We start from the raw sequence: 57,671 nt of genomic DNA, 5'->3' as shown, positions 1-57,671 counted from the left end.
CTCTCTCAACGTTGTTGCGGAGCTGGCGCACATTGCCCGGCCAGACATGCGACTGCAGCACCGCCATCGCGTCCTGCCCGATCTGCCGCTTGGGCAGGCCGCTGCCCGCGGAGATCTGCTCCATGAAATAGTCGATCAATTCCGGAATGTCCTCACGCCGCTCCGACAGCGCGGGCACGCGGATCGGCACCACCGAGAGCCGATGATAGAGGTCCTCGCGGAAATGGCCGGCCGCGATCTCCTCTTCGAGGTTGCGCGCGGTGGAGGAAATGATGCGGACGTCGACCTGCACCTTGCCGTTGCCGCCGACGCGCTGGAACGACTGCTCGACCAGCACGCGCAAGATCTTGTTCTGGGTCTCGCGCGGCATGTCCGCGATCTCGTCGATGAACAGCGTGCCGCCGTGGGCCTCTTCGAGCGCGCCGGGCTTGCGCGCGTGCTCGCCGTTGGACTGCTCGATGCCGAACAGCTCGTGCTCCATCCGCTCGGGCGTGATCGCAGCGGCGTTGATGACGACGAAGGGGCCGTCGGCGCGGCCCGAGGCCGTGTGCAACGTGCGGGCGGTCAGTTCCTTGCCGGCGCCGGCGGGGCCAACGATCAGGATGCGGCTGTTGGCCTTGGCCGCACGCTCGATGGTCTGGCGCAGCTGGTTCATGCTGGGCGAGCGGCCGACCAGCGAGCTTGCGCTCGGCGCGAGCTGCTTCAGCTCCTTGACCTCGCGCTTGAGCCGCGAGTTCTCAAGTGCACGGTTGGCGACCAGGATCAGCCGGTCGGTCTTGAACGGCTTCTCGATGAAGTCGTAGGCGCCACGCTTGATCGCGGCGACCGCGGTCTCGATGTTGCCGTGGCCGGAAATCATCACGACCGGCAGATCGGGGTTGTCCTTCTTGACCTGCTCCAAGAGCTGCAAGCCGTCGAGCTTGGAGCCCTGCAGCCAGATGTCGAGGAACACCAGATGCGGCCTGCGGTTGGCGATCTCGGCGAGCGCCGTATCGCTGTCGCGCGCGGTCCGGGTCACGAAGCCCTCGTCTTCGAGGATGCCCGCAACGAGATCCCGAATATCGGCCTCATCATCGACAATCAGAATTTCACTTGCCATGTGTCGCCTGTTTTCTCAGCTGCCTGTTGAGGCTTCGATCTTCGTTGAATCATTGGTCTTTTCAGCCGGCTCTTTGGTTTCGGCGGCCGCCTGTTTTGTTTCCGGATCCTTGACGGATTGCGTGGCCGTTTCGCCGATGTCCGGCTTGGCCGTTGCCTCGGCTGCCGGTTCGGCCCCCTCGCTTTTCGCGGGAGCGCCGGAGATCGCAAAACGCATCCGCATCCAGGCGCCACGCTGGCCCTCGCGGAAATCCGAGGCATCCTTCAGTTCGATGCGCCCGCCATGGTCTTCCAGCACGCGCCCGACGATCGCGAGCCCAAGGCCGGTGCCCTTGGCGCGTGTCGTCACATAGGGCTCGAGCAGGCGCGAGCGCGCCACCTTGGGCAGGCCAATACCGTTGTCGACGACGTCGATCAGAACGTCCTCGCCCTCGCGCGAGACCACGACGTCGATCCGGCCTTTGCCGAGCTCCTCCAGGGGGACCTGCTCGATCGCCTCGGTGGCGTTCTTGACAATGTTGGTGACCGCCTGCGAGATCAGCCGCCGGTCGAACTGGGCGCGCAGCGGATCTTCCTTGAACTCGGCCTCGATATCGATCTCGGGGTGGGCGACCTTCATCAGGAAGACCGCCTGCCGCACTGCGTCGGCGACGTCCTCACCCTCCATCACCGGCTTCGGCATCCGTGCAAAGCGCGAGAACTCGTCGACCATGCGGCGGATGTCGTCGACCTGACGCACGATGGTGTCGGTGCACTGTTCGAAGATCTGCTTGTCCTTGCCCTCGGTGATGTCCTTGCCGAATTTGCGGCGAATGCGCTCGGCGGAGAGCTGAATCGGGGTCAGCGGGTTCTTGATCTCATGCGCGATGCGGCGCGCGACATCGCCCCAGGCCGAGGTGCGTTGCGCCGAGACCAGCTCGGTGATGTCGTCGAGCGTGATGATGTAGCTGTCGTGCGGCTGGCTGGTCTTCTCGGCGCTGACGCGGACCGACAGATTGCGTTCCTGCCCGTCCCGCGTGATCGTGATCTGCCCCTGCACCAGGCGCTGGGTCCCTTCCCGCGCGCTCTTCATCATCTCTTCGAGCTCGGGCAGCACGTCGGAGAGCGGATGGCCGAGCGTCTCGGCTTCGGAGTGCCCGATCAGCTTTTCGGCGGAACGGTTGAGAATGCCGACGCTGCTTGAATTATCCACGCCGATGATGCCGGCGCTCGCGGACGACAGCACCGCCTCGATGAAGCGGCGGCGGCTGTCGATGAGGTCGCTGGCGTTGACGAGCTCGTCGCGCTGGCTGCGCAACTCCTCCGTCATCTTGTTGAAGGTCTCACCCAGCTGGGCGAGGTCGCCTTCCGACTGGTGCACCGGCACTTTCACGTGGAGATCGCCCGTCGACACCGTCTGGGCTGCGTTCATCAGCCGCCGGATCGGCGAGACCAGCGAGTTGGCGAAGTTGAGGCCGATCAGCACCGAGGCCATCAGGATGGTCAGCGCGATCACCGCGAACATCAGCGCGAACGCGACCTGGATGCCGAGCCGGCGCGACTCGATCTGGGCGTATTCGGCGACGCTGACCTCGGTCTGCTTGAGCTGGTTGACGACATTCGGATCGAGCGGCCGCGCGACGTAGAGGAAAGTGTCGCTGAAGGCGCGCAAGCGGACCACCGCGGCGACGAAGCTCGCATCGGGCAGCACCGCGATTTCGGGCTCGGATTCGTTGACGTTGCTGAGGAAGTCCGGTGCCGGCGGCGAATAGGCCAGCCGCATGCCGGTGTCGGCGGATTCGAGAATGTTGGTGTTCTTGTCGATGATCATCGCGCCCGGCAGGTTGCGCGAGGCGGCGCTGGAGGTCAGCAATTCGCGAAACGAGCGGCGATCCTGGTCGTAGAGCGGCCGGGCGTGGGCGATGTCGTTGGCCATGCCGAGAATGTCGCCCCGGATCAGCTGAGCGTGGTCCTGCATGTAGGCGCGCGCGATCGTCAGCGAATTCTGGATCACCTCCTTGGTCGGGCCGGAGAACAGGCGGTCGAGGCCGCGCTCGATGGTGACGTTGGCGACGACGGCGACCAGCACCGCCGGCAGCACCGCCACGATCGAGAACAGGCTGACGATCTGGACATGGAGGCGCGCCGCCGCCCTACCCCGCCGTCGCGCCAGGATCAGCTGCCAGAGTTCGCGGATGATGATGCCGACCAGCAGCAGGATCGTGGCCGCATTGATCAGATAGAACGAGCGGACAACCGCAGGGGTCGGTTCGATCGACGTGAGGCCGGTCAGGACCAGGAACGTCAGGCAGGCCGACAGCAGGGCCAACGCCACGGCGAACGGCGCCAGCCAGCGTCGCGCCGACCAACGCCGGGGCTCTTCCGCTGGGGCCGTGTCAAAGGATGCGGCCGAGGTGTCTGCGCTGGTCATTCCGGCAATGGGTGCTGAAAACGGGGTCCGCGGCGGGCGGATACTGATGTATTCGTACCACATTGTTGCCGAATTGCGACAATTCCGCGGCGCCCACGCCGCGACTGACCCGCGCATCCACAGCGACATGCCGGAGGGCGGGAACGCATCCCGGCCCCAGCGGCTTGACGGGGATGCACAGGTTCTTTCTCGCAATGATGGTGTCGGCCGTGCTGCTGCTGATCGTGGCGGCCGACCTGCTGGTCAATGGTGTCGGGGTGCAGGAGCCCAATGCGAACGTCGCCAGCGCGATACAGGTATCAGGCCGATTTGTCAGATAGGTGTGAGGCCGCGTCCCGCGGCTGAATGACCATTTGAATGTTCCGGCGGAACATTTCAGTCCGATCGGGACTTCTGCTCACCGCGTCAGCCACAACGGCCAGCGCGATCCGGACAGGCTCAGCTCCGCTTGGTAGGGGGAGCTGAGCCACCGTCCGTTGCGGAAAGGCTAGCCCCCGCTCCGATACACCTGGATATCGAGATCCCGAATCTTCTTCCGCAGCGTGTTGCGGTTGAGGCCGAGCAGATCGGCGGCACGGATCTGGTTGCCGCGGGTCGCCGCGAGCGCGGCCGTCAGCAGCGGCACCTCGATCTCTTTCAAGATGCGGTGATAGAGGCCCGGCGGCGGCACGCCGTTCGGGAAGCCCTGGAAGTGCGAGGAGAGATACGCTTCCACGGCGCCGCCGAGATTGTCGACGCCATGCTGGACTGCGGCACCCGGGCTGACCGTGGGTGGCGCCAGCTCGCCGTCGATGACGGAGCCGGTGATCACATCCTGCGGATAGAGCGCCGCGAGGCGGCGGGCGAGGTTCTCGAGCTCGCGCACATTGCCCGGCCAGCGGTGCTGCTTCATCCGCTCCAGCGCCAGCGTGTCGAGCTTTTTCGGCGGCAGTCCGTCCTTCTCGGCCAGCGCGAAGAAATGACGGATCAGATCCGGAAGATCCTCGATGCGCTCGCGCAAAGGCGGCAGCCGCAGCGGCACGACGTTGAGGCGGAAGAACAGATCTTCGCGGAACAGGCCCTGCTGGATCAGGACTCGCAGATCCTTGTTGGAAGCCGCGACGATGCGCACGTCGGTCTTGATCGGAGTGCGGCCGCCGACCGTGGTGTATTCGCCCTGCTGAAGCACGCGCAGCAGGCGGGTCTGCGCCTCCATCGGCATGTCGCCGATCTCATCCAGGAACAGCGTGCCGCCCTCGGCCTGCTCGAACCGGCCGGAGGCGCGGGTGTTGGCGCCGGTGAAGGCACCGCGCTCATGGCCGAACAGTTCGGACTCGATCAAGTCACGCGGGATCGCCGCCATGTTGACCGCGACGAACGGGCCGTTGCGGCGCTTGCCGTAATCGTGCAACGCGCGCGCCACCAACTCCTTGCCGGTACCGGACTCGCCCGTGATCATCACGGTGAGGTCGGTCTGCATCAACCGCGCCAGCACGCGATAGATTTCCTGCATCGCCGGCGAGCGGCCGACCAGCGGGATCGCCTCCATCTCGGCGTCGTCGTTCGGCGTCGCGACCCGCTCCTTGGGCTCGGCCAGCGCACGGCCGACGATGGCGATCAGCTCCTTCAGGTCGAAGGGCTTCGGCAGATATTCATAGGCGCCGCGCTCGGAGGCCCGGATCGCCGTCATGAAGGTATTTTGCGCGCTCATGACGATGACCGGCAAATTCGGCCGCATCTTCTTGATCCGCGGCAGCAGGTCGAACGCGTTCTCGTCGGGCATCACCACGTCGGTGATGACGAGATCGCCCTCCCCCTGGCTGACCCAGCGCCACAGCGTCGCGGCATTGCCGGTCAGCCGCACTTCGTAGCCGGCGCGGGATAGTGCCTGATTGAGAACGGTGCGGATGGCGGTGTCGTCATCAGCAACGAGAATACTACCTGCGGGCATCGTTAATCCTCATTTTGCCCCCTGTGACGCAGACGACGACTTCCCGGCAGAGCCGTCGCGACTGCTTTGATCGGCATGTTTCACCGATGTGGAATACATCGGCATCAGCACGCGGAAGGTGGTCTTCCGCGGCTGAGATTCGCATTCGATGATGCCCCCGTGGTCCCCGATGATCTTTGCGACCAGCGCGAGGCCCAGACCCGAGCCGGTCTGCTTGGTGGTGACGAAGGGATCGAACAGATTTGGCAGGAGATCGTCCGGCACGCCTGGTCCGTTGTCCTTCACGCAGAATTCGAGCGGCAGGGATACACGGGATTTTTGACCGGGGACTGACAGGCGCACGCCGGGACGAAACGCGGTGGTGAGCTGGATTTCGCCGTCGGGAACGTCGATCAGCGCTTCGGCGGCGTTCTTCACGAGGTTGAGGAACACCTGGATGAGCTGGTCCTGGTTCGCCAGCACCGGCGGCAGCGAGGGATCGTAGTCCTCGACGAAGCGGATGTTGCGGGCAAAGCCGGACTGCGCCAGCCGTTTGACGTGATCGAGCACCGAATGGATGTTGACGGGGCCGCGCACCACGGGGCGCTCGTCGCCGAACACCTCCATGCGGTCGACCAGAGTCACGATGCGGTCGGCCTCGTCGCAGATCAGCCGCGTCAGCATGCGGTCTTCCGAGGAGGCCTGCTGCTCCAGGAGCTGCGCCGCGCCGCGGATGCCGGAGAGCGGGTTCTTGATTTCATGCGCCAGCATCGCGGCGAGCGCGATCACCGAGCGCGCGGCGCTGCGATGGGTGAGCTGGCGGTCCATCTTGTCGGCGATGGAGCGCTCCTGGAGCATCACCACGATGTGGCCGGGCCGTTCCGTGACGGGGGCAACGTGCAGATCGACCTGGCGGTCTCCGCCCATGCGTGGCGTGCCCAGATCGACCTTGTATTCGTTGACCGGTGCGTTCGACGAACGCACCTGGTCAATCAGCGCCAGCAAGGGGCTGCCGAACGGCACCAGCTCTTTCAGCGACTGCCGCTTCAAGAACTGCGTCGAGATATCGAAGAAGGCTTCGGTTGCGATGTTGGCGGCGACGATCTTGCCGTCCGGCCCGATCATCAGCGTCGGATTGGGCAGTGCGTCCAGGATGGCATCGCTGTCGGACGGAAACGGCCGACGATGTTCAGCGGCTGAGCTCATGCAGCGGCGCTCCATGCGAAGTCGTCGAAGGCATCTTGCAGTGACCGGTGGACAAGGCGCGGATCCTCCGAGGTGAGGATTTTCTGGCGCCAGGATTTCAGCTTCTCGGCCGGCGCACGGCTCACATCGGCCGCGACGTCGAGGGCCCAGCCGAGATGTTTTCGTGCGTGCCGCAGACCGACGCGCAGGCCGTAGAGCGCGCAGACGCCTTCATAGAGCGTGCGGACATAATGCAGCTGCGTCTCGAGCGACGGCGTGGCTTCCGCCGCCCCGCCCTTCAGGCGCCGGCCGATCTCACCGGGCAGCCAGGGCTGTCCCTGCGCACCGCGGCCGATCATCACGGCATCGGCGCCGGAGGCCTCTAACGCCGCGAGCGCCTTCTCGTAAGTCGTGATATCGCCATTGACGACGAGCGGAATGGAGATGGCGTCGCGCACGGCGCGGATCCCGTCCCAATCGGCCTCGCCCTTGTAGAATTGGCAGCGGGTGCGGCCGTGCACGGTGACGAGCTTGACGCCTGATGCCTGTGCGCGCCGCGCCAGTTCCGGTGCGTTGCGGGTGCGGTCGTCCCAGCCGAGCCGCATCTTCAACGTCACGGGCACCTTCACCGCCGCGATCGTCGCTTCGATCAGGCTCACGGCGTGGTCGAGGTCGCGCATCAAGGCGGAACCGGACTGGCCGCCGGTGACGTGACGGGCCGGACAGCCCATGTTGATGTCGATGATATCTGCGCCTTCGGCTTCAGCGATCCGGGCGCCCTCTGCCATCCAGTGCGTCTCACAGCCGGCGAGCTGGACCACGTGCGGACCAATACCCGTGGCTTCGCAGCGCAACCGGGACATATGATGGCCATTGGCGAGTTCGTCGCTGGCCGTCATTTCGGAGACGACGAGACCGGCGCCGAGCTCCGCGGCCAGCCGGCGGACGGGCGAGTCAGTCACCCCCGACATCGGCGCCAGGAAGACCGGGGTGGCGACATCAATATCGCCTATCTTCAATGGCTTAAAGCCAGATACTGCCGAGCCGGTCACAGGGGTCTCGTTGCGTTGGCAGCGCCTCATCGCGCCTGCCATGACCTATCTTGCGCACAATTCTTGTGCAGTCAAGCGTCATGCCTACAGTTTAGACAGTTCTGCCGATCTTTCAAGTGCAGTGCAGCAAAATGCTGTTTCCCACAATCCGGGGAAACCCCCTTTTTTTGCGGGCCTGCCGTGCTAGAGGCATGCGGCAATCACCCCACCCCCGACTCTCTTCATCATCAAATGAGTATTTGAGTCCTATGGCGAAATCACAGCGCACGGCGGTCGTTCTCGTCGCGGCCGGACGCGGCCTGCGCGCAGGCGCCGGTGGCCCCAAGCAATATCGCGAGATCGGCGGCGTACCGGTGATCTATCGCGCCATGGAGGCCTTCAGCCGTCATGCGGACGTGTTCGCGGTTCAACCGGTCGTGAACCCCGACGACAGCGCCATGTTCACGGCAGCGGTCGCAGGGCTCAGCCACGAGGCTCCGGTCAATGGCGGCGCGACCCGGCAGGCCTCGGTGCTCGCCGGGCTTGAAGCGCTCGCCAGGCACAAGCCCGACATCGTCCTGATCCATGACGCCGCGCGCCCTTTCGTTTCGGAAGGCGTGATCACCCGCGCGATCGATGCGGCCAGCCGCACCGGCGCCGCGATCCCCGTCGTTCCCGTCACCGACACCATCAAGGTCACCGGCGAGAACGGCAATGTCGAGGACACGCCGGACCGGGCGCGGTTGCGGATCGCACAGACGCCGCAATCCTTTCGCTTCGACGTCATCCTCGAAGCGCATCGTCGCGCGGCCAAGGACGGGCGCAGCGATTTCACCGACGATGCCGCGATTGCCGAATGGGCGGGATTGACGGTTGCAACCTTTGAAGGCGATGTTGCCAATATGAAGCTCACCACTCCCGAGGATTTCGTGCGCGAGGAAGCGCGGTTGGCCAGCCTGCTCGGCGACATCAGGACCGGCACGGGCTATGACGTGCACGCCTTCGGCGAGGGCGACCATCTCATGATTTGCGGCGTGCGCGTGCCGCACACCAGAGGCTTCCTGGCCCATTCCGACGGCGATGTCGGCCTGCATGCGCTGGTCGACGCCATCCTCGGCGCGCTCGCTGACGGCGACATCGGATCGCACTTTCCGCCCAGCGACGCGAAGTGGAAAGGCGCCTCCTCCGACCAGTTTTTGCAATACGCCATCGAGCGCGTCACCCAGCGCGGCGGCCGCATCGCCAATCTCGAGGTCACCATGATCTGCGAGCGGCCGAAGATCGGTCCCTTGCGCGACACCATGCGCGCGCGCATCGCCGAGATTTCCGGCGTCGACATTTCCCGGGTCGCGGTCAAGGCGACCACCAGCGAGCGGCTCGGCTTCACCGGCCGCGAGGAAGGCATCGCGGCCACCGCGAGCGCCACCATCCGTCTGCCCTGGAGTGTCTAGGCCATGGCTGGCAGCGACGCACGCGCCCTCTCCCGCTCGCTGCTCGATCTGTGCCGGATGCGCAAGCTGACGATCGCGACCGCGGAGTCCTGCACCGGCGGTCTCGTCGCGGGCGCGCTGACCGACATCCCCGGTTCGTCAGACGTCATCGATCGCGGCTTCGTCACCTATTCCAACGATGCCAAGCGCGCCATGCTCGGCGTCGAGGCCGGCACGCTTGCGAATTTCGGCGCCGTCAGCAAGGAGACCGCAACAGCTATGGCGGTCGGTGCGCTGGAGCGTGCCGGCGTCGATCTTGCGGTCGCCATCACCGGCATTGCCGGCCCTGGCGGTGCCACGCCTGGCAAGCCGGTTGGCCTCGTCCACTTCGCCGCCGCCGCGCGCGACGGACGCATCGTTCACCGCGAGCATCGCTTTGGCGCGATCGGCCGTTCCGCCGTGCGCCAGCGCTCGGTGGTCGAGGCGCTGCGCATGCTGATGGATCTCGCCCGCGGCCCAGTCCAGGCCAAGCCGCGCCGTGAAGCCGCGGTAACCCGCCTGCGCCCCCGCGTGACACGCTCGCCGCGCCGGCACGCCGTCAAACGCAGGACTCCGCGCTCGCCGCGGGGGTGACTCCCGTAGCCCGGATGGAGCGAAGCGCAATCCGGGATTCGTTCCGCGGATACGGCGTCCCGGATTACGCTTCGCTCCATCCGGGCTTCAATCCCTTGCGTTGCCCGACGGGCAAAACACCCAAATGACGGGTCAATCCGCTCGCGCGAAAAGATTCCACTTTACCGAAATTCGGCTTTGGCGTATTCCTTCGCCACCTCATCCCTGTCAGAGGGGCGTATCGCGATCGTCACGAACGCGGGGTGAGCTGCGGTGGACGCTAGTCACATCGGCGCGAAGGGCGTCGCAGGGCGGCAAAACTGTGAGCGAAGGCGTCGCGCACACGACCGGTGCTATTAGCGTACGGCAAAACCGTGTCGTCCTGACGCCCGGGGTCTGTGCGTCAAGTCTTGTGGTGATGTGGACGGCCCGACCGGGCATCCGCATCAGCCATCCGCAAGGCGACGGGGGCAATAGTGCATCGCTCCCCGGGGAGAACTCGGCATAAGCCGTCAAACCACTGCGCAGGGAAGGCCGTGTGTTGGGCTTCACCTGTATGCCGCTGTGCAGCCTCTCGTAGCGCAACCTTCGCACAGTGGACCGTGGGTGCCAGCCGGCACCCGGTCTTCCCTGCGCCCTCTGGCAATTGGGGGCGACGCCAAAAGCCAAGCTCGGGCGAGACACGCCGCGGGGCTGCACACCCGTGTCTGCGACGGAGGACGAGAGTTGTTGGAGAGTGTCGACGCCGCCTCCTCAGTCATTGCGAGCGGAGCGAAGCAATCCAGCATCCCTCAGTGGAAAGGCTCTGGATAGCTTCGTCGCAAGGGCTCCTCGCAATGACGGAGGAGAGAGCGTGCCCGTCCACTACGACGACGCCAGCTTCCGCCGTCCGTAGATCGAATCCGCTCGCTTCTCGAACGCGATGGAAAATCGCGCGAACGCGGCGTCGAACATCGAGCCCATCAGGAGCGCCAGCATGCGGCTCTTGAACTCGTAGGCAAGGAAGAAGCCGACATCGCAAACGCTCTCGCCTTTGGGCTCGAACGTCCAACGGTTTTCCAGATTGCTGAAGGGACCTTGCAGATATTCGACCAGGATCTTCAGATTGGCACGGTCGAGCGTCACGCGGCTGGTGAAGGATTCCCTGACCAGCTTGAACGACACTGTCATGTCCGCGACCAGCACCTCGGTGCCGTCGGGTTTCGCCATACGCTGACGGACCTTCAGCGCGCTGCACAGCGGCACGAATTCCGGGTAGCGCTCGACGTCGGCGACCAGATCAAACATCTCGGACGCGCTGTGATCGACACGGCGCTTGCTCGAAAAATTGGGCATGGCGATTCAGCGGGCGCTTGCTGCCCGCGCGGCCTTCAGTTTCGCAAAATCCTCGCCGGCATGATGCGACGAACGGGTGAGCGGGCTCGCCGACACCATCAGGAAGCCCTTGGTGTAGGCGACCTTCTCGTAGGACGAAAACTCGTCCGGCGGCACGTAGCGCATCACGGCGTGATGCTTGCGGGTCGGCTGGAGATATTGCCCGATGGTCAGGAAATCGACGTCGGCCGAACGCAGATCGTCCATCACCTGCTGCACCTCGTGGCGCTCCTCGCCGAGGCCGACCATGATGCCGGACTTGGTGAAGATGGTGGGATCGAGCTCCTTGACCCGCTGCAGCAGCCGGATCGAATGGAAATAGCGCGCGCCCGGCCGCACCGTGAGATAGCACGACGGCACGGTCTCGAGATTGTGGTTGAACACGTCGGGCTTCGCCGTGACGACAACCTCCAGCGCCCCCTCCTTGCGCAGGAAATCGGGCGTCAGGATCTCGATCGTGGTCGAGGGGCACGCGGCGCGGATCGCGCGGATGGTCTGGGCGAAATGCTCGGCGCCGCCGTCGGTGAGATCGTCGCGGTCGACGGAGGTGATGACGACATGGGCAAGCCCGAGCTTGGCCACGGCCTCTCCGACGTTCTGCGGCTCGGCCGCGTCGAGCGCGTTCGGCATGCCGGTCTTGACGTTGCAGAATGCACAGGCGCGGGTGCAGGTGTCGCCCATGATCATGAAGGTCGCGTGCTTCTTGTCCCAGCACTCGCCGATATTCGGGCAGCCTGCCTCCTCGCACACCGTATGCAGGCCGTTGGCGCGCACGATGTTGCGGGTGTCGGCATAGCCGCGGGTGTTGGGCGCGCGTACGCGGATCCAGTCCGGCTTCGGCGGCGAAGCGGAATCGGGCCGATTCACCTTTTCGGGGTGACGTGGGCGCAGCGGGTTCGAGATGGTATCGACAATAACGACCATGGGGTGTCCGGTCTGACCAAGTCCTACCTAGTCGGTCTCGCCGGGCATCGCAACCCGGCTCGCCCCGCTTCAGGGAACATGGCAGATATGGGCAATATCCTGCTCTGTTCTCTGGCGATTCTCACCTCGAATGGCTCCAGTCTCGAAACCTTCCACACCCCGGCTCGGCAAAGCGCTGAAGCGTGCCTTTTTCGCACGCAGCGTGCACGAGGTCGCGCCCGACTTGATCGGTGCAACCATGCTGGTCGACGGCGTCGGCGGGATCATCGTCGAGGTCGAGGCCTATCATCATACCGAGCCGGCGGCGCACTCCTACAATGGCCTCACGCCGCGGAACCAGGTGATGTTCGGCCCGCCCGGCTTTGCCTATGTCTACCGCTCGTACGGCATCCACTGGTGCGTGAACTTCGTCTGCGAGGAAGAAGGCTCGGCCAGCGCCGTGCTGATCCGCGCGTTGGAGCCGACCCATGGTATCGCCGCGATGCGTCGGCGGCGCCATCTCCAGGATTTGCACGCGTTGTGCTCGGGCCCGGGCAAGCTGACCGAATCGCTCGGCATCACCATCGCGCACAATGCCTTGCCGCTGGACCGTCCGCCGATCGCGCTGCATGCGCGGACGGAGGACGTCGAGGTGGTGGCCGGCATCCGGATCGGCATCACAAAGGCGGCCGAGCTGCCCTGGCGCTATGGCGTCAGGGGTTCGAAGTTTTTGAGCAAGCCGTTTCCGAAATAAGCCTAAGACGCCTGCTTGAGCCGCTCCAGTGCCTCGAGCAGCTTGGCCTTGCGGGCGAGCGCGGCCTCGCGCTTCTCGCGCTCCTCCTCGACGACCTCCTCGGCCGCGTTGGCGACGAATTTCTCGTTGGCCAGCTTGGACTCGGCGCGCTTGATGTCGGCGTCAGCCTTCCCGATCTCCTTGTCGAGACGCGTGCGCTCGGCGGCGACGTCGATCACGCCCTTCAGCGGCAGCGCGGCCACCTCACCTCGCACCAGGAGCTGGACCGCGCCGTCGGGCGCACGGTCGGCGAAGGAGATATCCGACAGCCGCGACATGCGCTTGATGACGTCGCTCCAGCGCGGCGCGCGCTCCTTCGTCTCGGCCGAGGCGCCTGCGAGCACCAGCGCCGTGAGAGTCGCCGGCGGGATGTTCATCTCGGCGCGCACCGAACGGATTTGGGTGACAAGGTCGATGACCCAGCCGATCTCGGCCTCGGCGGCGGGATCGGTGAAGTCGGCATGGTCGAAGATCGGCAGCACCCAAACCGGCGAGACGAGCGCATCGGTCGGCCCCGTCGTCGCCGCGAGCATCGCAAGCTGCTCCGGCGTCGGCCCGGCCGGCTTCAGCGGCCACGGCGCCAGCGCGAGCAGACCGTCGCGCTTGGCCGTCACCTCCCACAGCTCCTCGGTGATGAAGGGCATGAAGGGGTGCAGCAGTTTCAAGATCTCGTCGCGCGCCCATGCCACCATGGCGCGGGTCTCGGCCTTGGCAGGGCTGTCGGGGCCGAGCAGCACGGGTTTTGCGAGCTCGAGATACCAGTCGCAATAGACGTTCCAGACGAAGCGGTAGATGCTGCCGGCGGCGTCGTTGAAGCGATAGGCCTCGATCGCCTCGGTCACCTCGCGCGTGGTGTGCGCGCTCTCATGCGCGATCCAGCGGTTCAGCGTCTCCTTGACCTTGGCCGGCTCGAAACCCTCGGGCACGGCGCAATGGTTCATTTCGGCGAAGCGCGACGCATTCCAGAGCTTGGTCGCGAAATTGCGATAGCCCTCGACGCGGCTGGTGGCGAGCTTGATGTCGCGCCCCTGCGCGGCCATCGCCGCAAGCGTGAAGCGCAGCGCATCCGCACCATATTGGTCGATCAAGCTGAGCGGATCGATGACGTTGCCCTTCGACTTCGACATCTTGGCGCCCTTCTCGTCGCGGACGAGGGCGTGGATGTAGATCGTCGAGAACGGCACCTCCTTCATGAAGTGAAGGCCCATCATCATCATGCGGGCGACCCAGAAGAAGATGATGTCGAAGCCGGTCACCAGCGCGTTGGTGGGGTAGTAGCGCTGCACTTCCGGCGCGTCCGCGGGCCAGCCGAGGGTCGAGAACGGCCACAGCGCCGAGGAGAACCAGGTGTCGAGCACGTCCTCGTCGCGCGTGATGAAACCATCACGCTTGTTGCGGTCGAGCGCCATCTCGCGGCCCTGCTCGACCGTGATGACTTCCTGCTCGACGTAATAGCCAAGCGCGTGGCTGACGGCCTCCTCCTCGGTCTCGGCGACAAACACCTTGCCGTCGGGACCGTACCAGGCCGGGATCTGGTGACCCCACCAGAGCTGGCGCGAGATGCACCACGGCTGGATGTTCTCCATCCACTCGAAATAGGTTTTTTCCCAGTTCTTCGGCACGAACGTGGTTTCGCCGGAACGCACTGCCGCCATCGCGGGCTTCGCCAGCGTCTTGGCGTCGACATACCATTGGTCGGTCAGATAGGGCTCGATCACCGTGCCGGAGCGGTCGCCATGCGGCACCATGTGGGTGTGGGGCTCGATCCGCTCGACGAAGCCGAACGATTCCAACCGCTCGACAATGCGCTTGCGCGCAGCAAAGCGATCGAGCTTGTTGAACTCCTCGGCGAACTGCGAGGCACCTTCCGGCAGGTCGCGCAGATAATCCTCGTTCTCGAGGAGATCGAGGCAACCTTCCTTGTCGATGACACTGATCCGGGCGAGGCCATGGCGATTGCCGACTTCGAAATCGTTGAAGTCGTGCGCCGGTGTCACCTTGACCGCGCCCGAGCCCTTCTCCGGATCGGAATAATCGTCGGCGACAATCTGGATCTTGCGGCCGACCAGCGGCAGGATCACGTTCTTGCCGACCAGCTTCTGATAGCGCTCGTCGTCGGGATGCACGGCGACGCCGCTATCGCCGAGCATGGTCTCCGGGCGCGTGGTGGCAACGACGATGAAGCTCGAGGGATCCTCGGGGCTGAAAGTCTTGCCCTCGATCGGATAGCGCAGGTACCAGAGGCTACCCTTGACCTCGGTCTGCTGCACTTCGAGATCGGAGATAGCAGTGAGCAGCTTGGTGTCCCAGTTGACCAGCCGCTTGTCCTTGTAGATCAGGCCGTCGCGGTGCAGCTCGACGAAGACCTTGACCACGGCCTTGGAGAGGCCCTCGTCCATGGTGAAGCGTTCGCGCGACCAGTCGCAGGAGGCGCCGAGCCGCTTGAGTTGGTTGATGATGGTGTCGCCGCTCTCGGCCTTCCACTGCCAGACCCGCTCCAGAAACTTCTCGCGGCCCATCTCGCGACGGCTGGGCTGCTGGCGCTCCATCAGTTGCCGCTCGACAACCATCTGGGTGGCGATGCCGGCATGGTCGGTGCCGGGCTGCCACAGCACGTCGCGGCCGCGCATGCGCTCGAAGCGGCACAGGATGTCCTGGAGGGTGTTGTTGAGGGCGTGGCCCATGTGCAGCGAGCCCGTCACGTTCGGCGGCGGAATCACGATGGTAAAGGGCACTGCGTCGCGGCGGTCCGGGCGGCCGGCCTTGAACGCAAGGCTGTCCTCCCACACGACGGACATGCGGGCTTCGATATCGGCGGGCTGGTAATTTTTCTCGATCATGGCGCTGTTAGAAAGCCGCGCACGGGGTCCAAGTCAACGGACAAGTCAACGGAAAGGTCAAAGGAAAGCCAGGCGGCAGCAGGGCTTTCCGATCCGGTCGGGAGGCAGAATATGACCCACAAGCGGGGCTTTATGAGGGCTCTGCGGCCCGATCTACCTGCCGCCGCGCGATACCCGCTCGATTTCGGCCTTCACGATGCGTTCGACCAGGCCGGGCAAATTGTCGTCCAGCCAGGATTTCAGCATCGGACGCAGCATCTCCTTAACCAGATCCTCCAGCGTTCGCGCATTGCTGCTGAGCACCGTGTGGGCCAGGGAATTGAAGGCGGATTCGACCGCGGAGACCGTCGATTGCGCCAGGATCGGCTGTTGGAGCGGCAATGGCGGCGCATCGAAGTCCACCGGCGCATAGGATGCCGGCGTCGGACGCGGCGGCGGCGATTCGGCGAATTCGAGATCGTCGCGCGGCTCGACCTTGCGGAAGCTCGGCGGCGGCGGAGGCGGCGTCGGCTCCATCGCCAGCGCCATATCGTCAGTCAATTCCAGCACGTCGGGCTCAGGTTCGGGCTCCGGCTCGGGAGCACGGATTTCCGGCGCAGCCGTGGCCGTGTCGAGGCCCGCCAGCAGCGCGTCGATATCGTCCTGATTGTTGGATGCATCCGCCTCGGGCGCGGGGGCCGGCGGCGGCGCCGGCTTTGCGGCTGAAGGCGGTACGGGCTTCTCGGCGGCCGGTTTGGGCGGCACGACCTTGGATGGCGGAATATCGTTGATCGCCTGCGGCTTCGGTGGGGCGGCGGGGGCGGCAGCTTTCTCGGACTTGGCAGCATCCGCCGGCGGCGGCTTGGCCTCATCATCGGCAATGATGCGCCGGATCGAGGCCAGAATCTCCTCCATCGAGGGTTCTGTGACCTTTGCAGGCTGCGTCATCTCCGACTCCACATCATCAACGCCCTCGCATGCGTTGTTTTACACCAAGCACGACAGGATTGGCCGGTTCCGGATGGCTGGCCCGACATTTTCGTCACGGCAGCCCGACTTGTCCCCAGATGACGGCTCAACGTGCAGCGGTGCGCCCCTGCCCTCGGCACCTCATGCTTTACGCACACGGCATCGGATGCAGAGCGAATCGACCCGCATCTTCTTGGCAAGGCTATGTCAGGGATTTTGATGATTGCAAGCAAAGCACCGGTCGGCTTCGGCTATTCGCGAGGCCGACCGGATGACTACGGGACTCTAGCGTCCGTCTGGCGTGCGTACGCCGGCCCAGCTGTCGCGGACCTGCTGGTAGTGCACGCTGGGATCGTAGACCGTGGTGTTGAGACCAAGCACCTGCGGCGCCAGACGACCGACCGCGTTGAGCACCGAATAGGACGCCACCACGCGGTCATGCTGGGCAGTGACGAGCGCAACGCGCGCGTTCACCAGCGCTTGCTGCGCATTGAGCACGTCGAGGGTGGTGCGCTGCCCGGCCTTGGCCTCTTCGCGCACGCCGTTCAGCGCGATCTCGGACGCCGTGACCTGCGCCTGCGCGGACTGCACCTGCGCCTTGCCGGCTTCCAACTGGCCCCAGGCCTGCACGACGTTGGCGCGGGTCTGATCGCGGGTGGTTTCGAGATTCAGGCGCTGCTGCGCCAGGTTCTCTTTCGATTGGCGGATCAGCGCATATTCTGTGCCACCCTGATAGATCGGCACAGCGACTGTCGCGAGGGCGGACGCGGAACTCGTTCGGAAGATCGTCAGCTGTTGCTGGTAGGCTGTGCTGGCAGTAGCCGCGACCGTGACCGTCGGCAGCAAAGCGCCTTCGTTGATCTTGACCTGGAGGTAGTTGACGTCGATGCCATACATGGCAGCCGTAACGTTGGGATTCTCGACAAGGCTGAGACCAACGGCGGAGGCGATCGTCGCAGGAAGGAAGCGATCGACCGGCGAGCCGGGGGCGAGGGCCGCCGGCTCGTTGCCGATGATCCGGCGGAAGTTCGCGCGCGTCGTCGTGAGATTCGATTCGGCGGTCAGGGCCTGGGTCCTGCCGGCAGCCAGCTGCGCTTCGGATTGCGCGACGTCCGTGCGCGTCACCTCGCCGACATTGAAGCGATCGCGCGTTTGCTTGAGCGTCTGTTCGAGCACGCGCACGTTGCTGCGCTGAACTTCGAGCGTGGCCGAGTCGCGCAGAAAATCCATATAGGCCGTGGCAGCCTGCAGCAGGACCGTCTGCTCGAGCACACGCAATGCCTCGCGGGAACCCGACACCTGGCTCTCCGCGACGCGCGTCCTGTTGGCGGTCTGATTGCCGTTGTAGAGTGTCTGACTGACGCTCACGCTGGCGCTGTTGGGCTGAAGCAAGCCGGAGATCGACTTGGGGGTGGGGGGGACGACATTCTGCGTCGCCTGGACGTCCTGATATTGATACCCGCTGCCGAGGGTCACATTGACCTTGGGCCGATAGCCCGACAGCGCCTGCGGCACGTTCTCGTCGGTCGAGCGCACCTGGGCGCGCTGCGCGTTCAGCTGCGGATTGTTCTGATAGGCGCGCACCAGCGCAGCCTCGATCGTATCCGCCAAGGCAGGCGTCGGCCCGGCAAGCGCCAGCAGCAGGACCGAAACCGCTGCTCCGGTGAAGAACTTCACCCCATGCATCCAAAAATTCCGTTCATTCTAACGCCCGGCTCGTGCCCGCGAGCTGGGTTACCGTCTACGAGTGGAGTCGTTGCCCCGCCGCAACATAGGACGCGGTCAAGCGCGACGGAACTACCTGAGGGTGGTTCTCGGTGGAAACTCTTCACGTGCAGCATCCCGGCCACACTTCTGATTCAGAACGGGATTTTAACGGGCCAAAGCCGCTATCGGGCCGTCAGAACACGAAGGCGGCGGCTCGTTCCAGCCCGGGAAGGACCGGGGCCGCGGCATCGAACAGCGCCCGATGGCCGAATTCGCCGTGAGTATGGGTGACGATCATGGCTCGCGGCGGCCTGGATTCGGCCGAGACCCCCAACAGGCGCCCACCCTCCTTGAGCTGCCCGAGCAGCCCTGCCGGCGTCACCTCGGTGGCGCCGTTGAGGACGATCACATCATAGGGGCCGGCAGCGGCATCACCCTCGGTGCAGGCCGCGGCCTTGCAGGCCACGTTGGCGAGCCCGAGGGCGGCGAAGGCGTCCTTGGCCTTCGCGGCCAAGGCCGAATCGCATTCCGTCGCGGTGACCTGACGCGCAAGCTTGGCGGTCAGCGCAGCGAGATAGCCCGTGGCGCAGCCGACGACCAGCACGTTGTCATCCTCGCCGATCTCGGCGGCCTGGAGCAACTTGCCGGTCAGTTGCGGCTTGATCAGGAACCGCTTGGCGCCGCCCTCGCTGACGTCGAGATCGAGGTCGAGATACGCCAATGCCTGCCGGCTGGCCGGCACGAAGGCCTCGCGCGGAACCGTGAGCATGGCATCAAGAACACGACGGTCGGTGACGTCACTGGTGCGCACCTGGCCATCGACCATTTTTAGGCGCGCCGTCGAGAAAACGGACATTTGCGGACCCTGCAAGGCGGACGATGCCGCGGACGAAAGTTGGCGGCATCTTTGGAACAGGCCCTGCGAAAACGCAACATGGCTTTGGCCCGCGAAACGGGCCCTTCCGCAACTCGCAACGTCGAGGGTGAGCCGCCTATTCGATCGTGACTGCGAGGCGGCCGATCAATGCGGCGACTTCATCCAGCCGTGCCGAATCGTGGGTCTCGACCGCCCGCGCGAGACAGGCGAGGCATTCGTCATCGCTGAGTTCGGGGATGTCCGCCGGCAGAATGGAGGGAGCCAACGGGGAACGGTCGACCTGGATGTCTCGCATGGGAATCAGCTCCGTAAAGGACCGGCGCCTGGAAGCTCGATTTCAATTGAGTCGTTTTGGCGTCGCGGCGGAGGATGCGGGCTCGCCACGGTACACATCTAATTGAGAATTTGCCGCAACGAGATCGCATCCCAGATCAGAGTCTGGACGCAAACCATTGACGATGAAGCAGAATTTGGCTCCCCGGGCTGGATTCGAACCAGCGACCATCCGATTAACAGTCGGATGCTCTACCGCTGAGCTACCGAGGAAAAGGGCGAACCCGTCGTTCGCGCGCGGCTGCGTATAACAAAGCCGCTTGCGCTTGCAAAGGACGAATTCGCCATCTCGCACATTGCGGCGAGGAAGGGCGCGTGGCCCCTCCTCCGCCTGGCCTCAGGTCAAGTTACTCGGCGACGAACGAAGTGGTCTTGGTGCCGGAATCGTAGCGCAGCCGAAGCGCGGTGAACTTGCAGAGGTTGACGTTCTTCCAGAGCACGGTCTCGTCATAGTTCTGCCAGTCGACGCGGACGTTCCAGACGCATCCTTCGTCGTCATCGTCGAACTCGACATAGGTGCTCGCCTGGTTCTGCAAAACCTTGTCCAGCTCGTTGTCCCATTCGTCCATGCCATCGTCCGGGGCGTTGAAGCCCAGGAATTTGATGGCATAGCCGGTCTCGTTGACGACAGTGACGTTGCGCGCGTCAGCCGCGAACGACGGCGCGGCGGCAATCGATAGACCGATCGCGATCAGTGCAGACAGAAAATACTTCATATGAAATTCCCCCGATCGAAACGGGCTTTCGGTGCCTGACGTCGATCGGCGCAGGCGCCGCGGCAACCAATGGTGTTGCCTTGGAGGATTCGTCGGAGGCGCAATCGAAAGGTTCAAGACGCGATCGATCCGCCTCCGGCTCTCTGCACGACGCGAGACGCGCAGCGAGCCAATTCTTACCGATTCGAATTCTCCGCAGCAATGAACCGGCATTCATAGATCGGCGCGGCTTGTTGTCTCCGGCGCGGGCGCCGGCGCTGCGCGCTCAATATGATTCTTGTCGCAGGCACGGCTTCGCTTCCTCGCGACGCATCTCGCCCGAGCTTTGCTTTGTCTCGTCCACCCTCCTCCGTCAGAGGGCGCAGGGAAGACCGGGTGCCGGCTGGCACCCACGGTCCACTGTGCGAAGGTTGCGCTACAAGAGGCTGCACAGCGGCATACAGGTGAAGCCCAACACACGGCCTTCCCTGCGCAGTGGTTTGACGGCTTATGCCGAGTTCTCCCCGGGGAGCGATGCACTATTGCCCCCGTCGCCTTGCGGATGGCTGATGCGGATGCCCGGTCGGGCCGCCCACATCACCACAAGACTTGACGCACAGACCCCGGGCGTCAGGACGACACGGTTTTGCCGTACGCTGTCAGCACCGGTCGTGTGCGCGACGCCTTCGCTCACGGTTTTGCCGCCCTGCGAAGCCCTTCGCGCCGATGCTGCCCGCGTCCACCGCAGCTCACCCCACGTTTCGTGACGATCGCGATACGCCCCTCTGACCGGGATGAGGTGGCGGCTGAATACGCCAAAGCCGAATTTCGGTAAAGCGGAATATTTTTGCGCGAGCGGATTGACCCGTCGTTTGGGTGTTTTGCCCGTCGGGCAACGCAAGGGATTGAAGCCCGGATTGCTTCGCGAATCCGGGCTATCGGCTGTCGCCTCACGGCCGCCGACACACCGGGTCGATCTCGATCAGTGCGTCCTAGCAGCCGGCTGCCAAAAACTGCTCGTGAGGAACCCTCGCGGCATCAATTTCCGAATTCGGAGAAACAACATGATCTTGCGCGACGCAGCGATCTGCCCGATTAGGGAATCATGCGGTGAGGTCATTTGACACAGATATGACAATCGAAGGACGCATCTGCGGCCGGCATCCGAAGCACATCACCCCCGTCCACAGTCTTTCCGCAGCATACCCACAGGCATATCCACAGGCCGACTATGCCGGATTCGCGAGCCCGCGCGAGCCACTTGCTGCGCACAAACCCACAGGCCCGGTATGTCAGCCGCCGCCCTGATCGAACACGGTGCGGCAAGCCTCACTCAAGCTTGACCTGTTACGGCGCAGGCACGCCGTGATGGCCCGGACGTTGGGGATCTCGCCGGCGCAGAGCCGGTAGACGTCGGGGGTGCAGGCCCGGCGCTGCTCGGGCGTTCCCTGCTGAGCATGGGCGGCGGAGGCAAACAGCGTCAGGAACAGCCCGACCGTCGAGGCGCGACGCGCCCGGCTTTTCACACCCGCAAACCGCAAGAACCTCGCCTTCATGACCAGTCTCCCGTCTGCCTTGCCCGCCGGCCTGTGTTGGCCGGTGTGCGAAGGGGTAGGAGAAATAAACAGCGGACGATGTGACCTCCTTCACACTGCGGGCACCCGGCAGGAACCTAAGTTTTCCAACGGGATTTCATCAATCGCTAACCAATCGGGACCCGATTGGCCGATCGTTAAAATACGAACGATCGGCTCAACCGGGAAGCAAACCCGCTTTGCGATATTGCGCCATCCGCGGGCCGGAGGGTGTGATGAGCGAAGCCGAGTTCAACTTACTGCTGGACGCCGTCCAGGACGCCATGATCCATGAAGATCTGGCGTTCGTGCCGGGGGAGGATTTCGTGCCGCGCTCGTGGACCTATTACGCGAAGCCCAAAGCTGCCAATGACAACGAGGGCGCGTGGCCCCTGCTACCTTTCCCGGACGGCTGGTACGCGGCCTGCTGAAGCCAATCTCGCCGTGAGCCGATGCGCCCGCGCTCTGCGGGCGTTTTGCTGTGGGCTCTACGCCGCGAAATCCGGCGCGACCGCGATCAAGTCTTGAGGCGGTCCTCGCCGTCCAGCGGCGCCCGGTCGGGTGCGGCCGAGGGGAAGATGCTGTCATAGATCGCGCGGGCCTCGCGAATGAGGCGAGCCCGCTCCAGCTCGGATTTCGGGACAAATCGGACGATTTCGCTCACGTGCTCTCCAGCGCTCGATCGTTGGGATGCATCACTTCGCAGATGCGAAGACTATGCCAGCGGGCTGAATGGTGGGTTTCCGCCGGGCCCCGGGTAAACCCGGTGTGCGCAGCCGGCACGCATCGCCCCCGCAGGCTGATGGCAGCCGCGACACGATCGGATATTCGCTGAGATATCAGGAGGTTGTGATGGAGGCCACGTCGGGACTCGAACCCGAGTAAACGGTTTTGCAGACCGGCGCGTAACCACTCCGCCACGTGGCCCCAACGAGGGCGGAGCAATATAGGGGATCACGGGTTTAGGCAACCCCGACCGGGCAGCTACGCCTTCGCGCCGCCGAGATATTGGCCGAGAATCTCATCGGTCGCACCGGCCGCCACGATCCGCCCCTCCTCCAGCAGGATCGCGCGGTTGCAGGTGCTCTTGATCAGCTCGACGTCGTGCGAGGCGAGCACCAGAATGCCGGCGCGCACGACGATCTCGTCGAGCCGCTGCCGCGCCTTCTTGCGGAACTGCTGGTCGCCGACGCCGATCCATTCGTCGAGCAGCACGATCTCGCCCTCGACGGCGGTTGCGACCGCAAAGATCAGGCGCAGCATCATGCCGCTGGAATAGGTGCGCAGCGGCAAGTCGAGCCGTTCGCGAGCTCGGTGAATGCGGCGATCTCCGCGCGCCGGTCGTCGATCTCGGAGCGCCGCGCGCCGATCACGAGCCCGCGCCGCACGATGTTCTCGTAGCCGGTCGCTTCCTCGTCGAATCCGGCCGAGAGATCGAACAGCGGCTGGCAGCGGCCCAGCACGTCCACGCTGCCGGACGTCGGATGGTAGATGCCGGCGAGCACCCGCAGCAGCGTGGTCTTGCCGGCGCCATTGGCGCCGATGATGGCGACGCGGTCGCCGGCACGGATGTCGAGACTGACATCGTTCAACGCGGAGACGATGTGCGGGGTCGTCCGCCGCAGTGTCACCGCGTTGACGAACCGGCTGCGCAGCGAGCGGTCGCGGAACGACAACACCGGAAATCTCACCGAGACGTTGCGAAGCGCGATATGAGCTGCGGGGGTCATATCTCGCGCCTCACAGCCAATACGCCACGCGATGGCGGTATTTCGCGTAGCAGCCGAGGCCGATGACGGCCACGACGGTCGCATAGATGACCCCGAGCAGCCATTGCTCCGCATCGGTCGGCTGTGAGAGCAGTGGCCTGCGCACCAGATCGAGCAGCGTCGCGAACGGATTGGCGCGGATCAGCCAATAAAACGCGGTGCCGCGCACGGTGTCCTCGGTCCAGATGATCGGCGTCAGGAAGAACACGAATTGCAGGCCGCTGACGATCGCCGAGCCGATGTCACGAAACCGCGCGCAGAGCATGCCGAGCGCGACCGAGCCGCCCAGCAGCACGACGAGCAGGATCGCAAAGCCCGGCACCGCGAGCAGCATGCTCCCATGCAGCGGCCACGGCATTACCAGATAGAGCAGTACGACGATCACCAGATGATGCGCGAAGATGAGGACGTTGCGCGCCATCATTTGGAGAACATGCACGATCAGCGGCGCCGGCACCGCCTTGATCAAATGGTTTGATGCCACGAAGATGTTGGAACCTTCCTGGAGCGTCGTCGCGATCAGCGTCCAGACGATCAGGCCAATGGCAAAGGGCGGCAGAAAGCTCGCAATGTCCTGCTTGAACAGTGCCGCATAGACCGTGCCGACGCTGGCAATCGTCGCGGCGAGCGTCAGCGTGATCCAGAGCGGGCCGATCACGGTGCGCCGGTAGCGCAGCGAAATGTCCATCAGGGCGAGCGTGCCCCAACGATCGAACCGCGCCGCCTGGGCAAGGATCTCCTTGGCTGCAAGCTGAATGCGACGGTCCCTTCCGTTTCCGGCGTTCCGATGGTGCGACAGGATAGCAGATCGCGGCCTGTTGGCCGATGGTCTCTATCCGCCCGCCTCTCGCGGGACAATCGGCCGGACGGATGATCCGGACCGGAGTCAGGCTCGCTTGACCCGCCGGACACCGCGCCGGCGGTCCTTCACCGGCGGCTTCGGCGCCAATTCGGGCATCTCGGTCTGGACCTCGCGGTAGCGGGTTAACATCCGTTCAAAGCTGGCATTCAGCGTCTCGGCGATGTCCGGGCGCTTCTCCAGAACGGAGAGGATCGTCGCTGCCGCTTCGATGGTCGACAGGCCGTCCTTCCGAGGCTCCTTGCGCAGGCGGCCGTAACGCGATGGCGCGGCCGGGTTGAGGATGACGCGCTGGCATTTCAGCATCCAGGGGTTGCGCCACCACAGGGCCTTGGCCTGGCTCCAGGTGCCGTCGAGCAGCACCACACCTTCGAGCTTGCCGAGGCGCGCGCGCTGGTTGTCCGCGCCCTCGCCTTTGCGGTTGAGCGCCAGGATTTCGCCCTCGGCCTCGAGATCGGCGGCGTGCGCCGAGCCGAGATAGAGCACGGCCCAGTGCGAGGCGTTCTCGATCGGTTGCCCCAGCGCCTTGGACAGGCTCGGCCAGGACAAGCCGACCCGCAGCGTGGCACCGGCGAAATGCTTCGCAAGCAGCCGCGCGGTGCCGAGCGCCCTGTCCTGCTCCTGCGGATGCTGAAGGATCAGGAGCGAGAGCCGGTTCTTGATGGGCGTGACGCTGTCGCAGATGCACAGCGGCATCGGCTTCTGGCAGTGCGGGCATTCGGGGATTGGATCGGCCGGCGCAGCGGCGGTGGGGTTCGACATGGTCGCCGCTATACGCTTTGCGGGGCTGTTCAACAACCCGCCTATTCCGCCGGCGCAGGCACCGGGCGCGGCTCGCGGCGCCGGCGCAGGCGGTCGATCAGCAGGTAGATCACGGGCGTGGTGTAGAGCGTCAGGATCTGCGAGACGAACAGCCCGCCGATGATGGTGATGCCGAGCGGGCGGCGCAGTTCCGTGCCGGGCCCGGTCGCGACCACCAGCGGAATGCCGGCGAACAATGCAGCCATGGTCGTCATCAGGATCGGACGGAAGCGTGCCTGGCAGGCCTCGAAGATCGCCTCCGCCGAAGACAGGCCGCGCTGGCGCTCGGCATCGAGCGCGAAATCCACCATCATGATGCCGTTCTTCTTGACGATGCCGATCAACAGGATGATGCCGACGAAGGCGATCACCGTCAGCGGCGTGTTGGTGATCTGCAAGGCCAGCAGCGCGCCGAGGCCCGCCGAGGGCAGCGTCGAGATGATCGTGAGCGGATGGGCGAGACTCTCATAGAGCACGCCGAGCACGATATACATCGCCACCAGCGCGCCGAGGATCAGGAGCGGCTGGCGGCCGCTGGTCTTGGCGAAATCGCCGGCGTTGCCGTCAAAACTGCCGCGGATGCCTTCCGGCATGTGCAATTCCTCGACCGCGCGCTGGATGTTCTGCGTTGCGGCCTGGATCTGCACGTCCGGCAACAGGTTGAACGACACCGTGGTCGATGGGAACGATTGCGAATGATAGACCGCGAGGGCGGCGAGCCCGCGCGTCGCATGTACCACGGCCGACAGCGGCACCTGCGCGTCGCCCGCGCCGGCGACATAGATGCGATCGAGGTTGGACGGGTCGACCTGGAATTTCGGGTCCATCTCCAGAACGGTCATGTACTGGTTGCGTTGGGTGTAGATGATCCCGATCTGCCGCTGCGAGAACGCGTTGTTGAGCGCGTTGTCGATATCTTGGACGCGGACGCCGAGCGCCGAGGCCTTCTGGCGATCGATCGACAAGGTCAATTGAAGCCCGCCGGGATCGCGGTCGCTGGAGACGTCGGTGATGCCTTCGACGCTCTCCATGCGCTTGGCCACGATCGGCGCCCACTTCTGCAACAGGCCGAGGTCGGTGCTGGTCAGCGTGTACTGGTAGTCGGAATCGCTCTGTCGTCCGCCGGCGCGCACGTCCTGGGCGGCGAACATGAACAGGCGGATGCCGGGCACCGGGTATAACGCCCGCCTGAGACGGTCGATCACCACCTGGGTCGAGACGTGGTCGCGCTCCTCCGGCGGCTTCAGGCTGATGAACATGGTGCCGCGATTGGAGGTCGCGCCACCCGGCCCGCCGCCGCTGCCGACGGTGGAGCCGATGCCGGCCACGGCCGGATCCTGCATCACGATGTCGGCGAGCCGCTGCTGCAGGCTGAGCATGGACTGGAACGAGATGTCGGCCGAGGCGCGCGTCGCCCCGATGACGAAGCCGGAATCGTCGGTCGGGAAATAGCCCTTGGGGACCTTGATGTAGAGCACCACGGTGAGGCCGATGGTGGCAAAGAACACCAGCAGCGTTAGCAGCGGATACTCCAGCACCGTGCGCAGGGTGCGGGTGTAGAAGGCGACGATGCGCGTCAGCGAGCCCTCGATGACACGATCGAACAGTGTGGCGGATCCCGACGTGGTCTGCCTGATATAGTGGGCACAGATCATCGGCGTCACCGTGAGCGACACCAGGGTCGAGACCAGGATCGCGAAGGTCAGCGTCAGCGAGAACTCGCGCAAGAGACGGCCGACGATGCCGTCCATGAAGATCAGCGGCGTGAAGGCCGCGATCAGCGACAGGCTGATCGACACCACGGTGAAGCCGATCTGCCGGGCGCCGTCCAATGCCGCCTGAAGCGGCCGCATGCCCTGTTCGAGATTGCGGTACATGTTCTCGATCATGACGATGGCGTCGTCGACCACGAAGCCGACGGAGATCGCCAGCGCCATCAGCGACAGATTGTCGATCGAGAAGCCCGCGACCCACATGCCGGCGCAGGTCCCGGCCAGCGCCAGCGGCACGGAGATTCCGGCCGCGATCGTCGGCGTCAGCCGTCGCAGGAATACGAACACGACGACCATCACGAGAATGGCGGTCGCGAACAAGGTCCACTGCATGTCGAGCACGCTGGCGCGGATCGTACTGGTGCGATCGACCAAGGTGGAGACGTCGACGCCGGCCGGGATCCACTGCTTCAGCGCGGGGATCAGCTCCTTCACCCGGTCGACGGTCTCGATGACGTTGGCGTCGCCCTGCTTGGTGATCTGGATCAGCACCGCCGGCTGCTTGTTGAACCAAGCGATGGATCGGGCGTTACGGACGCCGTCCTCGATGTCGGCAACATCGGAGAGCCGGACGAAATTGCCGTTCGCGCTTTTGATGACGATGTCGCGGAACTCTTTCGCCGTCCGCATCTGCCTGTTGAGCGACAGCGTTTCGCTCTGGCGCTCGCCATTGAAGATGCCGACCGGACCGAGCGGATTGGCGTTGATAATCGCAGTTCGCACGTCGTCGGTGGCGATGCCGGCGTTCGACAGCGCGACGGGATTGAGCTGAATCCTGACCGCCGGCTGGTCGGCACCCGAGATCGTCACATTGCCCACCCCCGGCACCTGCGAGATGCGCTGCGCCAGCACGGTATCGGCGACGTCGTAGACCGCGCTGGCGGACAGCGTCTTCGAGGTCAGCGCCAGCACGAACACGGGGGCGCCTGCGGTATTGGCCTTGCGGAAGCGCGGCAGCGTCGGCAGATCGCTGGGTAGGTCGACCAGCGCGGCATTGATCGCCGCCTGCACGTCGCGCGCGGCCTTGTCGATGTTGCGGCCGATGTCGAACTGGAGCTGGATGCTGGTCGTGCCGAGCGAAGAGGTCGAGGTGATCTGGTTGATGCCCGCGATCTCGCCGAGCCGCCGCTCCAGCGGCGAAGCAACCGTCGCGGCCATCACGGACGGATCGGCGCCGGGACGGCTGGCGGAAACGAAGATGGCGGGGAAATCGATGTTCGGAACCGAGGCGACGGGGAGGAACTCGTAAGCCACGATACCCAGCAGGAACAACCCGATCGACAGCAGCGTGGTCGCGACCGGGCGGCGGATGAAGGGCTCCGAGATCGATGCCATCACTGCATCCCCTCGGTCGCGCCCGCGACGGGCGGCCCGCCGGGTTCGACCGGCGGCAGCGCCTGCTCAAGGCGGCGGTTGATGCGGTCGAGGGCGAGGTAGATCACCGGCGTGGTGTAGAGCGTGAGCAATTGGCTGAGCAGCAGGCCGCCGATGATGGAGATGCCGAGCGGAAAGCGCAGCTCGGCGCCGGTGCCGCTCTCGATCGCCAGCGGCAGCGCGCCGAACAGCGCGGCCAGCGTCGTCATCATGATCGGACGGAAGCGCAGCAGACAAGCCTGCACGATCGCCTCGTTGGGCGACATCCCCTGCCTGCGCTCGGCCTCGAGCGCGAAGTCGATCATCATGATCGCGTTCTTCTTGACGATGCCCATCAACAGGATGATGCCGATCAGCCCGATCACGGAGAGATCCTGCCCGCACAGCATCAGCGCCAGGATCGCGCCGACGCCGGCCGACGGCAGCGTCGAGAGGATCGTGATCGGATGGATGTAGCTCTCGTAGAGCACGCCGAGCACGATATAGATCGTGATCACCGCGGCCAGCAGCAGCCAGGGCTGGCCGGCGAGTGCCTTGGCGAATTCGGCGGCGTCGCCGGCATAGACGCCGACGATGCTGTTGGGCATCTCAATCCGGGTCTCGATGGTCTTCACGGCCTCGACGGCATCGCCGAGCGCAGCGCCCGGGGCGAGGTTGAAGCTGAGCGAGATCGACGGGAACTGGGCCTGGTGCGAAATCGCGAGCGGCGCGGTGGTGCGGGTCAGCGTCGCCACGGCGGAGAGCGGCACCTGTGCGTTGGGCGCGCCGGCGGTCGCGCTCGCCCCGCCCGGCAGATAGAGCTTCGACAGGATCGAGGGATCGCGCTGGTACATCGGCAGCGCTTCCAGCACCACGCGATACTGGTTGGCCTGGCCGTAGATGGTCGAGATCTGGCGCTGCGCGAACGCGTCGTTGAGCGTGTCGGTGATGCCCTGGAGGCTGACGCCGAGCTGGCCGGCGCGGGTGCGGTCGACCGTGAGCTGCGCCCGCAGACCGCCTTCCTGCGCCTCCGAGGAGACGTCGCGGAACAGCGGATCGCGCCGCATCTCGGCAACCAGCTTGCGCGCCCATTCCGACACCAGCGCGGCGTCGGTGCCGGTCAGCGTGTACTGGTATTGCGAGCGGCTCGACTGGGTCGATATCTGCACATCCTGCACCGGCTGGAAGTAGACGGTCATGCCGGGGATGGCTGCCACCCGCTCCTTCAGCCGCGTGATGACGACGCTGACATCGTCGCGCCGCTCGCCGCGGGGTTTCAGCGTCATGACCAGACGGCCGACATTGGTGGTCGGATTGACCGAGCCTGCCCCGATCACCGAGACCACGCCTGTTACATCGGGGTCGGCCTTGATGGCGTCGGCCGCGTCGGCCTGCCGCTTCTGCATCTCCGCGAACGACACGTCGGGACCCGCTTCCGTCACCGCCGTGATCGAGGCAGTGTCCTGCAGCGGCAGGAAGCCCTTTGGCGCGACGACATAGAGCGCCAGGGTCGCAATCAGTGTGGCGAAGGTCACGACCAGCGTCGCGCGCTGGCGCTCCAACACCCAGAGCAGCGTGCGGTGATAGAACCCCACGGTGCGGTCGATGAAGCGGCTGACCGCGGCAAGACCCGGCACTGCCAGCTCTTCATGGGCGTGCTTCAGCAGACGCGAGCACATCATCGGCGTCAGCGTCAGCGAGACCACGGCCGAGGTCACGACCGCGATCGTCAGCGTCAGCGCGAATTCGCGGAACATGCGGCCGACCAGGCCCGACATGAACAACAGCGGGATGAACACCGCAATCAGCGACACCGTCAGCGAGATCACGGTGAAGCCGATCTCGCTGGCGCCCTTCAGCGAAGCCTCCATCGCGCTATCGCCGTTTTCCATGTGGCGGACGATGTTCTCGATCATCACGATGGCGTCGTCGACGACAAAGCCGGTGCCGATGGTGAGCGCCATCAGCGACAGATTGTCGAGGCTGAAGCCGGCGAAATACATGATGCCGAAGCTGGTGATCAGCGAGAGTGGTAGCGCCACCCCGGCGATCAGCGTGGCCCTGAGCGAGCGCAGGAACAGCAGCACCACCAGCGTCACCAGCACCACGCTGAGGATCAGCGTGAACTGCACGTCGCGGACCGAGGCACGGATGGTGACGGTACGGTCGGAGACGATGGTGAGATTCACGCCGGCCGGAATAGCGCGCTGGACCTTTGGGATTTCCGCCCGGATCTGGCTGACGACGTCGATCACATTGGCGCCGGGCTGCCGCTGAATGTCGATGATGACCGCGGGCGAGCCTTGATACCAGCCGCCGGTGCGGTCGTTCTCGAGGCCATCGACGATCTGGGCGACGTCGGCAATCGTGACCGGCGAGCCGTTGCGGTAGGCGATGATGACAGGCTTGTAGGCGTCGGCGGCGGCGATCTGGTCATTGGCGGCGATGATGTAGGATTGCTGCGCGCCGTCGAGCGAGCCTTTCGGCCCCGAGACGTTGGCATTGGCAATCGCGGTGCGCAGGTCTTCCATGGCGATGCCATAGGCGGCGAGCCGCGCGAGATCCGCCTGGATGCGGACGGCCGGCTTCAGTCCGCCGAGCACAGAGACGCGTCCAACGCCGGAAATCTGGCTCAGCCGCTGCGCCAGAAGCGTGTCGGCAATGTCGCTCATCGCCCGTAGCGAGATGGTGTCGGAGCGCAGCGCCAATGTCATCACCGGCGCATCGGCCGGGTTCACCTTGGCGTAGGTCGGCGGATAAGGCAGCGTCTTGGGCAGCACGCCGGCCGCGGCGTTGATCGCGGCCTGGACGTCCTGGGTCGCGCCGTCGATGTCGCGGTTGAGATCGAACTGGAGCGAGATCTGGCTGACGCCGAACGAGCTCGTCGAGTTCATCGCCGACAGCGACGGGATCTGGCCGAGTTGCCGCTCCAGCGGCGCGGTGATCAGCGAGGCGATCACGTCGGGGCTCGCGCCGGGCAATTGCGTCGTCACCTGCACGGTCGGGAAATCGACCTGCGGCAGCGCAGACACCGGCAGCGCGAAATAGCCGAGCAGCCCGCCGATCAGAAGCGCGATGCCGAGCAACGAGGTCGCGATCGGCCGTCGGATGAAGGGTTCGGAGACGCCCATGGGATGCGCCTGCCGCTCAGGCGGCTGTCGTCGGGATCATGGCTGCTTGGCTCCACTTCCCGATGCACCCGGCCCTGGTGCCGGTCCGGTCTGGCCCTTCTGGTTGCCCTCGCTGCTCTTGCGCTTGGCGCGGAACTCGCCGTCCTTATCTTGTCCGTCCCTCTGGCCGTCTTTGGCGCCGTCCTTCTTCTGACCATCCGGTCCGCGCGAGCGCTTGCGTGGCGCGAGATCGGCCGACGGCGTCTGGTCGTCGCGGCCGATGACCACCTTGGAGCCATCGGACAGATTGGCAAAGCCTGTGGTGACGACCTTGTCTGTCGCCGACAGGCCGCTGGCGATGACGGCGTCATGCTCGTTCTGCTGCGTCACCGTCACCGGCTTGGCCGCAACCAAATTGTCCTCGCCGATGACATAGCTGAACGTGCCGATCGGTCCGCGCTGCACGGCCGAGGTCGGCACCACCAGTGCCTGCGTCAAGGTCTCGACCTTGAGACGGACATTGACGAACTGGCCGGGCCAGAGCTGGTAATTGGCGTTCGGGAATTCGGCCTTGAGCCTGAGCGTGCCGGTGGTCTGGTCGACCTGGTTGTCGATGCCGGTGAGCTTGCCGGTGTCGATCACGGTGAGGCCGTCATTGCCGAACACGTCGACGGCGAGCGCGCCCTTCGACGCGGCGGCGTTGACCCGCATGATCTGCTGCTGGGGCAGGCTGAACCACACCGCGATCGGCTGCAATTGCGTGATCACCACGAGGCCGGTGGTGTCGGAGGCGTGGATGATGTTGCCCTGGTCGACCTGGCGCAGGCCGGCGCGGCCCGAGATCGGCGCCACGATCTTGGTGTAGCTCAGCGTCGCCGCCGCATTGTCGATCGCCGCCTGGTCAGCCTTGACCAGCGCCTCGGTCTGCGCGACCAGCGCGCGTTGGGTGTCGGCCTGCTGCTTGGATCCGGCGTTGGACGCGGCGAGCTGCTCGTAGCGCGTGAGGTCGATGCGCTGGTTGGCGAGCTGGGCCTGGTCCTGCGCCTTCTTGGCGACAGCCTGATCGTACGTCGCCTGGTAGAGCGCCGGGTCGATCTCGCCGACCACGTCGCCTTTCTTGACGTCCTGTCCCTCGGTGAAATTGACCGCGATCAGCTTGCCGTCGACTTGAGAGCGGACGGTCACGGTGTTGAGTGCGCGGATCGCGCCGACGCCGTCGAGATAGACGGGAACGTCCTGGATGCGGGGCGTCGCCGCCAGCACCGGTACCGGCAGATCCGGCCGTTGATTGCGGCCGTTCGCCTGCTGCGGCTGCTGATGCCAGGTGGTCCAGCCGTAGTAGCCGAGCCCGCCGAGGATCGCCAGCGTGATCAGGGTCATGACGAAGCCGCGCCCGCGCGACTTCTTCGCCGTTCCCTCCTTCGCGCCCTGCTTCGTATCCGGCTTAAAGAGCATTGACCGGTTTCTCCATCCTCGGCTCCCAGCCGCCGCCGAGCGCCTGATACAGGCTGACGATAGCAAGAAGGCGGGCAAGTTGCGCCTGCGACAGCGCGTCTTCCGCCTGGAACAGGGTCAGTTGGGTGTTGAGCACGGTGACGATGTCGGCGGTGCCGGCGCGCAATTGCTGCTCGGAGAGATCGAAGGCGCGGCGGGAGGCGTTGAGGACGTCACGCTGCAATTGCAGCCTGATCGTGGTCTGCTTGATCGAGAACAGCGCATTGTCGACATCGGCAAAAGACTGGATGATGGTCTTGCGGTAGGTCTGGAGCAGTTCGTCCTGCCGCGCCTTGGCAAACTCGAAATTGCCGAGGATCTTGCCGCCGTCGAAGATCGGCTGCGTCGCGCTGCCGACGAGCTGGAAGAACGCCGCATGCGGCTGGAATAGCGAGACCAGGGCCGAGCTCTGATAGCCGCCATTGCCGGTGAGCTGGATGGTCGGAAAGAACTGCGCGCGGGCATTGCCGACGTTCGCAGTGGCAGAAGCAAGTTGCGCCTCCTGCCGGCGAATGTCGGGCCGCTGCGTCAGGAGCTCGGACGGCAGGCCGGGCGTCACGCGGGGTATAGCGATCCGGTTCAGCGAGCCGCCGAGCACGCGCACGCTCTCCGGCGGCCGCGACACCAGGACTGCAAGCGCATTGACGTTTTGGTCGAGCGTCTGGCGCAGCGGCGGCACCAGGGCCTTCTGGTTTGCGAGCACGCTCTCCTGCTGCGCGACGTCGAGATCGGTGCCCGTGCCAGCCTTACGCCGTTCTTTGACGGCATCGAGGATGCGTTGCGCGCTCGCGATGTTGCGCTGTGAGGTCCGGATGCGATCCTGCGAGGCCAGCACCTGGAAATAGGCGTTAGCCACACCCGCAAGCGTCGTCAGCGCAACGACGTCGCGATCGAAACGGTTGGCATGCGCCGTTTCTTCCGCGGTCTGGAGTGCGTCCCGATTCTGACCCCAGAAATCGAGCTGGTAGCTCGCGCTCAGCGAAGCCTGGTAGTTGACGACCTCACGGCCGCCATTGGTGAGCCCCGAGGCGGAGGAGCCGGAGGTGCGCGAATAGGCCTCCTGCCCGGTGCCGGAAAGGCTCGGCAGCAGCGCCGCACCCGCTTGCCGCGCCTGCGCGTCGGCCTCGACGATGCGCGAAACGGCGGCGGCAATGTCGAGGTTGACGGTCTGCGCCTCTTCCATCAGCTGTGTCAGCTCCGCCGAGCGGAAGCTGCGCCACCAATCCAGAGACGGCGGCGCATCGCCCTTGCCGGCGTATTTGTACTGCGTGGGAACGTCGAGCGCGGGATCGGGAAGATCCTGCGTGAGCACGCAAGCGCCCGAGCCGGCGGCGAGGCAAGCGACCGCAAGCCAGCGCGCCGCACGTCGTGTCCGGGACGCGGAACCTAGAGACCGCCGCACCGCGATCGCAGGATCATCTTGTGTCAAATCCACCCCCCGCCGGGCAGATCGAGCCGCCGCCGCGAAGCCGGATTAACCGATTCGCGGCTGGACAGTCGGCGGGCGTTGGATAACTCGTTCACAGCGATGATGCTTTCTGCGGAACCGGACACCCATACTAGCCGGGTGCGGAACAGCGGGACAGTCCCGCAGGTGCGAAATGACCGCCAAAGCGCACCGCCATCAACACGAAGAAAGCACGAAATAGTGCTGTGTTGCAGCGCTTTTTCGCATTCCTATGCGGCCGTGGAGCCTGCTCAAGCTTACCAAGATTTCATGTGATAATGCCGCCACACCGACGCCAGTCCCTTCAATCCGCCTGCACCGCTCGCGATGCGGCTTCAGTCCGGTCTCGAAACCGAGGTGGGCCACTCTCGCGAGGCCGTCCATTGTCGAAACGAATGGGCATTCGTCGTGCAGAGATTTGACCGCCTCCCGCGTACCAGCCGCACTCTTCGAGGGCGATGTCTCAGATCCAATGGCGAAGGTGCGCTGGCGACGACCCTTATCTTCCATGTTTTGGCAGGGACCGGCCAGATCCTCCTACCGATATCCCGCAGCGTAGCACAGCAGCAGCATCGGCGATCTCTCCTCCCAAAAATTCACTGCTTCCGGGCACTTCCGCCGGTTTCGCCGCAGCGCAAAAGCCTTCCCCTTTGACCGCCCAAGCACTAGGTTCTGGCCAACCTGATCAACCCTTTGCCAGTGATTTCCCCTGACATGACCATCAAAAATGACGTTGTCGAAGCCATCGGCAACACCCCGCTGATCAAGCTCAAGCGCGCTTCCGAACTGACCGGCTGCACCATTCTGGGCAAGGCCGAGTTCATGAATCCCGGCCAGTCGGTGAAGGATCGCGCCGGCAAATGGATGATCCTGGAGGCCGAGAAGCGCGGCGAGCTCAAGCCCGGCGGTCTCGTCGTGGAATCGACCGCCGGCAATACCGGCATCGGCCTTGCGGTCGTGGCGAGCGCGCGCGGCTACCGCACGCTGATCGTGATCCCGGAAACGCAGAGCCAGGAGAAGAAGGATTTTCTGAAGCTGTGCGGCGCCGAGCTGCTGGAATCACCGGCACTGCCCTATTCCAATCCGAACAGCTACCAGCATGTCGGCCGCCGTCTTGCCGACGAGCTGCGTAAGACGGAGCCGAACGGCGTGCTGTTCGCCGACCAGTGGAACAACCTCGACAATGCGAAGGCGCATTACGAGTCCACAGGTCCTGAGATCTGGGAGCAGACCGGCGGCAAGGTCGACGGTTTCGTCTGCTCCGTCGGCAGCGGCGGCACGCTGGCCGGCACCAGCCGCTTCCTGAAAGAGAAGAGCAAGGACGTCAGGATCGCCTGCGCCGACCCGCACGGCGCCGGCATGTATGAATATTTCAGAACGGGCGACGCCAAGGCGACGCCGGGCGGCTCGATCACCGAGGGCATCGGCCTCAACCGGGCGACCGCAATCGTCGAGAGCGCAAAGGTCGACGACGCCTATCTCATTCCCGATGCCGAAGCGGTGACGGTGATCTACGAACTCCTCCAGCACGAAGGCCTGTGCCTCGGCGGCTCGACCGGCATCAACATCGCCGGCGCCATCCGCCTCGCAAAGCAGCTCGGACCGGGCAAGACGATCGTCACCGTGCTCTGCGATTCCGGCAGCCGTTACCAGTCAAAGCTGTTCAACGCCGACTTCATGCGCGCCAAGAACCTGCCGGTGCCGGAATGGCTGGAGAAGCGCAGCAACATCAAGCTGCCGTTCGTCTAGAACGTTCCGGAAGCCGGCCGTCTAACTCCAGGTCGGCCGCGACGATCCCTGCGACACCCGCGTGAGGCGCTCGTTCGATAGCGAGGGCTTGATCGCGCGCGTGCGCGGCGGGAGGGGAGCGCCGTAGGAGCCTTCGCTGTCGCCGCTCGGCCAGAACACGAGCGCGAGCATCAGCGCGAGGTTGACGAGCGCGCCGACCGCCGTTGCCTGATGCTCCTGCCCGATCGCCCAGGCCGGAAACCGGCCCGCGACGACATGGTCGACGATCACCAGCGCGAACCAGGCAGGCACCACGCAGACCGGATCCCAGCCGATGTCGCGGATGCGCATCGATTGCAACGTGAAGGTGACAACTCCGAAGAAGACGATCGCAGCGATCATCGCCGAGCTGCTGGTGAGATCTTCAGGCCGGATCGCGCCGGGCGAGGTGTTGCGCAGCACGGCCATTGCGATTGCAAAGCAGATCGCCGTCATCACGATCGCAAGCGCGACCGTGGCGAGGAAGAAATGCAATCGCCCGAGCCGGGCGTTCAAGCCGAAGACGAAACCGAGCATTGGCGTACCCTTTTAGCGCCATATGCCCAGAAATGGCTTTCGGAGCCATGAACCGGCACTATCGCGCGCCGGCGCATGGTTTCCGGACGACTAAGCTGGCCAGCGCAATTCGAGACTTCGCCCCACCCGAGAGGGTCAGGCGCCCTCGCCGCCTTCGGCAGCCGCGGCACAATAGTCGCGCCAGAACTGGCGATAGCCCGCCTCGACCCTGGCCGTGTAGATTTCGACATTGCCGGCGGGGGAGGCTGCGATCCGAGCCGGCAACTCGCTACGCAACTTCGCCAGGTGCGCCGGCTGCGCCGCATATTTGCAGGCGATCGCGGCATAGCCCTCGTCATCCTCGGCGACCCAGTCGTCGAGACCGACAGCAGCCACGATCGAACCGCCGGCACGCGACGAGGCGCCGTTGCCGAGCTTGGCCACGACCGGAACGCCCGCATAGAGCGATTCCCAGGTGCTGACGCCGCCGTTTTGCGGGAACGTGTCGAGCGATATGTCGACGTTTGCAAACGCCCGCAGGTGCTCGTGGCGCGGCGTCGAGCCCAGGCAGATGACATTCTCCTCGGCAACGCCCTGCGCCACGAACCGCGCGATCAGACTATCGCGCAGCATGGGATCGTCGAGCAGCGTATGCTTGATGACGATCTTCGAACCGGTCACCTCGCGCATCACGTTCGACCACACCCGGATGGCCTCGTCCGAGATCTTGTAGATGCGGTTGAACACGCCGAAGGTGACATGGCCGTTGCGGAGCATGGGCGGCTCCGATGCAGGTACATCCAAAATGGGATCGATCGTGATCAGGCACGGCAGGTCGTAGACCTTTTCAGCCAGCAGATGGCGCGCCGATTGCGGAATGAAGATGGGATCCGCGAGCACGTAGTCCATGGTCTGCAGGCCCGTGCCCGTAGCGTGTCCGAAACCCGAGACCTGGATCGGGGCCGGCTTGCGGGCGAAGACGTGGAGCCTGTTGCCGGTGGTGTGCCCGGACACGTCGATCAGGATATCGACCTTGTCCGCCTGGATGCGATCGGCGAGTTCGTCGTCCGAAAGCTGCCAGGCGTCGACCCAGACGTCCGCCGAGGACCTGAATGCGGCGGTCATCTCATCTCTTACCGGCGAGCACGAATAGCAGACGATCTCGAACCTGGCGTGATCATGATGGCGCAGCACCGGTAACAGAGCGAACGCTGCCGAGTGATGCCAAAACTCGGCAGCAACATAGCCAACCACGATCCGCCTGTCGGGATCGAGCTGCCGCGGGGCAAGAGTCCTTCGCGGCAATCTCGAGCCGATCGCGTCCCACCACTGTTTTCGCGCAGCCTGCTGGACCGCAAAATCCGCGTCGGGGAGATAGCCAGCAAGAATATCTTGCGCCCGATCAAGTCCGCATAGTCAGGCGCGATTGCCAGCCCTGCATCGAGATGTTCGAGCGCCGTCGCGATGTCTCCCTGGCTCGCATAGCAGGAAGCCAGGAGCGCAATTCCGATGTCGGACCGCGGATGTTCCTCGAGCAACTTCTTGACGACCGCAATCGCCCCGGCCGTATTGCCCTTGAGAATGTTGACTTGCGCCTTCCCCTGCAAGGCCACTTCGAGCCTCGGTGAAAGCGCCAGCGCCGCATCGAAATCCGCGAGCGCCTGCTCCAGCCGCAACAGATCGAGATTGAGCCGTCCGCGCTGCGCCAGAATCTTCGGCGAATCCGGCTTGATCGCGAGCCCTGCCGCGATCGCCGCGGCCGCCTCTTCGTAGTGCCGGAGCTCGATGCACACCATGCCCTTGCCCGCGATCGCTTCCGCATGACGCGGTTGAAACGCGAGGGCGCGATCGAAACTCTCCTTGGCGCGCTGGAACTGCCCTTCGATCAGCTCCGCCATGCCACGATTGCAGAATGCATCGGCATAGTCCGGCTTCAGCCTGATAGCGCGTTCGTGCAGCTCGATAGCCTGCTCGGCGAAGCCCATGTGCAGCAGCGTATTGCCGAGATTGGTCAAGGCGATCGGAGAATTCGGCTTCAGCGCAATGGCTTTCTCCTGGCATGCGCGAGCGTCCTGAAACTTCTGGAGGGTGAAATACACTGCCCCGAGATTGCCATGGGCATCGGGCGAACGTGGATCGAGCACGGTCGCGCGCTCGAGCAATTGTTGCGCCTCATCGAGGCGCCCGCCATCATACGCGCGCAGGCCAAGCAGGTGCGCGGCGTCGAAATGATCCGGAACCTCCGTCAGAATCCGCCGGCAGAGTGTCTCGACCTCTGCGTATCTGCCCTGCCCGAGTGCCTGAACCGCGGCGGACATGAGCGCGTCCGCCTGCTTCCTCAATTTCTTTTGCAATCGCGCGTTCTGGAATGCGCGCGCGCCGGCGCTGCTCTGCAAAGTCTCTCTCCGGAGTATGGCCCGAAAAGAGGCTGGCCGATTCGCATGGTGCCAAGCTGGCGGATCGGTTAGACCAGCGACGCCACCGGATTGCAGGTGCTCAGCGCAGGATCTGGCTCAGGAACAGTTTTGTGCGGGCGTGCTGCGGGGCCGCGAAGAACTCGTTGGGCGTGTTGGCTTCGATGATCTGGCCCGCGTCCATGAACACCACGCGGTTGGCGACCTCGCGGGCAAAGCCCATCTCGTGGGTGACGACCAGCATGGTCATGCCCTCCTCGGCAAGGTCGACCATGGTGTCCAGCACCTCCTTGACCATTTCGGGGTCGAGCGCCGAGGTCGGCTCGTCGAACAGCATCACCTTCGGGTTCATCGTCAGCGCGCGGGCAATCGCAACGCGCTGCTGCTGACCACCGGACATCTGCCCCGGAAACTTGTTGGCCTGGTGCGGGATCTTGACCCGCTCCAGAAACTTCATCGCCGCCGCTTCGGCATCCTTCTTGGGGATGTTGCGCACCCAGATCGGCGCCAGCGTGCAATTGTCCAGCACGGACAGGTGAGGAAACAGGTTGAAGCTCTGGAACACCATGCCGACTTCGCGCCGCACCGCATCGACATGCTTCAGGTTCGGCCCGAGCTCGATGCCGTCAACGACGATCTCGCCTTCCTGAAACTCCTCGAGCGCGTTGATGCAGCGGATCAGCGTCGACTTGCCCGAGCCGGAGGGGCCGCAGATCACGATGCGCTCGCCCTTCTCGACCGCAAGGTCGATGTCGCGCAGCACGTGAAATTCGCCGTACCATTTGTTCAAGCCGGAAATTTTGACGATGGGGTCGGACATGGTGACCTCGATCAGTTGCGGCGGTGAGCGTTGAGGCGGTGCTCGACGAAGAGCGAGTAGCGTGACATTCCAAAGCAGAAGATGAAGTAGATGATCCCGGCGAAGGCGAACCCGGTGAACGCGGTCGACGGCGACGACCATTTCGGATCCGAGAACGACGCCCGCAGCGAGCCCAGCAGATCGAACAGCGCCACGATCGAGACCAGCGACGTGTCCTTGAACAGGGAGATGAAGCTGTTGACGAGGTTCGGAATGACGTGGCGCAGCGCCTGCGGCAGCACGATCAGCGAGGTCGTCTTCCACCAGGACAGCCCCAATGCCGCGGCCGCCTCGCCCTGCCCGCGCGGGATAGCAGCCAGCCCGCCACGGACGTTCTCAGCCTGATAGGCGCCCGTGAACAGCGAAATTCCAATCAGCGCACGCACCAACCCGTCGACTGTGAAATTGCCCGGCAGAAACAGCGGCAGCATGTAGGTGGCGAAGAACAGCACGGTGATCAGCGGCACGCCGCGCCAGAACTCGATGAAGGCGATCGAGAAGATCCGGATCAGCGGAATGGTCGAGCGGCGGCCAAGCGCCAGCGCAATGCCGATCGGCAGCGAGGTGACGATGCCCGTGACGGAGACCACCAGCGTCACCAGAAGTCCGCCCCACAGGTTCGTCTGCACGATCGGCAGTCCGCCGTGATCGAGCCCCATCAGCTTGATCACGATTGCGATGGCGGCGAAGGTGACGACGCTGGACGTCAGGGCCCGCCCCCCCGTGCGGAGGCCGCCGCCGAGAACGAAGGCGATCAGCGAGACGATCGCGGCGGTGATGGCGAAATCGGCCCAGACCGACTGGCCCGTCCCCTGCAGCTGGTCACGCAGCCAGGTCAGCGGAAAGATCAGCCAGTAGATCGCGGTCCCCACGAGCACGATGACATTGCCGACGACCCACAACAGCGGTGCGGCAGAGGATGTCTTGCCGAGACCGAGCAGAGCCTTGCCGGCGCCGATGATGCTGTCGTCGAACAGTTGCAGCAGGTCAGCGGTCCAGCTCAGGCCAAATCCCTTGATGCCGCCGCCATGCAGCAGAAAGAATGCGACCACTGGAAACGCAAAGAAGAACAGGCCTGCGTTCAATCCTTTCGACGGCAGTCGTGGAATGAGCAACGGCACCAACAGGACCACCGACAGGACGAGCGTGAGGTTGACCCGCCAGCGTTCGGCTTCGGGGTAGAAGCCGTAGATCAGTTGCGGCAGCTTGGCCTGGATGTAGGGCCAGCAGGCGCCGACCGTAAAGCCGGCGTTCTCGGCGAGGCAGGCCGTGCGATCCTTACCGGTCCAGACTGCATCGACCATCAGGAATCTGACGGAAGGAATGATGGTGAACCATAGCAGCAAGGCGCCGACGATCGTGAGCAGGATGTTGGTCGGCGAGTTGAACAGGCGCGTCCGCACCAGGCCGACGAAGCCCGTGGTCTTCACCGGCGCGGGACGCTCGTCGAGAAGATCCTGGCGGACGAAGCTGGACGAGGTGATATCGCTCATGCGCCGAGACTCCGGCTGATGCGCCAACCGTAGACGCTCATGACGGCGCTGGTGATCAGCGAGATCAGGAGATAGACGCCCATCGTCATAGCGATGATCTCGATGGCCTGCCCGGTCTGGCTCAGCGACGTGCCAGCGAACACGGAGACAAGGTCAGGATAGCCGATCGCGACGGCCAGCGACGAATTCTTGGTGAGATTGAGGTACTGGTTGGTCAGCGGCGGAACGATGACGCGCATCGCCTGCGGCACGACCACCAGGCGGAGCGTAGTACCGCGGCTCAGGCCCAGCGACGATCCCGCCTCCATCTGCCCGCTGTGGACGGAGAGGATGCCCGCGCGCACGATCTCGGCGATGAAGGCAGCCGTATAGGTCGACAAGGCCAATGTGAGCGCCACGAACTCCGGGATGATCCGCGAGCCGCCGGCGAAATTGAAGCCCTTGAGCTGCGGCAGCTCGAAGCTGAAGGGCAGACCCGCTACCAGAATGGTGACGAGCGGCAGTCCGAACAGCAGGCCCAGCACATAGGGCCAGATCCGGATCATCTGCCCCCGCTGGAACAGCGCCCGGCGCGCGTGGATGCGCAGCACCACCGAAGCCACGATGCCGAGCGCCAGCACCACAAGAAACGCCTCGAAGCCGCTCTCGCCGATCGGCCGGGGAATGACGAGACCGCGATTGCTGACGAAAGCGATGCCGAGCAGCGAAATGCTCTGTCGTGGATTAGGCAAGGCAGCAAGCACCGCCAGGTACCAGAACAGGATCTGGAACAGCACCGGCAGGTTGCGGATGATCTCGACATAGATTTCGCCAATGCGCGCGAGCAACCAGTTGGGTGACAGCCGGCACAGCGCGACAATGAAGCCGATCACGGTGGCAAACACGATGCCCACCACCGAGACCACGAGCGTATTGAGGAGCCCGACCAGGAACACGCGCAGGAACGTGTCCGAGCCGGTATACGAGATCAGCGTCTGATTGACGTCGAAACCGGCGTTGTTCGCGAGGAAGCCGAAGCCGGCCGCAATGTGCTGGTTCTCGAGGTTGGCGCGGGCGTTGGAGACGATTTCATAGGCAATCCAGCCCAGGACCGCAGCGAAGGCAAACTGGACGGCGATGCCGTTCCAGCCTGTCTTGCCCCCCAGGACGCGCCTGATCTTCAGCGCGATCTGGGGCGGGGGTTTGCGGGCCTCGATGCTCATCGCCGCGAGCGCGGGTCAGGCGGGGTCAGCGGATCGGCGGCGCGTATTGGAGACCGCCCTTATTCCAGAGATTGTTGAGTCCCCGATTGATACCAAGCGGCGAGCCTGCGCCGACGTTGCGGTCGAACACTTCGCCGTAATTGCCGACGGCTTTCACGATGCGCACCACCCAATCCTTGCTCAGGCCGAGCTGTTCACCGAAATTGCCGTCGGTGCCGAGGACGCGCTTCAGCTCCGGATTTTCCTGCTTCGCCTTCTCGTCGACGTTCTTCGCGGTCACGCCGAGCTCTTCGGCGGTGATCATGGCAAACAGCGTCCATTTCACGATGTCGAACCACTGGTCGTCGCCGTGGCGCACCATCGGTCCGAGCGGCTCCTTCGAGATGATTTCCGGGAGCACCATGTGATCGCCGGGATTGGCAAGCTTCAGGCGGTTGGCGTAAAGGCCCGACTGGTCGGTGGTGAAGACGTCGCAGCGCCCGGCCTCGTAGGCCTTGACCGTTTCGTCGTTGGTGCCGAACGCGATCACCTCGTACTTCATGTTGTTGGCCTTGAAGTAGTCGGCGAGATTCTGCTCCGTGGTGGTGCCGGTCTGGACGCAGACCGAGGCGCTGTTGAGCTCGAGCGCCGAGTTCACCTTGAGCGACTTCTTCACCATGAAGCCCTGCCCGTCATAATAGGTCACGCCGGTGAAGTTTGCGCCGAGCGAGGTGTCGCGCGAGATGGTCCAGGTGGTGTTGCGCGACAGCACGTCGACTTCGCCGGATTGCAGCGCCGTGAAGCGGTCCTTGGCGGAGAGCGGCACGTACTTGACCTTGGTCGGATCGTTGAAGATCGCCCCGGCGATCGCGCGGCAGACGTCGACATCAAGCCCGGTCCAGTTGCCCTTGTCGTCCGGCGAGGAGAAGCCGGGCAGGCCCTGACTGACGCCGCAGGACAGCATGCCGCGGTCCTTGACGGTCTTGAGCGTTTGCGCCTCGGCGGCTTGGGCCGTCAGGCCGGCGGCGAGGGCGAGAGTGAGAGCCAGGATTACGCGTTTCATGGGCTTGGGGCCTTTCAAAGTCGTCTCAAGGTCAGGAACGTTGTCTTTGCGATCGTCTCTGCCAGGGCTAGCCGTATCAGGACCAGCCCTGCAAGAGTCATGCTGGAAAACCTTGCCGATCACCCGCCGATCCCGGGAGGCCCTACCTTAATCCCCGCCGAAAGGCGCCCGCCGTTACGGCTGTGGCGCGTGGTCCGGTCAGGCGATGGATCGAAGGTCGCGGCAGGCCCCTCAACATGCGGCGACTGAATAGCACCTGCGATAACAGAACGGCTGGCGTGCCGGGTCAAGGGGTTGACGGGACTCTTCTGTGTTCTGTTATTAACGACAGCGGCCTTTCGGCCTGCCCGCGGGCGCAGCGCGCCTGGTGGAAACGCGCTTTTGAAAGCAGACGCATGGATTCCTCACACCCCTCCGAACAGCACGCCGAGACCCGGCTGGTCACCTCCGGCCGCGACACCAAGGCGCAGAAGGGGTTTGTCAATCCTCCGGTGTTCCACGGCTCGACCGTGCTCTATCCGACCGCCGAGGACCTGCACGCCCATCGCGGCGAGTTCACCTATGGTCGCCATGGTTCCCCCACCACCAAGGCGTTCCAGGAGACGCTGATGGCGCTGGAGGGGCCACAATGCGCCGGCGTCGGCATCGTGCCGTCGGGCCTGTCGGCGATCTCCACCACCCTGCTCTCGGTGCTGAAGGCCGGCGACCACATCCTGGTCTGCGACAACGTCTACCGGCCCTCGCGCAATTTCTGCAATGGCATGCTCACCCGCTACGGCATCGAGACCACCTACTTCGATCCGATGATCGGCGCCGGCATCGACAAGCTGTTCAGATCCAACACAAGCGCCGTCCTGGTCGAGGCGCCCGGCTCGCAGTCGTTCGAGATGCCCGACATCCGCGCCATCGCCGATGTCGCACATGCGCGCAGCGCGCTCGTCATCGACGACAACACCTGGGCGACGCCGCTTTATCATCGCTCGCTCGAACAGGGCGTCGACATCAGCATGCAGGCCGCCACCAAATATATCGGCGGCCATTCCGACATCATGTTCGGCACCATCTCGGCCAATGCCAGGGCATGGCCGCAGATCGCCGAAGGCATCCGCCTGCTCGGCGTCTGCGCCGGTCCCGATGACGTCTTCCTGGCGCTGCGCGGCCTGCGTACGCTGTCGGTGCGGCTGGCGCAGCATCATCGCTCCGGCCTCGACATGGCGCGCTGGCTCGCCAACCGGCCAGAGGTCGCGCGCGTGTTGCATCCGGCACTCGAGACCGATCCGGGCCATGCGATCTGGAAGCGCGACTTCACGGGCGCGTCGGGCCTATTCAGCATCGTGCTGAAGCCGGCGCCGCAGAAGGCGGTCGACACAATGCTCAACACGCTCAAGCTGTTCGGCATGGGCTTTTCCTGGGGCGGCTTCGAGAGCCTTGCGATTCCTTTCGACTGCGACGGCTATCGCACGGCGACCAAGTGGGCGCCGGGCGGCCCTACCCTGCGTCTGCACATCGGGCTGGAGAGCACTGACGACCTCAAGGCCGACCTCGATCGCGGCTTCGCTGCCCTCAAAGCGGCAATGTGAGCCTGTTCACAAGGCACTGCGCCTGCGGACGCGCCAACGCGCGCCGCAGGAACGTGTAGCCGCTGCAAACGTTGATGCCCCCTGCGCCAACAAATGGTTTGAACCTCAAGCATTTGGCGCTAGCCTCACCAATCGACTCCAATCCGGACTCGGAGCATGGGAACGTTGGTACTGCTCGATCTGATGGGCGGCGTGGCGCTGTTGCTGTGGGGCCTGCACATGGTCCACAGCGGGATTTTGCGTGCCTTTGGCCCGGACCTGCGACGGCTGCTCGGCAAGGCTCTTGGTAACCGCTTCAACGCGTTTGCTGCCGGTCTCGGGCTGACGGCGCTGCTCCAGAGCAGCACCGCGACTGCGCTGCTCACGAGCTCGTTCGCAGCCGAGGGCCTGCTCAGCCTTGTCACCGCGCTTGCCATCATGCTCGGCGCCAATGTCGGCACGACGTTGATCGTGCAGGTGCTGTCGTTCAACATCGCCGCCGTCGCGCCGGTCCTGTTCGTGCTCGGACTGGTCGCCTTCCGCGTGGGTCCGCGCTCGCGGATCAAGGATGTCGGCCGTGTCTCGATCGGTCTCGGACTGATGCTGCTGTCGCTGCACATCCTGCTCGACACGCTGGCCCCGGCCGAGAACGCACCGGGCGTCCGCGTCATGATGTCCTCCATCACGGGCGATCCCGTTCTGTGCATCCTGATCGCGGCGCTCGTCACCTGGGCGGTGCATTCGAGCGTCGCAAGCGTGCTGCTGATCATGTCACTCGCCTATTCGCAGTTCATCTCGCCTTACGCCGCGCTCGCACTGGTGCTTGGCGCCAATCTCGGCAGCGCCATCAATCCTGTGTTCGAAGGCGCCAGACGCGACGATCCCGCCAGCTATCGCCTGCCGGTGGGCAATCTCGTCAACCGCGTGATCGGGATCGCGCTCGTCCTGCCCTTCCTGGGCCCGATCGCCGAGCACTTCCACGCTTGGCAGCCTGATCTTGCCAGGATGACGGCGGCGTTTCATATCGCCTTCAACGTCGGTACGGCCATGATCTTCATCGGCCTGCTCGATACCATGTCGCGCCTGTTGACCCGGCTCCTGCCCGATCGTGTTCAGGAGGCCGATCCGGCCCGGCCGCGCTATCTCGACGAGACCGCGCTGGAATCGCCGTCGCTGGCGCTGGCCGATGCCGGCCGCGAAGCCCTGCGCATGGGCGATCTCGTGGAAGTCATGCTGCGCAAGGTGATGGCGGCGATGATGAGCGGCGACCGCGCATTGGTCGACCAGGTCTCGAAGATGGACAACATCGTCGACGGCCTCGACGAAGCCATCAAGCTCTACGTGACGAAACTCATGCGCGGCAGCCTCGACGAGAGCGAGGGCCGGCGCGCCATGGAGATCATCTCCTTCGCCATCAATCTGGAACATATCGGCGACATCATCGACAAGAGCCTGAGCGAGCTGGCGACCAAGAAGATCAAGCGCCGCTTCCAGTTCTCGCCCGAGGGCGCCGAGGAGCTCGCCGCCTTCCACAAGCGCACGATGGATTCGCTGCGCATCGCCTTCGGTGTCTTCATGTCGGGCGACGCCAACGAGGCGCGCAAGCTGCTGGTGGAGAAGACGGCGCTGCGCAACACCGAGCTTGCCGCCGTCGAGCGCCACCTCGACCGCCTGCGCGAGGGCCGTCCCGAGACCATCGAAACCACGTCGCTGCATCTCGACGTGCTGCGGGACCTGCGCCGCATCCACTCGCATATCTGCTCGGTCGCCTATCCCGTGCTCGACGCAGCCGGCGAGCCCCATCGCAGGACCGAGACGGGGACCGCTGCCCTGCCCGCAACGGGCGCGGCGTCGGCCTTGCCGCGCTAGTCGCGTCGGATCAGCGCTCCAGCGTCTTTGACGCGCGGCCGCGGTTCTTCACGATCAGCATGATGTTGCGGATATAGATGATGGTCGCCAGCGCCTGGCCGAGGATAATGACGGGCTCGCGCTTGACGACGCCGTAGACCAGCGTCATCAGCCCGCCGCCCATGGAGCAGAACCAGAACGCCATCGGCACCACGCTGTTGCCGGCGCGCTCGCTCGCGATCCACTGCACCAGGAAGCGTGCCGTGAAGAACAGTTGCGCGACGAGGCCGAACGCGAGCCAGAAGTCGAACTTGGCCACGAAGACGTCGTAGAAATAATTGCTCAGCGCCTGACCGTATTGGATGATCATGCCGTCACCTCAGTCACATCCGGCGTCGGCTTCTTGCGGCGGATCAGCCACCACACGCCCCCGAGATCCATGATGCCGATCCACAGCCGGTCGAAGAAACCGTAGTTCGAAACGCCGGAGCGGCGCGGCCGGTCGATCACGTCGACATAGGCGATCTCGTAGCCCTCGCGGCGCACCAGTGCCGGCAGGAAGCGATGCAGCCCGTCGAAATAGGGCATCATCAGGAACACCTCGCGCCGGAACGCCTTCAGGCCGCAGCCGGTATCGCGCGTCCCGTCCTTCAGGATCGCGTTGCGGACGCCGTTGGCGATGCGCGACTGGAATTTCTTGAAGCCGGTATCCTTGCGGCCGACGCGTTGTCCGGCGGCAAGTCCAACCTTGCTTCCGTTCTCGACCGCCGCGATCAGGTCGGGCAGGAAAGCCGGATTGTTCTGGCCGTCGCCGTCGAGCGTCGCCACGATGGCACCGCGTGCCGCACGCACGCCGCTGCGCACGGCCGCGGACTGGCCGCCTGATCTGGCATGGCGCAGCTGGCGCAGATTGTCCCGCTGCTTCATGACCGCGCCGAGCCGTTCGCCGGTCGCGTCGCTCGAACCGTCATTGACGTAGATGATCTCATAGGTCCAGCGGCCGTCGAGCGCTGCGACGATCTCCTCGATCAGCGGCACGATGTTGTCGGCTTCGTTGCGCACGGGAACGACGATGGAAACCGAGGGCTGGAAAACCGAAGGCTGGGACGACAAATCGAAGCTCGTGGTTAGAATTGGCTTGGCTCGGGAACCGGCGGTCCCGGCAGGCAGCCGCTTTTATGGGGCGGATGCCCCGTGGGCAACCCTTTTGAGGCGGCCCGAGACCGCCCCTGCAAGAGGCACAATGGTGCCGTCGGCACGGATGGCAAAGCCGAGCCTGCGGGCCGCGAACCAGTAGCGCACCGCCAAGGCGCCGACCAAGCCGACCAAGGCGCCGGCCACAACGTCACTCGGGTGGTGCGCAAGCAGCACCAGTCGCGTCAGCAGGATCACGATCGCGTAAGTGAACATGAACACGCGCAGGCGCGGCCACAGCGCCGAGACCGCGAACGCCAGCGCGAACGCCGTCACCGCATGCCCCGACGGCAGGCTGGCATAGGCCCCGGTCCCCTCGAACGGGATGAAGTTGAACGGATTGGCCTTGCCGCCGACGAACGGACGTCCCCGACCGATGAGATATTTCAGGATCTCGGCGACGAATACGGGCACGGCAACAGACAGAAACATGAACTGCAGTCGCGTGCCGAGGCCGAGCAGCAACGCGCGGCTGGTGCCGTGCAATCCCGCCGCAACCAGCGCCAGCACCACCAGCAGGCCCCCGAGCACCGAGAGCACATACTCGTCCTTGCCGAAATCGGTGAGGATGCGGATCGGCCACAGGCCGGGCGCGCCACGTGCCGGCATCAGCTGGATCTCGGTCAGGTCGAACACGACCATCAGCGCGATGACCAGGGCTGCACCTGCCGCACTCAGCCACAGCGAATGCCGCGCCAGCTTTCGCGCGGCCTCGGCGCGGCGCGAATGCGAGGGCGTGCGCACGAGCTGTGCCAGGGCGCGCCCCGAGAGCGTGAGCAATTGCGCGGGATAGCTCGCGCGCGGCGCGATGTCGGTTGGTGCCGACATCCTACTCGGTGCCTTCCGAGCGGAAGATCGAGATCGAGATCGCACGCCCTTGCGAGAAATTGTAGCCGTCGATGCGCGTGCCGACCTTATAGCGCAACCCGATCGCCTCGGCGCGCTGCACGAAGCCGCGCTCCGAACGCTGCTCGATCAGCGCGAAACGGCAGCTTCCTTGCCGCAGGAAATCCGCCGCGCCCGAACCGTCGGTGAGCAGCGTCTGCGTACCGGTCAGGAAGACGAGGCTCGGCTCGTGATAGCCGGCCGCGGCCGCCTTCGGGCCGACGCAGGTGACGTTGCGAAGCGCGCGTGCGATCTCGATGCTCGGAAACAGCGGCGTCAGCGACGGCAGCACGATGCCGTAGACTGTTACCGCGAGCATCAGGGCTGCGACCAGCGCGTTGAGCAGCGAGCGCTCGGCGTGATTGTTGTCGTGAAGCCACCAGGCGAACAGGCCGAAGATCAGCGAGGCCGCGATGAACGGCCAGGCCACGAAAGCAGGCTGTCGAGTCAGCATCACCGCGCCGACGACCGCGATGATCGAGCCGCCAACAGGGATCGCGAACCACCAGGCCGAGCCGCGCATCAGCCAGGACCAGGACAGCACGCGCCGCTCGAGCGCGCCCGCGGTGAGGATCGCGATCGCAGGATACAGCGGCAGCACGTAATGGGGCAGCTTGGTCAGCACCACCTCGAACACGATCCAGGATGGGATCAGCCAGGCCAGCAGGAACTGCGCGCCGGGCTCGCGACGCGCGCGCCAGACCGCGGGCGCCGCCATCGCCGCGAGCGGCGCGCCGGGCCAGAACGTGATCCAGAACAGCGCCAGATACAGACCGGGCGGCGCGCCGTGGGATTCCTGCGCGCCCAACTTGCTCAGCATGTCGCCGCCGACGGAATCGGCGAAGAAGGCATCGCCCGCGCGCCAGAAGATCGCGACGAACCAGGGCAGCACCAGCACCAGCATCCACATCAGGCCCCAGAGCGGGCGCAACTTCCATAGCCAGGAGGCGTCGCGGTCCTGGATCGCGAGCGCGACAATGGTCAGGCCCGCGAACATCAGGATCAGCGGGCCCTTGATCAGGATGCCGACAGCGAGCGCGGTCCAGAAGATCGCGGGCCAGCTCCAGGGCGGACGCGTCTCGTCCTCGGCGCGCTGCCACGACAGATAGGCCCGCCCCATCGCGCCCATCGCGGCGACCACGCAGAACAGCAGCATGGCGTCGGTCTTCGCAAGCCGCGCCTCGACCCCGAGCAGCACGGAGGCGCACATCAGAAGTGCTGCAAGCACCGCGGCGCGCCGCGTGACGAAGCCGAGCGCCGTCCAGTAGGTCATGAGCACGGCACCGATCGCGCCGATCAGCGACGGCAGCCGGTAGACCCAGATCCGCAACTCGGCCTTCGGCAGACCGAGCGCCGACGCCGTCTCGACCGCAGCCGATTGCAGCCAGTAGATCCCGACCGGCTTCTTGTAGCGGACGTCCTCCTGGAAACGGATGTCGACATAATCGCCACTCTCGACCATCTGCTTGGTGGCCTGCGCAAAGCGCGCCTCGTCGCGGTCAACCGGCGGAATCGTGAAGAAGCCTGGCAGGAACAGCAGCAGCGCGCACAGCAACAGGAAGCTCACCGCGCGGACGTGGCTGGCGGTGGCGATGTCGAACATGAACACGAGCCGGCTGCCCGGATTCACCGGGGATTTCGGCTCGCGGGGAGCTCCAAAACGGGGTGCTGGGTAGGTTTCAGCCATCGGTTCCGCTTACGCTGAAACCGCCATCGCCACAACCGCTTGAGGCAGGGTCACTGAATTCGAATGACAACTGTGTCCGCGGCGCCAGTGGCATCGATCACGGTGAGCCGCGCAAAGCCCGGACCCGGCGGATCGATCAGCCGCTGACGGCGGCCGTCGATCTCGCCGAGCGCCATTCCGTTAACCATGACAGTCATGGGGAGAACGCCTCCGGCGACCTTGACCGGCATGGCTGCGCCCCCCTCGCCACCTGAGCGATCGACGTCGATCCGCGAACCGTTCAGCGGAAACTGGATGTGCAGAGCCTGCTCGCCCCCGGTCCGCACCAGATCCCCGACCGGGCGGAACCGCCTCAAAGGCAACGGCAGCTTGGCGTTGCTGGCAACGAGAGTTCCTTTCGGTGGCTTCGGCAACGGGAGAAGCGTCTTGCCGGTTCGGGCGAAGGCGTCGAACAGGATCGGCGCGGCGGCGACGCGCCCGATCAGGCCCGGAACCGGCGCGCCGTCGGGCCGGCCGACCCAGACGCCGATGGTCATGCGCCCGTCGAAGCCCATCGACCAGGCGTCGCGGTAGCCGTAGGAGGTGCCGGTCTTGAAGGCGATGCGGTTGTGAGCCGCGTTCTCCGGCGGCGGGGTGCCGAGCAGCACATTGCCGACTTGCCAGGCCGCGACCTGATCGAGCAGTCGCAGCGGCTCGCGCACGTCCCTGTCGCTCATGATCTCGCGCAGCGGCTTGGTGGTGCCGAGCCGGGCGAAGCCCGCATAGAGCTGGGCGAGGTCCTGCAGCGTCACACCGACGCCGCCAAGGCCCATGGCAAGTCCCGGCGCCTCGTCTTTGGGCAGCACCAGATTGCCGCCCGCCTGATGCAGCCGCGAGGCCAGCCGGCTCGCGCCGACGCGGTCGAGCAGGACGATCGCGGGCACGTTCAGCGACAGCTGCAGCGCCTTCTTCACCGGCACGGTGCCCTGGAACGTCATGTCGAAATTTTCCGGCGCGTAGGAGCCGAAGCGCACGGGCCGATCGTCGATCAGACTGTCGGGGTGAACAAAACCGTCCTCGAAAGCGAGCCCATAGATGAACGGCTTCAGCGTCGAGCCCGGCGAGCGGACCGCGCGGGTCATGTCGACCTGCCCTGCCCGGCGCTCGTCGAAATAATCCGCCGAGCCGACGCGTGCGAGCACGTCGCCGCTCTCATTGTCGACGACGATGATGCCGACCGAGATGTTCGGTCCCAGCGCAATGGCACGGTCGCGCGCCAGCGGCTCAAGCACCTTTTGCAGGTTGGCATCCAGCGTCAGCTTGATGACGGGCGCGTCCTTGACCGTCGCAAGCGCCGCATCGGAGGCATGCGGCGCCAGGATCGGCATTGGCCTGCGCAGCTTCGGCACGGGAACGGCCTTGGCCTGCTTGGCATCGTCGAGGCTGATCTGTTGCTCCTCGACCATGCGGTCGAGCACGCGGTCACGCGCTTTGCGCGCCGCATCGGGATAGCGATCGAGCCTACGGGTCTCCGGCGATTGCGGCAGCGCGACCAACAATGCGGCTTCAGCCAGCGACAACCGCTTCGGCTCCTTGCCGAGATAGGCGATCGAGGCGGCGCGAATGCCTTCGAGATTGCCGCCGTAGGGCGCGAGCGCGAGATAGAGGTCGAGGATCTGCTGCTTGCTCAAGCTGCGCTCGATCTCGATCGCACGCACCATCTGCCGCAGCTTTGCATGGAGCGAGCGCTGCCGCCGCGGCTCCATCAGCCGCGCCAACTGCATCGAGATGGTCGAGCCGCCCGAGACGATGTGGCCGCGGGTCGCAAGCTGAAACGCAGCGCGCCCTAGTGCCAGCGGGTCGATACCGTCATGCGCGTAAAAGCGCTGGTCCTCATAGGCGAGCAGCAGCTTCAGATAGGTCGGATCGACGTTCGTATTTGTCTCAACCGGCAGTCGCCAGCGCCCGTCCGCCATCGCATAGGCGCGCAGCAGCTTGCCGTTGCGATCGACAATGGTGGTGGAAACTTGGCGGGCTTCGTCGAAAGGCAGCGGACCGAGGGCGTAGACCCAGGCGACGAAACCGACGATGGTGGGAATGAGCGAGAATGCCAGCGCGGAGAGGACATGCAGGTCCAAGCTCCGCGCTCCGTCATGGCCGGGCTCGTCCCGGCCATCCACGTCCTTGCCCCTCGCACAAAAGTCCGTGGATGCCCGGGACAAGCCCGGGCATGACGGCGGAGCATGTGGCTCCTTGTCGCTCATCCCCTCACCACTCACTTCGCCGCCCGCACCTCGACGGTGCCCGTCCCGGTGCGGCCGTAGCGCGAGGGATTGTACATGTCCTCGACATAGGCCTGCGGCAGCACGTATTTGCCGGGCGAGACCACACGGACGACATAGGCCACCGTGAAGACCGCCTTGGAATCCGAGGCCCGGTCGACGGCCGCCGTGAAGCGGTCGTCGCGGAACTCGGTATCCTTGGGCTCCTGGCCGTCCTCGATCCAGCCCAGCGTGCCGCTGTCGCCCGACGACACCAGTTTCGGATTGTCGATCTCGAGGCCGGCCGAAAGATAATCGGACACCATGATGTGGCCGTACTCGGGCTTGGCCTCGGTGATCTTCAGCACCACGGCGAAGCGGTCGTTCTGCTTCACCTTGCTGATATCGGCGGGCTTGCCGTCGAGCGTGAAGAAACTGCGCTCGATCTTGAAGCCGTTCGATGCCGCGGGCTCCGGCGTCACCGGCGAACCCGACACAGAGACCACGGCCTGCACCGGCGCATCGCCGGTGTTGGTGATCTTCAGCGGCTTGCCCTCCAGGGTCGCCGCCTTGTAGCTGCGGTACAGCGCGGTCTTGACCGGCTGGCCGTCGACCTCCATCGACAGGTTCTCCTTGGCGAGCGCGCGTGCCGCCAGCACCAGCCACGCATTCTCCTGCGTGGAGGTATAGGGCGTCAGCCCGCGGGCAGTCTCGACCCTCGACACCGCCTGCGTCAGCGTCGCCTTCGGGGCATTGCCTTCGCTGGCAAGCGACACCAGCGCTGCGGCATCGCGAAGCTGCGAGCCGTAGTCGGTGCGGCCGAACTCCAGCACGGGTTTTGGCGCGAGACTGTCGAGCGCGGCACCGTAAACGCGCTCCGCGCGGTTGCGGTCACCGACCAGCGCGAGTGCCGCGGCGAGCTGCGATTTCGCGATGGGAGTTGCGAGGTTGCTTAGCTTGGTGTCGGCGAGATAGCGGAGGTCGCCGATTGGCGCCGCGCCGTTGCGCGCGAGCACATAGAGGCCGTAAGCGAGATCGCGGCCGCCGTCCTTCTCCGGCTCGTTGCCGTTGACGACCGAGTTGCGGATACGATCCAGCGCGGTCTTGAACAGCACATCCGGGACCACAAAGCCCTTTTCGCGGGCGCGGGTCAGGAAGTCGGTCACGTACGCGTCGAGCCACGCATCGTCGCCGCCCGCCGACCACAGTCCGAACGAGCCATTGGAGCCCTGGCGGGCCAAAAGCCGCTCGATCGCGTCGCGGATGCGCTGGTCGACTTCGGTGTCCATGGCGAGATGCGCGCCGGCCGCGAGATCGTTGACATAGAGCAACGGCATCGCACGGCTCGTGATCTGCTCCGAGCAGCCATAGGGATAGCGGTCGAGCGCTTTCAGGATCGTCGCCGCATCGAGCGCGGTCGACAGGCTCGCCGAGACCGAGACGCTGCCGGTGCCCGGCACGAGGTCGGCGAACATATCAGACGTCAGCGTCAGGCTCTCGCCCTTCGCCAGCGTCCGGATCGAGCGCCGCGCCAGCACCTGCGTCGCCGCCTTGACGTCGAGCGCATAGTGGCGCGCGAGTGCAAGCCCGTTCGGCCCCTTGATGTCGACGTCGAGCGTCGCCTGCCCCGCCGCCGTCGCGTCGATGGCGAGCGAGAAGGAGTTCCGCTGCTTGGCGGCGAGCTTCACCGTGGTTGCGGGATTGCCGGTCATCTTCACCGGTCCGCCCGTCTTCACGTTGATGACGTAATCGCCGGCCTGCCCTTCAACATTGTCGATCTCGAGATTGACCGTGCCGTGGTCGCCGTTGAGCAGGAAGCGCGGCAGGGTCGTGGTCAGCACGACAGGATCGCGGATCACCACGTCCGTGTTGGCGCGACCGAGCTTGGTTGCGGTCCACGCCACCGCCATGACGCGCGCGGTGCCGGCGAACTCCGGAATGTCGAAGCTGATTTCCGCGGTGCCGTCAGCGGCAACCGTGACGATGCCCGAATAGAGCGCGAGCGGCTTCTGCGCAGGCGGCGAGCCCTGCAATTCGGCCGCGCCGGCGTCACCGCCGGACTTAATCTGACCGCGCGTGCCCGACATGCCGTCGATCAGTTGCCCATAGAGATCGCGGATCTCCGCGCTGAGGCGGCGCTGGCCGAGATAATAGTCGTCCGGCGCCGGCGGTTTGTAATTGGTGAGGTTGAGGATGCCGACGTCGACCGCGGCGATGACGATCTTGGCGTCCTCGCCCGGATTGAGCCCGTCGAGCTTGAGGGGGATCTTCAGCAACCCATTCGGCCGGATCAGCGCCGGCGGGGTCAGCTTCACCTGGAGCGTGCGGGTCTGTTTGTCGATACCGAACCATTTGAGTCCGATCGCCCGGCCTGGCATGCGTTGCGCGGCCGCATCGAGCGGACGGCGCAGCGTCGCCACCACATAGGCGCCAGTGCCCCAGTCCTTGCCGACCGGGAGCTTCACCTGGGCGGTGCCTTCCTTGACGTCGATGGTCTGCGTCGTCAGCAGGCGATCGCCGAGCACGTTGACCGTCAGCTTGCCGGCGCTGCGGACGTTGACCGACACGGTCATCATGTCGCCCGAGGCGTATTGCGGCTTGTCGATCGAGGTCTCCAGGAGGTCCGGCGTGTCGGCGCTGCCGTCGGAATACCAGCCGACGTCGAACTGTACGGAGGTCACGGGCCCGTCGGCATCGTTCGACTTCACGTCCAACCGGTAGCGGCCGGGCTTTGGGGTCAGCGAAATCCGCGACGGCTTGTCCGCGGCGACGGTCACGTCGCCGTCAGAGACGCGCGAGGTCGATTTGACCGGCTCGTACTCCCAGTAATTGCTCTGGCGATACCATTGGTAGCGCGACTCCATCTTCAGGAGCTCGTAGCGCAGGCCGTCGCGGCGTAGCCTCTCGCCCTCGGGCGAGACGAACACGATGTCGAACTCGGCCTTGTCGCCTTCGGCCACGTTCTTGTCGCCGAATAGCGGCTTGATGCCGATCATGGCGGCAGCAGGCGCGACCGGCAGCACGATCTTGCGTTCGACGGCGCGGCCGCCGGTCTCCACCATGCGAACGAAGATCTGCGCCTCCTGCGGCCGCGTCGAGGCCGGCTGCTTGTCGAGCGTGACCGGGAAGGTCGCAACGCCGTTGGCGTCAGCTTCCGGCAGGTTTTCCAGCGGCGTGCGCTCGTTCGAGGTGGTCTCCTCATCGGCGACGCCGAACTGGTAACCGGCGAAGCCCGGCCGCTCGGACGCAGGCGCGACCAGCATGTCGCCTTCGAGCGCCAGCCCCGAGGCCGGCGCGCCGTAGAGGAAATGACCGTCCGCCTTAAGCTCCACTGGAGCGTTAGCTTTGATCAGCTTGTCCTTGGAAGACAAGTCGAATTCGATCCGATCAGGGACGTAGTCCTCGACCATGAAAGTGGTCTCGCCGACCGAAGAGCCCTTCGGATCGGTGAAGGCGCGCACCCGCCAGGTCCCGGTCGGGACGGCCGAGTTGAGCGGCACGGACAAGGTGCGCCCGCCGGCGCCCTGGTCGGACAGCACGGCGCGGCGATATTCGACGCCGTCGGGACGCTCGATCACCAGGGTCATCGGCCCGCCGGTAACGGCGTTGCCCTGCCCGTCCCGCAACAGCGCGGTGAGATAGACGGTCTCGCTGGAGCGGTAGACGCCGCGCTCGGCATAGACGAAGGCGTCGGCGCCCACAGGCACGGCCCTGCCCGAAACTCCGCGGTCCGACAGGTCGAAGGCAGAGGATTTGAGGCTGAGGAAAGCATAGTCGGCCTTCTCACCGGTCACGGTGAGCATCGCCGGCGACAGGCCGCCCTCGCCGCGCGCAAGCCCCGCCTCGAACAGCAAATGGCCGCTCTCATCGGTCTTGCGGGTGGCCAGGATCTCGTTGTTGCGCGCGACCAGTCGCACCTCGGCTTTGCCGACGGGATCGGTCGAGGCCAGCGAATTCACGAAGACATGGATGCCGTCATTGCCGGAATAGGCCGTGACGCCGAGATCGGAGACGATGAACCATTGGGTGGCGAGCTGGTAGTCGTCGTCCGAGCCCGGCCCCTTGGCTGCGGCCGTCATCACATAGACGCCGGGCTGGAGCTCGCCCAGCGCCTGGTCGACCGGGAACGCCGTGGTGACGTCCTGGTTGAGCGTCATCGCGGTCGCGAGCTCGCCGGTCCAGACTTTGACGCCGCGCTCGCCACCGAGATCGCTGAGCTGATATTTCGACAGAGTCTTCTGGAAATCGCTGTCGACCACCGTGTTGATCAGATTGCGGTCGCCGATCCGGAACACGTTGATGTTGACGGCTGGCGTGTTGACGCTGACGACGGGAATGCCGCGCTGGCCCGTCCTCGGCAGCACATAGGCGCGGCTGGTGAAGCGCACGAAGGGCTTGCGGTCGCGCACATATACGTTGAACTCGGCCGATTTCGGCAGGCCTTCCTTCACGGTGGACGGCAGGCCGGCGCGCAGATTGATGTTGTAGCGCTCGCCGTGCTTGAGCCCATCGACGCAGAGCTGCTTGCCCTCGGCCGACAAAGCCGGCTTGTCCTGGCCCGCCAGCGCGAGGTACGGCGCGAAATCGGTGCGTTTTGCCAGCTCCTCCGAGAACTGGAAGCAGGCGCGCGGACTGGCGGAG

41 protein-coding genes, 2 tRNA genes and 2 pseudogenes (2 of these 45 cut by a window edge) are annotated in these 57,671 nt (G+C 65.0%); 8 read left to right on the top strand and 37 right to left on the bottom strand.

What is annotated here, in order from left to right; genetic code table 11:
• Together ntrX and ABIB80_RS20965 are read right to left on the bottom strand one after the other, a co-directional pair.
• Positions 1 to 1,099 carry the 5' portion of a nitrogen assimilation response regulator NtrX gene (gene ntrX, locus ABIB80_RS20970; protein WP_007591127.1) on the bottom strand. 272 nt of this gene lie to the left of the window's left edge, so 1,099 of the gene's 1,371 nt are visible here — the first part of the coding sequence; it begins with the start codon at positions 1,097 to 1,099; its stop codon lies beyond the left edge, outside the window.
• Between the two features lie 15 nt (positions 1,100 to 1,114).
• A complete protein-coding gene (locus tag ABIB80_RS20965) occupies positions 1,115 to 3,508 on the bottom strand; it encodes a sensor histidine kinase (protein WP_219684285.1) in 2,394 nt (797 codons plus the stop codon).
• 173 nt (positions 3,509 to 3,681) lie between these two features.
• Between ABIB80_RS20965 and ABIB80_RS20960 the strand changes: the two genes are divergently transcribed.
• Positions 3,682 to 3,828: a hypothetical protein gene (locus ABIB80_RS20960; RefSeq protein ID WP_219684372.1), complete on the top strand. Its 147-nt coding sequence runs from the start codon at positions 3,682 to 3,684 to the stop codon at positions 3,826 to 3,828.
• 167 nt (positions 3,829 to 3,995) lie between these two features.
• Here the strand turns inward: ABIB80_RS20960 and ntrC are convergent, their stop codons facing one another.
• The 3 genes from ntrC to dusB are packed head-to-tail and all read right to left on the bottom strand — an operon-like array spanning position 3,996 to position 7,621.
• The gene (ntrC, locus tag ABIB80_RS20955) at positions 3,996 to 5,438 is read right to left on the bottom strand and encodes a nitrogen regulation protein NR(I) (protein ID WP_007591133.1); all 1,443 of its coding nucleotides are present in this window, start codon (positions 5,436 to 5,438) and stop codon (positions 3,996 to 3,998) included.
• A 9-nt stretch (positions 5,439 to 5,447) separates the two neighbouring features.
• Positions 5,448 to 6,623 (bottom strand): two-component system sensor histidine kinase NtrB, encoded by a 1,176-nt coding sequence (locus tag ABIB80_RS20950; RefSeq protein WP_007591135.1) that lies wholly within the window; start codon positions 6,621 to 6,623, stop codon positions 5,448 to 5,450.
• A complete protein-coding gene (gene dusB / locus ABIB80_RS20945; protein WP_219684284.1) occupies positions 6,620 to 7,621 on the bottom strand; it encodes a tRNA dihydrouridine synthase DusB in 1,002 nt (333 codons plus the stop codon). Before dusB ends, ABIB80_RS20950 begins: the two co-directional genes overlap by 4 nt.
• A gap of 281 nt (positions 7,622 to 7,902) precedes the next feature.
• On the opposite strand from dusB, the gene ABIB80_RS20940 reads away from it, so the two are divergent.
• Positions 7,903 to 9,084 (top strand): bifunctional 2-C-methyl-D-erythritol 4-phosphate cytidylyltransferase/2-C-methyl-D-erythritol 2,4-cyclodiphosphate synthase, encoded by a 1,182-nt coding sequence (locus tag ABIB80_RS20940; protein ID WP_354128230.1) that lies wholly within the window; start codon positions 7,903 to 7,905, stop codon positions 9,082 to 9,084.
• Positions 9,085 to 9,087: 3 nt separating this feature from the next.
• On the top strand, positions 9,088 to 9,696 hold the full coding sequence (locus ABIB80_RS20935; protein ID WP_219684280.1) for a CinA family protein: 609 nt from the start codon (positions 9,088 to 9,090) through the stop codon (positions 9,694 to 9,696).
• 843 nt (positions 9,697 to 10,539) lie between these two features.
• Here ABIB80_RS20935 and ABIB80_RS20930 read toward each other — a convergent pair.
• Positions 10,540 to 11,010, bottom strand: a complete 471-nt coding sequence (locus tag ABIB80_RS20930; protein WP_219680137.1) for a type II toxin-antitoxin system RatA family toxin — start codon at positions 11,008 to 11,010, stop codon at positions 10,540 to 10,542.
• Positions 11,011 to 11,016: 6 nt separating this feature from the next.
• Positions 11,017 to 11,973, bottom strand: coding sequence for a lipoyl synthase (gene lipA, locus ABIB80_RS20925; RefSeq protein WP_219680140.1), 957 nt, complete (start codon positions 11,971 to 11,973; stop codon positions 11,017 to 11,019).
• 130 nt (positions 11,974 to 12,103) lie between these two features.
• Between lipA and ABIB80_RS20920 the strand changes: the two genes are divergently transcribed.
• Positions 12,104 to 12,706, top strand: a complete 603-nt coding sequence (locus ABIB80_RS20920; protein WP_219680144.1) for a DNA-3-methyladenine glycosylase — start codon at positions 12,104 to 12,106, stop codon at positions 12,704 to 12,706.
• A 2-nt stretch (positions 12,707 to 12,708) separates the two neighbouring features.
• On the opposite strand, the gene ABIB80_RS20915 is transcribed toward ABIB80_RS20920, so the two are convergent.
• From ABIB80_RS20915 to ABIB80_RS20880, 8 genes are all read right to left on the bottom strand, one after another.
• A complete protein-coding gene (locus tag ABIB80_RS20915) occupies positions 12,709 to 15,585 on the bottom strand; it encodes a valine--tRNA ligase (RefSeq protein ID WP_354128229.1) in 2,877 nt (958 codons plus the stop codon).
• Between the two features lie 153 nt (positions 15,586 to 15,738).
• Positions 15,739 to 16,512 (bottom strand): PopZ family protein, encoded by a 774-nt coding sequence (locus ABIB80_RS20910; protein ID WP_007591154.1) that lies wholly within the window; start codon positions 16,510 to 16,512, stop codon positions 15,739 to 15,741.
• A 306-nt stretch (positions 16,513 to 16,818) separates the two neighbouring features.
• A complete protein-coding gene (locus tag ABIB80_RS20905; protein ID WP_007591156.1) occupies positions 16,819 to 18,219 on the bottom strand; it encodes a TolC family outer membrane protein in 1,401 nt (466 codons plus the stop codon).
• A gap of 214 nt (positions 18,220 to 18,433) precedes the next feature.
• Complete coding sequence (locus tag ABIB80_RS20900) at positions 18,434 to 19,096, bottom strand: protein-L-isoaspartate O-methyltransferase family protein (protein ID WP_007591157.1); 663 nt, start codon at positions 19,094 to 19,096, stop codon at positions 18,434 to 18,436.
• A 136-nt stretch (positions 19,097 to 19,232) separates the two neighbouring features.
• Positions 19,233 to 19,412, bottom strand: a complete 180-nt coding sequence (locus ABIB80_RS20895) for a hypothetical protein (protein WP_007591158.1) — start codon at positions 19,410 to 19,412, stop codon at positions 19,233 to 19,235.
• A 176-nt stretch (positions 19,413 to 19,588) separates the two neighbouring features.
• A tRNA-Asn gene (locus ABIB80_RS20890) sits at positions 19,589 to 19,663 on the bottom strand.
• 134 nt (positions 19,664 to 19,797) lie between these two features.
• On the bottom strand, positions 19,798 to 20,166 hold the full coding sequence (locus ABIB80_RS20885; RefSeq protein ID WP_007591185.1) for a hypothetical protein: 369 nt from the start codon (positions 20,164 to 20,166) through the stop codon (positions 19,798 to 19,800).
• A 1,271-nt stretch (positions 20,167 to 21,437) separates the two neighbouring features.
• The gene (locus ABIB80_RS20880; RefSeq protein ID WP_007591186.1) at positions 21,438 to 21,701 is read right to left on the bottom strand and encodes a hypothetical protein; all 264 of its coding nucleotides are present in this window, start codon (positions 21,699 to 21,701) and stop codon (positions 21,438 to 21,440) included.
• A gap of 254 nt (positions 21,702 to 21,955) precedes the next feature.
• Here ABIB80_RS20880 and ABIB80_RS20875 point away from each other — a divergent pair, with 254 nt between their 5' ends.
• Positions 21,956 to 22,150: a hypothetical protein gene (locus ABIB80_RS20875; RefSeq protein WP_219680153.1), complete on the top strand. Its 195-nt coding sequence runs from the start codon at positions 21,956 to 21,958 to the stop codon at positions 22,148 to 22,150.
• Positions 22,151 to 22,236: 86 nt separating this feature from the next.
• Here ABIB80_RS20875 and ABIB80_RS20870 read toward each other — a convergent pair whose 3' ends face one another.
• The 10 genes and pseudogenes from ABIB80_RS20870 to ABIB80_RS20830 all read right to left on the bottom strand — a co-directional run bounded on the left by ABIB80_RS20870 (position 22,237) and on the right by ABIB80_RS20830 (position 34,279).
• Positions 22,237 to 22,383 (bottom strand): hypothetical protein, encoded by a 147-nt coding sequence (locus ABIB80_RS20870; RefSeq protein WP_354128228.1) that lies wholly within the window; start codon positions 22,381 to 22,383, stop codon positions 22,237 to 22,239.
• A gap of 189 nt (positions 22,384 to 22,572) precedes the next feature.
• Positions 22,573 to 22,646: transfer RNA gene (locus ABIB80_RS20865), tRNA-Cys, on the bottom strand.
• A 57-nt stretch (positions 22,647 to 22,703) separates the two neighbouring features.
• Positions 22,704 to 23,012 carry a hypothetical protein gene (locus ABIB80_RS39370; protein WP_246648610.1) on the bottom strand — a complete coding sequence of 103 codons (309 nt, stop codon included), beginning with the start codon at positions 23,010 to 23,012 and terminating at the stop codon, positions 22,704 to 22,706.
• A 167-nt stretch (positions 23,013 to 23,179) separates the two neighbouring features.
• Positions 23,180 to 23,299: pseudogene (locus ABIB80_RS39365) on the bottom strand (ATP-binding cassette domain-containing protein); the annotation flags it as partial.
• A gap of 160 nt (positions 23,300 to 23,459) precedes the next feature.
• A complete protein-coding gene (locus ABIB80_RS20855) occupies positions 23,460 to 24,176 on the bottom strand; it encodes an ABC transporter permease (RefSeq protein ID WP_354128227.1) in 717 nt (238 codons plus the stop codon).
• A gap of 198 nt (positions 24,177 to 24,374) precedes the next feature.
• Positions 24,375 to 25,109 carry a tRNA-uridine aminocarboxypropyltransferase gene (locus ABIB80_RS20850; protein WP_219680157.1) on the bottom strand — a complete coding sequence of 245 codons (735 nt, stop codon included), beginning with the start codon at positions 25,107 to 25,109 and terminating at the stop codon, positions 24,375 to 24,377.
• 41 nt (positions 25,110 to 25,150) lie between these two features.
• Positions 25,151 to 28,255 (bottom strand): efflux RND transporter permease subunit, encoded by a 3,105-nt coding sequence (locus ABIB80_RS20845; protein WP_354128226.1) that lies wholly within the window; start codon positions 28,253 to 28,255, stop codon positions 25,151 to 25,153.
• A complete protein-coding gene (locus tag ABIB80_RS20840; RefSeq protein ID WP_007591193.1) occupies positions 28,255 to 31,404 on the bottom strand; it encodes an efflux RND transporter permease subunit in 3,150 nt (1,049 codons plus the stop codon). The genes ABIB80_RS20845 and ABIB80_RS20840 overlap by 1 nt, the downstream gene beginning before the upstream one ends.
• Positions 31,405 to 31,440: 36 nt before the next feature.
• Positions 31,441 to 32,838 carry an efflux RND transporter periplasmic adaptor subunit gene (locus ABIB80_RS20835; RefSeq protein ID WP_354128225.1) on the bottom strand — a complete coding sequence of 466 codons (1,398 nt, stop codon included), beginning with the start codon at positions 32,836 to 32,838 and terminating at the stop codon, positions 31,441 to 31,443.
• Positions 32,828 to 34,279 (bottom strand): efflux transporter outer membrane subunit, encoded by a 1,452-nt coding sequence (locus ABIB80_RS20830; RefSeq protein ID WP_376707486.1) that lies wholly within the window; start codon positions 34,277 to 34,279, stop codon positions 32,828 to 32,830. The genes ABIB80_RS20835 and ABIB80_RS20830 overlap by 11 nt, the downstream gene beginning before the upstream one ends.
• Positions 34,280 to 35,038: 759 nt before the next feature.
• On the opposite strand from ABIB80_RS20830, the gene ABIB80_RS20825 reads away from it, so the two are divergent.
• The gene (locus tag ABIB80_RS20825; protein WP_354128224.1) at positions 35,039 to 36,073 is read left to right on the top strand and encodes a cysteine synthase A; all 1,035 of its coding nucleotides are present in this window, start codon (positions 35,039 to 35,041) and stop codon (positions 36,071 to 36,073) included.
• A 21-nt stretch (positions 36,074 to 36,094) separates the two neighbouring features.
• Here ABIB80_RS20825 and ABIB80_RS20820 read toward each other — a convergent pair whose 3' ends face one another.
• The 6 genes and pseudogenes from ABIB80_RS20820 to ABIB80_RS20795 all read right to left on the bottom strand — a co-directional run bounded on the left by ABIB80_RS20820 (position 36,095) and on the right by ABIB80_RS20795 (position 43,617).
• Positions 36,095 to 36,628 carry a DUF805 domain-containing protein gene (locus ABIB80_RS20820; RefSeq protein WP_354128223.1) on the bottom strand — a complete coding sequence of 178 codons (534 nt, stop codon included), beginning with the start codon at positions 36,626 to 36,628 and terminating at the stop codon, positions 36,095 to 36,097.
• A gap of 135 nt (positions 36,629 to 36,763) precedes the next feature.
• Positions 36,764 to 39,003: pseudogene (locus ABIB80_RS20815) on the bottom strand (O-linked N-acetylglucosamine transferase, SPINDLY family protein).
• Positions 39,004 to 39,103: 100 nt separating this feature from the next.
• Entirely contained in the window at positions 39,104 to 39,841 is a 738-nt protein-coding gene (locus ABIB80_RS20810) for an amino acid ABC transporter ATP-binding protein (protein WP_007591212.1), read from the bottom strand.
• Between the two features lie 11 nt (positions 39,842 to 39,852).
• Positions 39,853 to 41,373, bottom strand: coding sequence for an amino acid ABC transporter permease (locus tag ABIB80_RS20805; RefSeq protein WP_354128222.1), 1,521 nt, complete (start codon positions 41,371 to 41,373; stop codon positions 39,853 to 39,855).
• Positions 41,370 to 42,575: an amino acid ABC transporter permease gene (locus ABIB80_RS20800; RefSeq protein ID WP_219680181.1), complete on the bottom strand. Its 1,206-nt coding sequence runs from the start codon at positions 42,573 to 42,575 to the stop codon at positions 41,370 to 41,372. The genes ABIB80_RS20805 and ABIB80_RS20800 overlap by 4 nt, the downstream gene beginning before the upstream one ends.
• Before the next feature lie 25 nt (positions 42,576 to 42,600).
• Positions 42,601 to 43,617, bottom strand: coding sequence for an amino acid ABC transporter substrate-binding protein (locus ABIB80_RS20795; protein WP_007591217.1), 1,017 nt, complete (start codon positions 43,615 to 43,617; stop codon positions 42,601 to 42,603).
• Between the two features lie 395 nt (positions 43,618 to 44,012).
• Here ABIB80_RS20795 and metC point away from each other — a divergent pair, with 395 nt between their 5' ends.
• Together metC and ABIB80_RS20785 are read left to right on the top strand one after the other, a co-directional pair.
• The gene (gene metC / locus ABIB80_RS20790) at positions 44,013 to 45,197 is read left to right on the top strand and encodes a cystathionine beta-lyase (protein ID WP_354128221.1); all 1,185 of its coding nucleotides are present in this window, start codon (positions 44,013 to 44,015) and stop codon (positions 45,195 to 45,197) included.
• A 156-nt stretch (positions 45,198 to 45,353) separates the two neighbouring features.
• On the top strand, positions 45,354 to 47,045 hold the full coding sequence (locus ABIB80_RS20785) for a Na/Pi cotransporter family protein (protein ID WP_354128220.1): 1,692 nt from the start codon (positions 45,354 to 45,356) through the stop codon (positions 47,043 to 47,045).
• A gap of 10 nt (positions 47,046 to 47,055) precedes the next feature.
• Here ABIB80_RS20785 and ABIB80_RS20780 read toward each other — a convergent pair whose 3' ends face one another.
• The 6 genes from ABIB80_RS20780 to ABIB80_RS20755 form a co-directional block, all read right to left on the bottom strand.
• A complete protein-coding gene (locus ABIB80_RS20780; RefSeq protein ID WP_007591223.1) occupies positions 47,056 to 47,394 on the bottom strand; it encodes a lipid-A-disaccharide synthase N-terminal domain-containing protein in 339 nt (112 codons plus the stop codon).
• Complete coding sequence (locus tag ABIB80_RS20775; protein WP_007591225.1) at positions 47,391 to 48,137, bottom strand: glycosyltransferase family 2 protein; 747 nt, start codon at positions 48,135 to 48,137, stop codon at positions 47,391 to 47,393. Before ABIB80_RS20775 ends, ABIB80_RS20780 begins: the two co-directional genes overlap by 4 nt.
• 63 nt (positions 48,138 to 48,200) lie before the next feature.
• Entirely contained in the window at positions 48,201 to 49,046 is an 846-nt protein-coding gene (locus ABIB80_RS20770; RefSeq protein WP_354128219.1) for a phosphatase PAP2 family protein, read from the bottom strand.
• Between the two features lies 1 nt (position 49,047).
• Positions 49,048 to 50,790, bottom strand: coding sequence for an ArnT family glycosyltransferase (locus ABIB80_RS20765; protein WP_007591232.1), 1,743 nt, complete (start codon positions 50,788 to 50,790; stop codon positions 49,048 to 49,050).
• Between the two features lie 50 nt (positions 50,791 to 50,840).
• On the bottom strand, positions 50,841 to 52,949 hold the full coding sequence (pbpC, locus tag ABIB80_RS20760; protein ID WP_354128218.1) for a penicillin-binding protein 1C: 2,109 nt from the start codon (positions 52,947 to 52,949) through the stop codon (positions 50,841 to 50,843).
• Between the two features lie 95 nt (positions 52,950 to 53,044).
• Positions 53,045 to 57,671 carry the 3' portion of an alpha-2-macroglobulin family protein gene (locus ABIB80_RS20755; RefSeq protein WP_007591236.1) on the bottom strand. The gene runs 578 nt beyond the window's last position, so 4,627 of the gene's 5,205 nt are visible here — the last part of the coding sequence; the start codon falls outside the window, past its right edge; it ends in the stop codon at positions 53,045 to 53,047.

The organism is Bradyrhizobium sp. i1.15.2 (assembly GCF_040548425.1).
GTDB lineage: Bacteria > Pseudomonadota > Alphaproteobacteria > Rhizobiales > Xanthobacteraceae > Bradyrhizobium > Bradyrhizobium canariense.
The sequence above is the reverse complement of the archived record's forward strand: the minus strand, read 5'-3'. Positions and strand labels throughout refer to the sequence as shown.

What these genes read in the sequence shown, in the direction of transcription:
- ABIB80_RS20965 (WP_219684285.1), bottom strand. Translation starts at nt 3,508, where the DNA reads ATGACCAGCGCAGACACCTCGGCCGCATCCTTTGACACGGCCCCAGCG.
- ABIB80_RS20960 (WP_219684372.1), top strand. Translation starts at nt 3,682, where the DNA reads ATGCACAGGTTCTTTCTCGCAATGATGGTGTCGGCCGTGCTGCTGCTG.
- ntrC (WP_007591133.1), bottom strand. Translation starts at nt 5,438, where the DNA reads ATGCCCGCAGGTAGTATTCTCGTTGCTGATGACGACACCGCCATCCGC.
- ABIB80_RS20950 (WP_007591135.1), bottom strand. Translation starts at nt 6,623, where the DNA reads ATGAGCTCAGCCGCTGAACATCGTCGGCCGTTTCCGTCCGACAGCGAT.
- ABIB80_RS20940 (WP_354128230.1), top strand. Translation starts at nt 7,903, where the DNA reads ATGGCGAAATCACAGCGCACGGCGGTCGTTCTCGTCGCGGCCGGACGC.
- ABIB80_RS20935 (WP_219684280.1), top strand. Translation starts at nt 9,088, where the DNA reads ATGGCTGGCAGCGACGCACGCGCCCTCTCCCGCTCGCTGCTCGATCTG.
- ABIB80_RS20930 (WP_219680137.1), bottom strand. Translation starts at nt 11,010, where the DNA reads ATGCCCAATTTTTCGAGCAAGCGCCGTGTCGATCACAGCGCGTCCGAG.
- lipA (WP_219680140.1), bottom strand. Translation starts at nt 11,973, where the DNA reads ATGGTCGTTATTGTCGATACCATCTCGAACCCGCTGCGCCCACGTCAC.
- ABIB80_RS20920 (WP_219680144.1), top strand. Translation starts at nt 12,104, where the DNA reads ATGGCTCCAGTCTCGAAACCTTCCACACCCCGGCTCGGCAAAGCGCTG.
- ABIB80_RS20915 (WP_354128229.1), bottom strand. Translation starts at nt 15,585, where the DNA reads ATGATCGAGAAAAATTACCAGCCCGCCGATATCGAAGCCCGCATGTCC.
- ABIB80_RS20910 (WP_007591154.1), bottom strand. Translation starts at nt 16,512, where the DNA reads ATGACGCAGCCTGCAAAGGTCACAGAACCCTCGATGGAGGAGATTCTG.
- ABIB80_RS20905 (WP_007591156.1), bottom strand. Translation starts at nt 18,219, where the DNA reads ATGCATGGGGTGAAGTTCTTCACCGGAGCAGCGGTTTCGGTCCTGCTG.
- ABIB80_RS20900 (WP_007591157.1), bottom strand. Translation starts at nt 19,096, where the DNA reads ATGTCCGTTTTCTCGACGGCGCGCCTAAAAATGGTCGATGGCCAGGTG.
- ABIB80_RS20895 (WP_007591158.1), bottom strand. Translation starts at nt 19,412, where the DNA reads ATGCGAGACATCCAGGTCGACCGTTCCCCGTTGGCTCCCTCCATTCTG.
- ABIB80_RS20885 (WP_007591185.1), bottom strand. Translation starts at nt 20,166, where the DNA reads ATGAAGTATTTTCTGTCTGCACTGATCGCGATCGGTCTATCGATTGCC.
- ABIB80_RS20880 (WP_007591186.1), bottom strand. Translation starts at nt 21,701, where the DNA reads ATGAAGGCGAGGTTCTTGCGGTTTGCGGGTGTGAAAAGCCGGGCGCGT.
- ABIB80_RS20875 (WP_219680153.1), top strand. Translation starts at nt 21,956, where the DNA reads ATGAGCGAAGCCGAGTTCAACTTACTGCTGGACGCCGTCCAGGACGCC.
- ABIB80_RS20855 (WP_354128227.1), bottom strand. Translation starts at nt 24,176, where the DNA reads ATGGACATTTCGCTGCGCTACCGGCGCACCGTGATCGGCCCGCTCTGG.
- ABIB80_RS20850 (WP_219680157.1), bottom strand. Translation starts at nt 25,109, where the DNA reads ATGTCGAACCCCACCGCCGCTGCGCCGGCCGATCCAATCCCCGAATGC.
- ABIB80_RS20845 (WP_354128226.1), bottom strand. Translation starts at nt 28,255, where the DNA reads ATGGCATCGATCTCGGAGCCCTTCATCCGCCGCCCGGTCGCGACCACG.
- ABIB80_RS20840 (WP_007591193.1), bottom strand. Translation starts at nt 31,404, where the DNA reads ATGGGCGTCTCCGAACCCTTCATCCGACGGCCGATCGCGACCTCGTTG.
- ABIB80_RS20835 (WP_354128225.1), bottom strand. Translation starts at nt 32,838, where the DNA reads ATGCTCTTTAAGCCGGATACGAAGCAGGGCGCGAAGGAGGGAACGGCG.
- ABIB80_RS20825 (WP_354128224.1), top strand. Translation starts at nt 35,039, where the DNA reads ATGACCATCAAAAATGACGTTGTCGAAGCCATCGGCAACACCCCGCTG.
- ABIB80_RS20820 (WP_354128223.1), bottom strand. Translation starts at nt 36,628, where the DNA reads ATGCTCGGTTTCGTCTTCGGCTTGAACGCCCGGCTCGGGCGATTGCAT.
- ABIB80_RS20810 (WP_007591212.1), bottom strand. Translation starts at nt 39,841, where the DNA reads ATGTCCGACCCCATCGTCAAAATTTCCGGCTTGAACAAATGGTACGGC.
- ABIB80_RS20805 (WP_354128222.1), bottom strand. Translation starts at nt 41,373, where the DNA reads ATGAGCGATATCACCTCGTCCAGCTTCGTCCGCCAGGATCTTCTCGAC.
- ABIB80_RS20800 (WP_219680181.1), bottom strand. Translation starts at nt 42,575, where the DNA reads ATGAGCATCGAGGCCCGCAAACCCCCGCCCCAGATCGCGCTGAAGATC.
- ABIB80_RS20795 (WP_007591217.1), bottom strand. Translation starts at nt 43,617, where the DNA reads ATGAAACGCGTAATCCTGGCTCTCACTCTCGCCCTCGCCGCCGGCCTG.
- metC (WP_354128221.1), top strand. Translation starts at nt 44,013, where the DNA reads ATGGATTCCTCACACCCCTCCGAACAGCACGCCGAGACCCGGCTGGTC.
- ABIB80_RS20785 (WP_354128220.1), top strand. Translation starts at nt 45,354, where the DNA reads ATGGGAACGTTGGTACTGCTCGATCTGATGGGCGGCGTGGCGCTGTTG.
- ABIB80_RS20780 (WP_007591223.1), bottom strand. Translation starts at nt 47,394, where the DNA reads ATGATCATCCAATACGGTCAGGCGCTGAGCAATTATTTCTACGACGTC.
- ABIB80_RS20770 (WP_354128219.1), bottom strand. Translation starts at nt 49,046, where the DNA reads ATGTCGGCACCAACCGACATCGCGCCGCGCGCGAGCTATCCCGCGCAA.
- ABIB80_RS20765 (WP_007591232.1), bottom strand. Translation starts at nt 50,790, where the DNA reads ATGGCTGAAACCTACCCAGCACCCCGTTTTGGAGCTCCCCGCGAGCCG.